Raw genomic sequence first — 55,266 nt, 5'->3', positions numbered from 1 at the left:
GGGAGGAGCGCCGCATGCGCCGCGAGGTGCGCGCCACGGCCAACCGGCTCGCCAACTTCGACGACGCCAACCTGCGCCGCTCCGCGCGCGCGGCCGTGGCGGCCGGGGCACGCGTCGAGCGGGCCCTGGAGATCCTGGGCGACGAGGTTCCCGACCACCTGCAGCTCGCGGGGCACCTGCGCCTGGAGCACAAGCAGGCCTCGCTGGAGGAGCTGGGCCAGCTGCACGACCCGGTGCTGACCAAGGACGCGATCGCGGGGCGGATCCGGCGGCTGCTGGCGATGGCGGACAAGCGGGCCGAGGAGTTGGGCATCCCCGACACCGAGGCCTCGCTGACCCCCGACATGCTGGCCGAAGAGGCCTGAGGCCGCCCCGGTCCCATGCGGGACGGGGGGTGACGACGCTCACGGGGCCCGCGATAGGCTCGAGGTGAAAGTCGTCCATCGCAATCCAGGAGTCACCGTGACTGTCCGTGTGGGAATCAACGGCTTCGGCCGAATCGGCCGTAACTTCTTCCGCGCTGTGCGCGCCTCGGGTGCCGACATCGAGATCGTCGGCGTCAACGACCTGACCGACTACGCGTCCCTCGCGCACCTGCTCAAGTACGACTCCATCCTGGGCCGGCTCGACGCCGACGTCTCCTCCACCGACTCCTCCATCGTGGTCGGGGACCAGGAGATCCGCGCGTTCTCCGAGCGCGACCCCGCCGCGCTGCCCTGGGGCGACCTCGGGGTCGACGTGGTCGTGGAGTCCACCGGGTTCTTCACCGACGCGACCAAGGCCAAGGCCCACCTCGACGCCGGCGCGAAGAAGGTCATCATCTCCGCGCCCGCGAAGAACGAGGACATCACCATCGTGATGGGGGTCAACGAGGGCCTGTACGACCCGGCGAAGGACCACATCATCTCCAACGCCTCCTGCACCACCAACTGCCTCGCGCCGATGGCGAAGGCCCTCAACGACGAGTTCGGCATCGTCAAGGGGCTGATGACGACCATCCACGCCTACACCGCGGACCAGAACCTGCAGGACAACATCCACAAGGACCTGCGTCGCGCCCGTGCGGCCGCGATCAACATCGTCCCCACCTCGACCGGCGCGGCGAAGGCCATCGGCCTGGTGCTGCCCGAGCTCAAGGGCAAGCTCGACGGCTACGCCCTGCGCGTGCCGACCCCGACCGGCTCGGCCACCGACCTCACCTTCGAGGCGGGCCGGGAGACCACCGTCGAGGAGGTCAACGCCGCGGTGCAGAAGGCGGCCGACGGTCGCTTCCTCAAGTACTCGACCGACCCGATCGTCTCCAGCGACATCGTCACCGACCCGGCGTCGTGCATCTTCGACGCCCCGCTCACCAAGGTGATCGGCAACCAGGTCAAGGTCGTCGGCTGGTATGACAACGAGTGGGGCTACTCCAACCGCCTCGTCGACCTGATCGACTACGTCGGCGCCTCGCTGTGAGCGCAGGGGGCATCGAGACCCTCGGTGACCTGCGCGGCAAGCGCGTCCTGGTCCGCTCGGACCTGAACGTCCCCCTCGACGGGGACCGGATCACCGACGACGGGCGCATCCGCGCCAGCGTGCCGACGATCCGCCGGCTCTCCGAGGCCGGTGCCCGCGTGGTCGTCACCGCGCACCTCGGCCGGCCCAAGGGCGCCCCGGACCCGGCGTACTCGCTGGCTCCGGTGGCCGCCCGGCTGGGCGAGCTGCTCGGCCGGCCGGTGGCCTTCGCCGAGGACACCGTCGGGCCCTCGGCCCGTCGGGTCGTCCAGGGCCTGGGCGACGGGGACGTCGCGCTGCTGGAGAACGTCCGCTTCAACGAGGGCGAGACCAGCAAGGACGAGCGGGTCCGCGGCGCGTTCGCCGACGACCTGGCCTCGCTGGTCGACGCCTTCGTCTCCGACGGGTTCGGCGTCGTGCACCGCAAGCAGGCCAGCGTCTACGACGTCGCGACCCGGCTGCCCAGTGCGATGGGCGCCCTGGTCGGTGCCGAGATCGACGTGCTGCGCCGGCTGACCGTGGACCCGGAGCGCCCCTTCGTGGTGGTGCTCGGCGGCTCCAAGGTCTCCGACAAGCTCGGGGTCATCGACAACCTGCTGGGCAAGGCCGACAAGCTGCTGATCGGCGGCGGGATGGTCTTCACCTTCCTCAAGGCCCAGGGCCACGAGGTCGGCAAGAGCCTGCTCGAGGAGGACCAGGTCGAGACCTGCCGTCGCTACCTCACCGAGGCCGCCGAGCGGGGTGTGCAGATCCTGCTGCCCACCGACGTGGTGGTCGACACCGCGTTCCCCTCCGGGGACCAGGAGCCCACGCCTCGCGTGGTGGCCGCGGACGCCATCCCGGCAGACGCGCTCGGCCTGGACATCGGACCCGACTCGGCGCGCGCCTTCGCCGCGGCGCTGTCCGACGCGAAGACCGTGTTCTGGAACGGACCGATGGGCGTCTTCGAGGTCCCGGCCTTCGCCGAGGGGACCCGTGCGGTCGCCCAGGCCCTCACGGAGATCGACGGCCTCTCGGTCGTCGGCGGCGGCGACTCCGCCGCGGCCGTCCGGACGCTCGGCTTCGACGAGGCGTCCTTCGGGCACATCTCCACCGGGGGCGGTGCCAGCCTGGAGTACCTCGAGGGCAAGGTGCTTCCCGGCATCGCCGTCCTCGAGCGCTGAACGACCACGCCAGAACTAGCGAGAACGAGAAGGAACCCAGCACCCATGGCTGCTGCACGCACCCCGCTGATGGCGGGAAACTGGAAGATGAACCTCAACCACCAGGAAGCGGTGGTGCTGGTCCAGAAGCTCGCCTGGACGCTGTCTGACAAGAGGCACGACTTCGGACGGGTCGAGGTCGCCGTCGTCCCGCCCTTCACCGACCTGCGGTCGGTGCAGACGCTGGTCGACGGCGACCGCCTCCAGGTGCGGTACGGCGCGCAGGACGTCTCGGTGCACGAGAAGGGCGCCTTCACCGGGGAGGTCTCCGCCTCGATGCTCTCCAAGCTCGGCTGCTCCTACGTCGTCGTCGGGCACTCCGAGCGGCGTGAGCACCACCAGGAGACCGACGAGGTCGTGAACGGCAAGGCGCACCGCGCGCTGGAGGCGGGCATGACGCCGATCGTCTGCGTCGGCGAGGGTCTCGAGGTGCGCCAGGCCGGACGCCACGTGGAGCACACGCTCGGCCAGGTCGACGGCTCGCTCGCCGGGTTCACCGCCGAGCAGGTCGCCGGACTGGTCGTCGCCTACGAGCCGGTGTGGGCGATCGGCACCGGCGAGGTCGCCACGCCGGAGGACGCCCAGGAGGTGTGCGCCGCCATTCGCACCCGGATCCGCGAGACGTGGGGGGACGAGGCGGCCGCCGGTTGCCGGATCCTCTACGGAGGTTCGGTGAAGTCCTCGAACGTCTCCGGCATCATGGAGAAGGACGACGTGGACGGCGCCCTCGTGGGCGGCGCGAGTCTCCAGGCCGACGAGTTCGCCGCGATCTGCCGGTTCCACGACCTGCCGACCCTCTGACCACCCCTCGACGTGACGTAGGCTGATGCCGTGATCCTGCTCTTCCAGTCCCTGCTCGTGCTGACGAGCCTCATCCTGATCCTCCTCGTGCTGCTCCACAAGGGCCGTGGTGGGGGCATGTCGGACATGTTCGGAGGGGGCATGTCCAGCACCCTGGGGGGATCGTCGGTCGCTGAGCGCAACCTGGACCGGTTCACCGTCGGGGTGGGCGTCATCTGGTTCGCGTGCATCGTGGCACTGGGACTGCTGCTGGCCTACGGGTCTTAGTTTTTTCGTTTCATTTCATTTCTGGGAGGGATTGAGATGGCTGGTGGAGGAAGCGCGATCCGGGGGAGTCGGGTTGGGGCCGGTCCGATGGGGGAGGCAGAGCGAGGTGAGGCGGCGCCGCGTCAAGCGGTGAGCTACTTCTGCTCGCACGGCCACCGTTCGGTGGTCACGTTCGCGGTGGAGGCGGTGGCCCCGGAGACGTGGGACTGCCCCAAGTGCGGGCTGCCCGCGAGCATGGACCGGGACAACCCCCCGCCAGCACCGAAGATCGAGCCGTACAAGACGCACCTGGCCTACGTGAAGGAACGCCGTTCCGATGCGGAGGCCGCGGACATCCTCGACGAGGCCGTCCAGCTGTTGCGCAGTCGCCGCAAGTCCGGCGACATCATCTTCTAGCTGTGATGCCCAGGCAGGTTGTTCAACCTGGTGATGGGTGCGGCTTTCCCGATCGCTGAGTGGGGCCGGTGATGGTTGTACTCGTGGACCCATGCTGGCAGAGCGGCGAGCCGGGCTGATTCGGAGTTGTAGAACTTCTTGAACGCCCAGCCCTCGACGAGAGTGCGGTGGAAGCGTTCGATCTTGCCGTTGGTCTGGGGACGGTAGGGGCGGGTCCGCTTCGCAGTGATCTGAAGTTCCGTGCAGGTGTCGCGCCACAGGTGGGAGCGGTAGGCGCCGCCGTTGTCGGACAGCACCCGTTGCACCGTCACGCCACGTGCGGCGAACCAGGCCACGGCGTTGCGCAGCACGGCTGCGGCGGTCTCCTTGGTTTCGTCGTCGTGGGCCTCGACGTAGGCGACTCGCGAGTGGTCGTCGATGACGGTGTGCAGGTAGCAGGTCCCGACCAGCGGTTGGTGGTACTTGCTCTTGGGGGCACCTGTTCGCAGGGCCGTAGCGGCGCGGTTCTTGCCGCCTTGTTGTCGCCCGACGTAACGCCAGCCGCCGCCGTCGGGGACCTTGCCGAGCTTCTTGACGTCGACGTGGATCAGGTCGCCGGGCCGCTGGTGCTCGTAGCGGCGGATCGGCTCCCCGGTCGCGCGGTCGATGTGGGTCAGCCGGTTGAGACGGCAGCGGACCAGGACCGCGTGCACGGTCGAGGACGCCATGTTGAGCCGGTCGGCGATCTCGACCGGGCCGAGCCGCTGCTTCCACCGCAGGTGCACGATCTTGCGGACCACCGGGGCCGGGGTCCGGTTCGGCTGATGGTGCGGCGCCGAGGACCGGTCGACCATCCCGGCCGGACCCTCGGTGCGGTAGCGCTCAGCCCACTTCTTCGCGGTGCGCCACGAGACGTCGTAACGCTCGGCCGCGCGAGCCGGCGGCCAGCCGTGGTCGACGATCAGAAGTGCGAGTCGAAGCCGGGCGCGCGGGGTCAGGGCAGCGTTGGAGTGGGTAGCGTGGGACACGAAGGCCTCCTTCGGTGGCGGAGCGGTTCCTAGATAGCTCCACTCCACACCGGGGAGGCCTTCGTTCATCTACAGATCAGATCGTGTCGTCGCACGATCTCGACCAACGTGCCTGGGCATCACATCTAGCCGGCGTCCGCGCCGGCCCCGACGGCTCCAGCGTCGGCCTCCGCGTCGACCAGCCACAGGGTCTCCCCGCGCGCACGCACGCCGCGGGCAGGGCACTCGCCCAGATCACCGGGTTCGAGGGCGGCCGCCAGCGCGGCCGCCTTCGACTCCCCGGAGACGATCACCCAGACCGCGTCGGCGGCGTTGAGGCGCTCGAAGGTCAGGGAGACCCGCTCCGGGGGCGGCTTCGGCGACCCGTGCACGGGCACTGCGGAGGTCCCGCTCCGGTGCACCTCGTCGTGGCCGGGGAAGAGCGAGGCGACGTGCCCGTCCGGCCCCAGGCCCAGCATGACCACGTCGAAGCGTGCCGGCCCGGAGGCAGCCAGCTCCTCGGCGTACGCCGTGGCGGCGGCCTCGACGTCGGGCACGTCGTCACGCGAGGCGATCTCGTGCACGCGGGCGGGATCGACCGGCACGTGGTCCAGGAGGGCCCGGCGGGCCTGCACGGCGTTGCGCTCGTCGGAGTCGCGCTCCAGGAAGCGCTCGTCGCCCCACCACACCTCGACCCGTGACCAGTTCACCGCGGTGTCGCTGCGACGGGCGAGCTCGCGGTGCACGAGGTCGGCGATCCCGCCGCCGGTCAGGCACACGTGGGGGACCCGCCCGGCGGCCTGGACCTCCTCGAGGCGGGCCAGGAGGCGGCTCGCGGTCTCGCCGGCCAGGGCGGCCGAGTCCTCGACCACCTGGACCTCCGGGGCGGTCACTTCTGCTCCTCCAGCTCGAGCAGGTGGGCCACCGTGCGGGCGTAGACCTCGTCCTCGTCGAGCCGCCTGAGCTCCTCGGTCAGCAGCGCGGGCACCTCGCGCCGCGGCAGGGCGATCGGTCGGTCGGGCGCCCCGGGGGAGGAGATGACGGCGTGCACGCCGTCGTGGCGGGAGAGTCGCACGTCGCCGGCACGGGTGGTCAGGACCACCTCGGTCAGTCCGGGGCCCTGCGAGCCGTGCCGCTCCACGTCGACCTTGAGCCGGTCCGAGAGCCAGGCCGCCATCAGGTCGGCCGAGGGGCTGACCCGCTCCCCGGTCACCGAGGCGGCGGTGACCTTCTCCGGGAACTGGTCCAACGCGGCGGCCAGCAGCGCCCGCCAGGGGGTCAGCCGGGTCCAGGCCAGGTCGGTGTTCCCGCTCGTGTACGCGGTGCACTGGTGGAGCAGCGCCTTGCGGTGTCCGCGGGTCACGGCGGCCGCGTCGGTGATCCGTCGCTGCGCCAGCGCCCCGAGCCGGTCCGCTGCCGGGTCCTTCGGCGGGTCGACCGGCCACCACACGACCACGGGGGAGTCGGGCAGCAGCAGGGGCAGGACCACCGACTCGTCGTGGTGGACCACCGCGCCGCTGAGCTTGATCAGCGCCATCTCGCCGCTCCACCCGGCGCCGATGCCGATCTGGGCGTCGACCCGGGGCGGGCCCGACGCCTTGCCGAGGATGATGCCCAGCACTCGCGCGGGGTGCTCGTGCGAGGCCTCCTGGGCGTCGCGCATCGCCTGCTCGGCGTGGTCCTCGGGGGTGACGACGACCAGCGTCATCACCATCCCCATCACCGGGCTGCCCGACCAGGTGCGCTGGCGGCCGAAGGCGCTGGAGATCTCGGCCGCGGTGGTGTCCTCGAGCTCGATCACGGTCTCCTCCAGGTACGTCCGTCGCGGGCCAGCATCTCGGTCGCGGACTCCGGCCCCCAGGTCCCGGCCTCGTAGGGCTCGGGGGCGCCCTGACCGGCCCAGTGCTCGAGGATCGGGTCGAGGATCTTCCAGGAGAGCTCGACCTCCTCGTGCCGGGGGAAGAGCGGCGGGTCGCCGAGCAGCACGTCGAGGATGAGCCGCTCGTAGGCCTCGGGGGACGACTCGGTGAACGCGCCGCCGTAGACGAAGTCCATCGAGACGTCCCTGATCTCCATCGACGTCCCTGGCACCTTCGAGCCGAACCGGACCGTCAGGCCCTCGTCCGGCTGCACCCGGATGACCATGGCGTTCTGGGTGAGCTGCTCGGTGGAGTGCTCGCCGAACGGGAGGTGCGGGGCCTGCTTGAAGACCACGGCCACCTCGGTGACCCGGCGTCCCAGCCGCTTCCCGGTCCTCAGGTAGAAGGGCACGCCGGCCCAGCGCCGGTTGTCCACGTGCAGGGTGATCGCGGCGTACGTCTCGGTGGTCGAGTCGGCCGGGATGGCGTCCTCCTGGAGGTAGCCGCGGACCTTCTCCCCGCCGGCCCAGCCCTCGGCGTACTGCCCGCGGGCAGTGGAGCGGGTCAACGACCTGGGCAGCACCACCGCGGAGAGCACCTTCTCCTTCTCGATCCGCAGCTGGTCGGCCTCGAAGGAGGCGGGCTCCTCCATCGCCACCAGCGCCATCAGCTGGAGCAGGTGGTTCTGGATGACGTCGCGGGCGGCGCCGATGCCGTCGTAGTAGCCGGCCCGGCCGCCGATGCCGATGTCCTCGGCCATGGTGATCTGGACGTGGTCGACGTAGTGGGAGTTCCACAGCGGCTCGAACATGGTGTTGGCGAACCGCATCGCCAGCACGTTCTGCACGGTCTCCTTGCCGAGGTAGTGGTCGATCCGGAAGACCGAGCCCGACGGGAAGACCCCGGCCAGGATGTCGTTGAGCTCACGCGCCGACGTCAGGTCGTGGCCGAACGGCTTCTCCACCACCACCCGTCGCCAGGAGTCGGGATTCTCCGCGAGCCCGTGCCGCTTCAGCTGGTGGACCACGTCGGCGAACAGGCTCGGCGGGATCGCCAGGTAGAAGGCGTGGTTGCCGCCGGTGCCCCGCTCCTCGTCCAGCGCCTCCAGGGTGTCGCGCAGGGTGGCGAAGGCGTCGTCGTCGTCGAACTCGCCCTGCACGAACCGGCACCCCGCCGCCAGCTGGTCCCAGACCTCCTGGCGGAACTCGGTGCGGGCGTGGGCCTTGACCGAGTCGCGGACGATCTCGGCGAAGTCCTGGTCCTCCCACTCGCGCCGGGCGAAGCCGACCAGGCTGAACCCCGGGGGGAGCAGGCCGCGGTTGGCCAGGTCGTAGACGGCCGGCATGATCTTCTTGCGCGACAGGTCGCCGGTGACGCCGAACAGCACCATGCTGCACGGACCGGCGATCCGCGGCAGCCGCCGGTCCTGCGGGTCGCGCAGGGGGTTGCGCCGGACCGGGCTCATCGGCCGGCTAGCAGGTCGGCGACCGCCGCCAGGTCGGCCGGCGCCCCCAGGTGGAGCCGGAGCACCGGACGGCCCTTCTCCGCGAGGACCTGACCGTCCCCGACCGCCTGGGCGAGCAGGAACTCGTGGAAGGTGAAGGGCCGGTCCGGCACGGCCAGGTCGGCCTCCGGCTGGCTCGTCACCTGCAGGAAGAGGCCGGTTGCGGGGCCGCCCTTGTGGTACTGACCGGTGGAGTGCAGGAAGCGCGGCCCCCAGCCGAAGGTGACCGGGCGTCCGGTCCGCCGGGCGAGCGCGGGCCTGACGTCCTCGAGCGCGGAGTCACGGGAACGGTCCAGATAGGCCTGCACCGCCAGGTAGCCGTGCTCGGCGTCCATCCGGTCCAGCAGGGCCGCGACCGCGTCGCGGACCGTCGAGGTGCCCTCCGGGAGCCAGCCAGGCGAGGCGAAGACGGTGACCGCCCCGTCCTCGAACAGCGGCGTCACGGACTCTCCGCCGCCCTCCAGCATCGTCCGTGCTGCGGCCTTCGCGCTCTCCACGTCGGGCTGGTCGAACGGGTTGATCCCCAGGACGCCGCCCGCGACGGCCGTGGCGAACTCCCAGAGCAGCAGCTGGGCACCCAGCGGCCCGTCGAGGCGGGCCGACCAGCCCGACGCGGCGGCGGGAGCCGGGCCGGGGCCGTAGGCGACCAGGAGGGAGTCCTCGGTCGCCGGGTCGGCATTGGGTGCGTCGAGGCTCTCCACCACGACCGGGAGGATCCCGACGCCGTGCTTGCCGGTCGACTCGGCGACCAGCTGCTCGATCCAGTCGCCCAGGCCGGGGTACGCCGAGCCCGCGTCCGCGAGCACCAGCTTGTCCACCCCGCGGGTCGCGGTCAGGCCGAGCAACGCACCGAGCCGCAGCGCGGGGTTGGCCGGGTCGTCGTGCCCGAGGGCAGGGCGCAGCGCCTCGGCCTGGTCCAGGAGCGCGTCGAGGTCCGCCCCGGCCAGGCCGCTGGGGACCAGGCCGAAGGCGCTCAGGGCGGAGAAGCGGCCCCCCACGTCGGGGTCGGCGCGGAACACCCGGTAGCCGGCCGCGGTGGCTGCCTCGTCCAGGGGCGAGCCGGGATCGGTGACGACCACGATCCGCTCGGCCGGCGCGATGCCCGCGTCGGCGAAGGCCTTCTCGAAGGCACGCTTCTGGCTGTCGGTCTCCACGGTGCCGCCGGACTTGGAGCTGACCACCACCACGGTCCGGGCCACCTCGGTCTCGACGGCCCGGCGTACGACGTCGGGGTCCGAGGAGTCGAGCACCACGAGGTCGACGCCCGCCCACGCGCAGATCACCTCGGGCGCGAGCGAGGAGCCGCCCATGCCGCAGAGCACGACCCGGTCCAGCCCGCGCGACCGCAGCTCGTCGCGCAGCGCGGTCACCTCCGGTACCAGCGGGCGCGAGGCCGAGGCCAGGTCGACCCAGGCCAGCCGTTTGGCCGCCTCCTCCTCGGCGTCCGGTCCCCACAGCCCGGGGTCGCGGACGGCCAGCCGGCTGGCCACGCGGCCGGCGACCAGGTCGCCGAGCACCGCGTCGAACGCCTCCGGGTGGTTGAGCTCCACGTCCACCGTGACCTGGTCGTCCCCCGTCACCGCGCTCATCGCGGGCCGGCCTGTGCCAGCTGACCCTCGACCGTCTTCAGCAGCTCCTGCCAGGAGGCGACGAACTTCTCCACGCCCTCCCGCTCGAGGGCCGCGATCACATCGTCGTAGTCGACGCCCGCCTCGGCCAGGGCCGCCATCGTGGCCTCGGCCTCGGCGTAGTGCGGGGTCACCTGGTCGCCCTGCACCTCCCCGTGGTCGGCGAACGCCTCCAGCGTCTTCTCCGGCATGGTGTTCACGGTGCCGGGAACGACCAGGTCGGTGACGTACATCGTGTCCCGGTACGCCGGGTTCTTCACTCCGGTCGAGGCCCACAGCGGACGCTGGGGCCGAGCGCCGTCGGCGGCCAGCGACTCCCAGCGCTCTCCGGAGAAGAACTCCTCGAACGCGCGGTAGGCGAGCCGGGCGTTGGCCACGCCGGCGCGCCCCAGGAGCACGGGGTGCGCACCGGCCTCCTCGAGCCGCCGGTCGATCTCGGTGTCGACCCGGGAGACGAAGAAGGACGCCACCGAGTGGATCCGGGACAGGTCGTGCCCGCGCTCGCGGGCGCGCTCCAGGCCGGAGACGTAGGCCTCCATCACCTCGCGGTAGCGGTCGGGGCCGAAGATCAGCGTGACGTTGACGCTGATCCCCTCCGCCAGCACGGCGGTGATCGCCGCGGCGCCCTCGGTGGTCGCGGGGATCTTGATCAGCAGGTTCTCCCGGTCGACGCTGGCCCACAGCTCCTTGGCCGAGGCCACCGTGGCGTCGGTGTCGAAGGCCAGGGTGGGGGAGACCTCCAGGGAGACCCGCCCGTCCACCCCGTCGGTCGCCTCCCAGACCGGGCGCAGGACGTCGCAGGCGCTCCGGACGTCCGCGGCGGTCAGTGCCAGCACGGCGGCCTCGGCGTCGGCTCCGTCGGTGGCCAGCCGCCGTACCTCCTCGTCGTACCGCTCGCCGTCGGCCAGTGCCGCGGCGAAGATCGACGGGTTGGTGGTCACGCCCACGACCGAGGAGTCCTTGACCAGGTCGGCCAGGTTCCCTGTCTCCAGGCGTTCCCTGGAGAGGTCGTCGAGCCAGATGGACACCCCGGCTCGGGCTAGTGACTTCAGACGATCGGACATGTCAGGTGCCTCCCACTGTGTCTGGTCCTGTGTGTCGCTGGTCCCGGCCGGGGTGTCTGAGGATGCTCAGGCCTCCGCGGCGGCGATGCTGTCGAGCGCGGCGGTGACCACGGCGCCGGCCGTGATGCCGAACTCGGTGTAGAGCCTGGTGTAGTCGGCGCTGGCGCCGAAGTGCTCGAGCGAGACGATCCGCCCGGCGTCGCCGACGATGTCACGCCAACCCTGGGCGATGCCCGCCTCGACGCTGACCCGGGCCTTGACGATGGGCGGGATCACCGCGTCGCGGTAGGCCTGGTTCTGCGCGTCGAACCACTCACGGCACGGCATCGAGACGACGCGCGCACGCACGCCCTGCTCGGCCAGCGTGGCGCGGGCCTCGACGGCGAGCTGGACCTCGGACCCGGTGGCGATCAGCACCACGTCGGGCTGGCCGCCCTCGGCGTCGATCAGCACGTAGGCGCCCTTGGCGACATCGTCGGTGGAGGCCCAGTGGACGCCTTCGACCTCGCCGCGGGGCAGCACCGGGACGTCCTGCCGGGTCAGGCAGAGGCCCGCCGGGCGGTCGGTGTTCTCCAGGACGGCCTTCCAGGCGGCCGCGGTCTCGTTGGCGTCCGCGGGCCGGACCACGTCCAGGCCCGGGATCGCGCGCAGCGCGGCCAGGTGCTCGACCGGCTGGTGGGTCGGGCCGTCCTCGCCGAGACCGATCGAGTCGTGGGTCCAGACGTAGATCACCGGCGCCTGCATCATCGCGGCCAGGCGGACGGCCGGGCGCATGTAGTCGGCGAACTGGAGGAACGTGCCGCCGAAGACACGGGTGCCGCCGTGCAGCGTGATCCCGTTCATGATCGCGCCCATGGCGTGCTCGCGGATGCCGAAGTGGAGCACTCGGCCGTAGGGCTCGCCCTGCCACGTCGCCGTGGTGCGCGCCACCGGGTTGAAGGAGGGGGAGCCCTTGATCGTGGTGTTGTTGGACCCGGCCAGGTCCGCGGAGCCACCCCAGAGCTCGGGCAGCACACCGGCGACCGCGTTGATCACCTCGCCGGAGGCCTTGCGGGTGGCGACGCCCTTGGCGTCGGCCTCCCAGGTCGGCAGGTTCTCGGCCCAGCCGTCGGGCAGACGACGCTCCTTGACCCGGTGCAGCAGAGCGGCCTGCTCCGGGTTGGCGGCGGCCCAGGCCGCGTACTGCTCGTCCCACGCCTCGCCGGCCGCCTTGCCCCGCTCCAGGGCCTTGCGGGTGTGCGCCAGCACCTCGTCGGGGACGTCGAAGGTCCGGGCGGGGTCGAAGCCGAGGATCTCCTTGGTCGCGGCCACCTCGTCCGCGCCGAGCGCGGAGCCGTGCGCGGCGCCGGTGCCCCGGGCGGTGGGCGCGGGCCAGGCGATGATCGTGCGCAGCTTGATGAAGCTGGGCCGGTCGGTGACGGCGCGGGCGGCCGCCAGGGCGTCGTACAGCGCCTGGACGTCCTCGCGGTAGGCGTCGGTGTCGGCGCGGTCTCCGGCCCAGTCGACGGTCTGCACGTGCCAGCCGTAGGCCTCGTAGCGCAGCGCCACGTCCTCGGTGAAGGCCACGTCGGTGTCGTCCTCGATGGAGATCTGGTTGTCGTCCCAGATCAGCGTGAGGTTGCCGAGCTGCTGGTGGCCGGCGAGCGAGGAGGCCTCCGCGCTGACGCCCTCCTGCAGGTCGCCGTCGGAGGCGAGGCAGTAGATGTGGTGGTCGAAGAGCGACTCGCCCGGAGCGGCGTCGGGGTCGAGCATGCCGCGCTGGCGGCGCGCGGCCATCGCCATGCCCACGGCGTTCGCGACGCCCTGGCCGAGCGGGCCGGTGGTGGTCTCGACGCCCGCGGTGTGCCCGAACTCGGGGTGGCCGGGGGTCTTGGAGCCCCAGCTGCGCAGCCCCTTGATGTCGTCGAGCTCCAGGCCGAAGCCGGCCAGGTAGAGCTGGAGGTAGAGGGTCAGGCTGGTGTGACCGCAGGAGAGGACGAACCGGTCGCGGGCGATCCAGTCCGGGTCGGCGGGGTCGTGACGCATCACCTTCTGGAACAGCAGGTAGGCCACCGGCGCGAGGCTCATGGCGGTCCCGGGGTGGCCGTTGCCGACCTTCTGGACGGCGTCCATCGCCAGGGCGCGGACGGTGTCCACGGCCCTGTCGTCGAGGTCGGTCCACTCCAGAGCGGGGGATCCCTTGGTCCGTGCGGTCACGTGCTTCCCTTCGAACGTTCTTCTACATCTCGGCGCAGCCGATGGGCAGGCACGAGCCTACTCAGGGGTCGGGCTAGACTCGACCCCGCCTGTACCCCACTCAACCGAGGTTCATCTCCGTGACGTACGTCGGCCAGTCGGCCTCCGACGCCGAGCAGTCCCGACCCCATGGGACTCCCGACGACCCTTCTCAGCAGCGCGCCAGCCTCAAGGACGTGATCGCCGCCTACGTGGGGCTGACCAAGCCCCGGGTGATCGAGCTGCTGCTGCTGACCACGGTGCCGGTGATGTTCTTCGCCGCCCGCGGGGTGCCACCCCTCGGCCTGGTCGTGGCCACCGTGATCGGTGGGGCGCTCAGCGCCGGCTCCGCCTCGGCGTACAACTGCGTCTACGACCGCGACATCGACGAGCAGATGCGCCGGACCCGCCGCCGGGCCCTGCCCCGGCACATCGTCTCCGCGCGCTCGGCGCTGGTCTTCGCGACCGCGCTGGCGGCCCTCTCCACCGTCGTCCTGGCGGTCTGGGTCAACGTGCTCTCGGCCGCCCTCTCGCTGCTCGCCAACGCGTTCTACGTCTTCGTCTACACGATGCTGCTCAAGCGGCGCACGACCCAGAACATCGTCTGGGGAGGCATCGCGGGCTGCTTCCCGACGATGATCGGGTGGACCGCGGTCACCGGTCGCCTGGACTGGGCGCCGGTCGTGCTCTTCATGGTCGTCTTCTTCTGGACCCCGCCGCACACCTGGGCGCTGGCCCTGCGCTACCGCGAGGACTACCGCGGCGTGGACGTGCCGATGCTGCCCGTCGTGGCGCCCGCCCGCGAGGTGGGCCGCCAGGTCGTGCTCTACAGCTGGGTGATGGTCGCGACCTCGCTCCTGCTCTGGCCCATCGCCGGCACCGGACCGGTCTACCCGGTGGTGGCCACGGTGCTGGGCGCGGTCTTCCTCTACGAGGCGCACCAGATGTGGTCGCGCACCAAGCGCTCCGAGAGCCTCACCGACATCGCCCCGATGCGGCTCTTCCACAGCTCGAACCTCTACCTGTCGCTGCTGTTCGTGGCCGTGGCCCTGGACCCCCTGCTCTTCTGATCCCCCACCGACGCCGTACGGCGTCGGGCTCAGCGGGTGAGGGTGGTGGCGGCGTCGGTCTGGGTGGGCGCGTCCGGGTCGGGGTGCTCAGCCGGCTCGGCGGCGGAGCGGTGGGGGAGGACCGCCAGGGTGATCCGGGCCAGACCGGCCGCGAGCAGGCCCGCGCCGAGCATGTGCAGGGCTACCAGGGCGATGGGCAGGTCCAGCCAGTACTGGACCCAGCCGAGCACGCCCTGGGCCAGCTCGATGGCGAGCACCAGCCCCGTGACCAGGGAGAGCCAGCGCATCCGGCTGCGCAGCGCCGCGACCAGCAGCGCCACCGTGAGCACGACGAGCACGTAGACCGAGACGGCGTGGACCTGGGAGATGAGCGCCGGGTCCAGGCCGTTGCGGGGCGCGAGGTCGTCGCCGGCGTGCGGGCCGGCACCGGTCACGACGGTGCCCAGGTAGAGGACCACCCAGCCGACGGCGAGGTTGGCGAAGGCGAGCCAGCGGTGCAGCGCCGGCGCCGGACCGCGGTCAGGGCTGCGGAGCTCGTCGAGGAGCACCACGCAGACCATGATGATCGCCATCGACAGCAGGAAGTGCAGCGAGACCACCCAGGGGTTCAGGTCGGTCAGCACGGTGATGCCGCCCAGCACCGCCTGCAGCGGGATCGAGAGGCCGACCACGAAGGAGAGCCGCGTCGCCTTGCGGTGCCGCGCCCCCAGGGCCGCCAGGAAGGTGAGCAGCGCGACTGCGGCGAGCACGAAGGTGAGCAACCGGTTGCCGAACTCGATCACTCCGTGGATGCCGAGCTCGCCGTGGGCCACGAAGGACTCGTCGGTGCACCGCGGCCAGGTCGGGCAGCCGAGCCCCGAGCCGGTGAGCCGCACGGCCGCCCCGGTGACCACGATGCCGATGTTGGCGAGCAGGTTGGCGATGGCCAGCGGCCAGAGCCAGGGGGCAAGACGGGCGAGGTTCATCTGGGTCACTCCCACGTGAAGGTACGCGCGGTGGCCGTCGCCCCGACGACCGACCAACCGAGCAGGATGAGCACGCAGCCGCCGTCCAGACGGCCGTCGATCAGGGCGGCGCGCATGCCCTCGCCGAGGGCTCCGGACGGGAGCCAGGCGGCGACGTCGGCGAAGGCGCCGTACGAGTCGGCGGGCACCACCACGGCGCCGCCGGCCAGCAGCAGCAGGTAGACGAGGTTGGCCGCCGCCAGCGTGGCCTCGGCCCGCAGGGTGCCCGCGATCAGCAGGCCGAGCGAGGTGAAGGCGGTGGTGCCGAGGAGCAGCACCAGGACGGCGGCCGGCCAGCCGGAGGCCTCCGGCTCCCAGCCCAGGAGAGCCGCGACCGCACCGAGCACGAGGATCTGCAGCAGCTCCACCAGGAGGACTGCGCCCGCCTTGCCGAGCAGCAGGCCGTGCCTCGGGAGCGGGGAGGTGCCCAGGCGCTTGATCAGGCCGTAGCGCCGCTCGAACCCGGTGGCGATGGCCACGGAGGTGAAGGCGGTCGACATCACGGCCAGCGCGAGCACGCCGGGTGCCAGGACGTCGATCACCGGCCGGTCGAAGTCCAGGCCGACCCGGTCCGCGGCGGCGACCCCGCCGACGAGGACGATCACCGGGATCACCAGGGCCAGCAGCAGCTGCTCTCCGTTGCGGAGGATGAGCCGGAACTCCATCCGGGCCTGCGCCAGGACCTGCGCGGCCAGGGACGCGCTGCCGGGCGCGGGGCTGAGGTCCAAGGAGCGGGTCACGGGTGAAGTCCTCGTCCTGTGAGCTCGAGGAAGACGTCCTCGAGGGTGCGGCGGCCCAGGCTCAGGGAGTCGGGCAGCACGCCGGTGGCCTCGCACCAGCGGGAGACGACGGCCAGGGTGGTGGAGTCGGCCCGGCCGGAGATCACCATGCTCAGGTCGTCGAGCTGGCGTACGTCGGTGCCGGTGCCGAGCTCGGCCTGCAGGGACTCCGGAGCGCCGTCGGGGAACGGGCGGGTCACCACCAGCCGGATCGTGGTGTGGGCCCCGCCGCGGGTCAGCTCGAGCGGCGTGCCACTGGTGATCAGCCGGCCGTGGTCGACGATGTGGATGACGTCGGAGAGCCGCTCGGCCTCCTCCATGTAGTGCGTGGTGAGCACGACGGTCACGCCGTGCTCACGGAGCTCCTCCAGCAGCTCCCAGGTGTCCCGGCGGGCCTGCGGGTCCATGCCCGCGGTCGGCTCGTCGACGAAGACGAGCTCCGGGCGTCCGACCAGGGCCATCGCCAGGCCGAGCCGCTGCTGCTGGCCGCCGGAGAGCCGGCGGTAGGGGGTGCGCCCGCAGTCGTCCAGCCCGACCCGCTCGGCCAGCGCGTCCACGTCCAGCGGGTGGGCGTGGAGCGAGGCGACGTGCCGCAGCATCTCGACCGCCCGGACCCCCGACCAGGCGCCGCCGGCCTGGAGCATCACGCCGATCCGCGGGAGCAGCGCCTTGCGGTCGCGGGTCGGGTCCAGCCCGAGCACCCGGACGCTGCCCCGCTGGGGGCGGCGGTAGCCCTCGCACGTCTCGAGGGTGGTGGTCTTGCCGGCACCGTTCGGACCGAGGACCGCGGTGATCGTGCCGCGGTCGATGGTCAACGAGAGGTCGTCGACGGCGACCTTGTCGCCGTACCGCATCACCAGCCCGTCGATCTCGACGGCGGGGGAGGAGGCGGGCACGTTGACAGTCTAGGAAGATCCCCCAGGGGAGCCACGTCGCGGGTCGGCCACGGCGCTCGCCGCTGGTTCCGGGCTGGCGCGGGCGGCCGGTCGTCGCGTCCGTCGACGGGCCAGCAGGACGGCCAGGCGATCGGCCACCAGCACCAGGGCCACTCCTGCGACGGCGTCGAGCAGGTAGTGGTTGGCGGTGACGACCACGGCCAGGATCATCAGCGTGGGCAGGACGAAGCCGACCACCCGCAACCACAGCGAGCCGGCGGCGGTCACGATCGCGATCCCGACCAGCAGGTCCCAGCCGGTGTGCAGGCTCGGCATCGCGGCGTACTGGTTGGTGAAGGCCCTGGGCTGGAGGACCCGGTAGGCGTGCGAGCGCTCGGAGACGGTGTCGGCGAGCCCCAGGTCGAGCAGCCGTGGAGGCGTCACGGGAAAGAGCGCGAAGATCACCATGCCGACCGCCCCCGAGATGAGCATGGCGTCGCGCAGGCGCAGGAAGGAGTCGCGGTGCCGCAGCGCCAGCCAGATCATCGTGGCCACGATGACCGGCCAGTGGCCCCAGATGTACACCCAGTTCGCCAGCGTGGAGAGGGCGTCGGACCCCGTGGCGACCCCTTGCAGCTCGCTCTCCAGGTCCAGGCCGAGACGCCGCTCCAGGGCGATCACCCGGCGGGCATTCGCGTCTGCCTGGGTGACCGAGCCCTCGGTCAGGCCGCGCACGGTGAAGTAGACGAGCACGCCGACGAAGACCCAGAGGGCCTGCAGCGCCACCCATCGCGCAACCACGCCGGCACCGTGCCCGGCGGCAGGGGCGTGCGCGGTGGCCACCATGGGCGCCTCCCTTCTCCTCCGGCATCGTCGCCGGGGAGGGGTGCGGTGAACAGGGCCGGGCGACCCGGGCGACGTACTTAGGTCACCCTTCGTTGAACCGCGCCGGGTAATAACGTAACAATTGCGTTGTGGAATTCGACCGCACGACCGTTCCTGCCCCTGGCAGAGCCGGCGACGCCTCCACCCGGGCCCGGGTGGTGCGGTCGATCCTGGAGAACGGTCCGTCCACCGCCGCCACCCTGGCGGCAGGGCTGGACCTGACGCCGGCGGCGGTCCGTCGCCACCTCGACCACCTGCTCGGCGAAGGTGTGGTCGAGTCCCGCGAGCCCCGGACGGGCGCACAGCGCGGACGGGGAAGACCTGCGCGGGTCTTCGCGTTGACCGAGAGTGGACGCGACCAGTTCGACCAGCACTACGACGACCTCGCCGCCCAGGCGCTCCGCTACCTCGCGGAGACCGGGGGAGACGAGGCCGTGCAGGAGTTCGCCCGGCGACGGGCGGCCTTCATCGAGCGCGACTACCGGGTCGTGGCCCGCGAGCAGCCGCACCTGACCCCGGCGGAGGCACTGGCCCGGGTCTTCACGGCCGAGGGCTACGCCGCCAACGTCCGGGAGCTCCCGGTCGCGGCCGCGGTCGACCAGCTCTGCCAGCAGCACTGCCCCGTGGCCCACGTGGCCCACGAGTTCCCCCAGTTGTGCGAGGCCGAGACCGAGGCCATCTCCCACGTCCTCGGCACGCACGTCCAAAGGCTTGCCACCATCGCGCACGGCGACGGTGTCTGCACCACCTGCATCCCGAAGAGCAAGGAAGGCTGATTCCATGACCTCCATCGAGGAGCTCAACCCCGAGCTGAAGGGCATCGGGCGTTACGAGTTCGGCTGGGCCGACCGTGACGAGGCCGGCGCCATCGCCAAGCGCGGACTCAACGAGGACGTCGTCCGCGACATCTCGGGGAAGAAGTCCGAGCCGCAGTGGATGCTGGACCTCCGGCTCAAGGGCCTCAAGCTGTTCCACCGCAAGCCGATGCCCACGTGGGGGTCGGACCTGTCGACGATCGACTTCGACAACATCAAGTACTTCGTGCGCTCCTCGGAGAAGCAGGCCACCTCGTGGGAGGACCTGCCCGAGGACATCAAGAACACCTACGACAAGCTCGGCATCCCGGAGGCGGAGAAGCAGCGCCTCGTGGCCGGTGTCGCCGCGCAGTACGAGTCGGAGGTCGTCTACCACTCCATCCGCGAGGACCTGGAGGAGAAGGGCGTCATCTTCGTCGACACCGACACCGCCCTGAAGGAGCACGAGGACCTCTTCAAGGAGTACTTCGGCACCGTCATCCCGGTCGGCGACAACAAGTTCGCCGCGCTCAACACCTCGGTGTGGTCGGGCGGCTCGTTCATCTACGTGCCCAAGGGCGTCCACGTGGACATCCCGCTGCAGGCCTACTTCCGGATCAACACCGAGAACATGGGCCAGTTCGAGCGGACGCTGATCATCGCCGACGAGGACTCCTACGTCCACTACGTCGAGGGCTGCACCGCGCCCATCTACTCCAGCGACTCGCTGCACTCCGCGGTCGTCGAGATCATCGTGAAGAAGGGCGCCCGCGTGCGCTACACGACGATCCAGAACTGGTCGAACAACGTCTACAACCTGGTGACCAAGCGCGCCACCTGCGAGGCCGGCGCGACCATGGAGTGGGTCGACGGCAACATCGGCTCGAAGGTGACGATGAAGTACCCGGCCGTCTACCTGATGGGCGAGCACGCCAAGGGCGAGACCCTGTCGATCGCCTTCGCCGGCGAGGGCCAGCACCAGGACGCCGGCGCCAAGATGGTCCACGCCGCGCCGAACACCTCCAGCTCGATCCTGAGCAAGTCGGTGGCGCGTGGCGGTGGCCGGACCTCCTACCGAGGCCTGATCCAGGTCAACGAGGGTGCCCACGGCTCCAAGTCCAACGTGCTGTGCGACGCCCTGCTGGTCGACCAGATCAGCCGGTCGGACACCTACCCGTACGTCGACATCCGCGAGGACGACGTGTCCATGGGTCACGAGGCGAGCGTCTCGAAGGTCTCCGACGACCAGCTCTTCTACCTCATGTCCCGGGGCATGGAGCAGGACGAGGCGATGGCGATGATCGTCCGTGGCTTCGTCGAGCCGATCGCCAAGGAGCTGCCCATGGAGTACGCCCTGGAGCTCAACCGCCTGATCGAGCTGCAGATGGAGGGCGCGGTCGGCTGACCGTGCCCCTGCACTCACTCCCCCCAGCAACGAACTAGGAAGCCGAACCTGTGACTGTGACCGAGACCGCCCGCGAGAGCGTGGCTTCGGCCCTCGAGATGGAGAAGGTGGAGAGCCACCTGCACCCGGAGGGGTCGTTCGACGTGGCCGACCACCCGGTGCCCACCGGACGCGAGGAGATCTGGCGGTTCACCCCGCTCAAGCGTCTTCGCGACCTGCACGGCGACGCCGTCTTCGGTGCCGCCACCACCCGCTACACCTGGAACACCCCCGAGGGCGTGCGCGCCGAGACCGTCGAGGGCGACGAGGCCAAGGCGCTCCGGGGAATCTCCGGGCTGGTGCCGAACAGCCGGTTCGCCGCCCGGGTGCTGGCCGAGGTGCCGTCGACCCTGCTGGTCGACGTCGCCGCGGAGGCCGACGTGGCCGAGCCGCTCGTCGTCGACGTGACCGGGACGGACGCCTCGTCGACCGAGGCCGGCCACGTCGCGCTGCGGTTCGGCCGGCACTCGCGGGCCACCGTGGTGCTCAACCACACCGGCAGCGCCTCGCTGGCCCAGGTCGTGGAGATCTCCGTGGGCGACGGCGCCGAGATCACCGTGGTCTCGGTCCAGGACTGGTCCGACGACGCGGTGCACCTGACCCACACCCAGGCGCGGGTCGGTCGCGACGCGACGTACAAGCACGCCGCGATCAGCTTCGGTGGCGACGTCGTGCGGATGGACGCCAACGTGACGTACGACGGCCCCGGCGGCTCCGCGGAGATGCTCGGGCTCTACTTCGCCGACGCCGGCCAGCACATCGAGCACCGGCTCTTCGCCGACCACACCGCGCCCCACACCAAGAGCAACGTGGTCTACAAGGGCGCGCTGCAGGGTGCCAAGGCGCACACCGTGTGGATCGGGAACGTGCTGATCCGCAAGGTCGCCGAGGGGATCGAGACGTACGAGGAGAACCGCAACCTGGTGCTCACCGACGGCTGCCAGGCCGACTCGGTGCCCAACCTGGAGATCGAGACCGGCGAGATCGAGGGAGCCGGGCACGCCTCGGCGACCGGCCGCTTCGACGACAACCAGCTCTTCTACCTGCGCTCGCGCGGGATCGAGGAGAGCGAGGCCCGGCGACTGGTGGTGCACGGGTTCTTCAACGACCTGATCCGCAAGGTCGACGTCCCCGCGATCGAGGAGCGCCTCGTGGCCACCGTGGAGGCCGAGCTGGCGAAGAACGTCACCGGGAAGCACTTCTGATGGCGTTCCAGCGGGCCTGTGCCACCTCCGAGGTGCGCGAGGACCAGGCGACGGCGGTCAGCCTCGACGGGATCGACGTCGCCGTCGCCAAGGACGGGGAGGACTTCTACGCCGTCCAGGACCTGTGCAGCCACGCCCACGTGGCCCTCTCGGAGGGCGAGGTGGCCGACTGCGCCATCGAGTGCTGGCTGCACGGCTCCACGTTCGACCTGCGCACCGGCAAGCCGATGGCGCTGCCCGCCAGCGAGCCGGTGGCGACCTTCGCGGTGGAGGTCCGCGGCGACGACGTGTTCGTCGACGTGACCACCCCCCTCAACGGCGTCACGCCGGCCTGACCCAAGACTTCGACGAGAGTAAGAGAGACAGAACACAGATGAGCACTCTGGAGATCAAGGACCTGCACGTCTCGGTGGACACCGAGGACGGCGCCAAGGAGATCCTCAAGGGCGTCACCTTGACCATCAAGGACGGCGAGACGCACGCGATCATGGGCCCCAACGGGTCCGGCAAGTCCACCCTGGCGTACTCCATCGCCGGGCACCCGAAGTACACCGTGACCTCGGGCACCGTGCTGCTCGACGGCCAGGACGTGCTGGCGATGTCCGTCGACGAGCGGGCGCGCGCCGGCCTCTTCCTGGCCATGCAGTACCCCGTGGAGGTGCCGGGCGTCTCGGTCGCCAACTTCCTGCGGACCGCCAAGACCGCGATCGACGGCGAGGCGCCCAAGCTGCGTACCTGGGTCAAGGACGTCAACTCCGCCCTGGAGCGCGTCGACCTGGACCCGACCTTCTCCAGCCGGTCGGTCAACGAGGGCTTCTCCGGCGGTGAGAAGAAGCGGCACGAGGTCGCTCAGCTCGAGCTGCTGGACCCCAAGGTCGCGATCCTCGACGAGACCGACTCCGGCCTGGACATCGACGCGCTCAAGGTCGTCTCCGAGGGTGTGAACCGGTTCTCCGAGGGCGGCGACAAGGGCGTGCTGCTGATCACGCACTACACGCGGATCCTGCGCTACATCAAGCCCGACTTCGTCCACGTCTTCGTCGCGGGCCGGATCGCCGAGCAGGGCGGTCCCGAGCTGGCCGACCAGCTCGAGGCCGAGGGCTACGACAAGTACACGAAGGCCGCGGTCTGACATGACGATCCCCGGTCTGCTCCCCGAGCTCGAGATGATCCGCAAGGACTTCCCGATCCTCGAGCGCTCGGTCGCGGGTGGGCAGCCGCTGGTCTACCTCGACAGCGCCAACACCTCGCAGAAGCCCCAGGTGGTGATCGACACCATGGTCGACCACATGGAGCGGCACAACGCCAACATCTCCCGCGCCATGCACACGCTGGGCGCGGAGTCGACCGAGGCGTTCGAGTCGGCGCGCGACCGGGTGGCCGCGTTCCTGCACGCCCCCTCGCGCGACGAGGTGATCTTCACCAAGAACGCCTCGGAGGCGCTCAACCTGGTCGCGAACACGCTGGCCTGGGCCCGGGGCCCGCTGGCGGTCGGGGAGGGGGACGAGATCCTCATCACCGAGATGGAGCACCACTCCAACATCGTGCCGTGGCAGCTCCTGGCGGAGCGGACCGGCGCGCGGCTGCGGTGGATCGGCCTGACCGAGGACGGACGGCTCGACCTCTCCGGCCTCGACGAGCTGATCACCGAGCGCACCAAGGTCGTCTCCCTGACCTGGGTCTCCAACATGCTCGGGACGATCAACCCGGTGCAGGAGGTGGCGCGGCGGGCCAAGGCGGCCGGTGCCCTGGTGGTGCTGGACGCCGCGCAGGCGGCGCCCCAGCTGACGGTCGACGTGGCCGCCACCGGAGCCGACTTCGTGGCCTTCACCGGGCACAAGGTCGTCGGCCCGACCGGGATCGGCGTCCTGTGGGGACGCCGCGAGGTGCTCGAGCAGCTGCCGCCGTTCCTCGGCGGTGGCGAGATGATCGCCACGGTCTCGATGGAGCGCTCGACGTACGCCGACATCCCGCACAAGTTCGAGGCCGGCACCCCGCCGATCGTCGAGGCGGTCGGTCTCGGTGCGGCGGTCGACTACCTGTCGGCCGTGGGCATGGAGGCGATCCACGCGCACGAGCAGGCGATCTCCGGGTACGCCCTCGAGGGCCTGCTCTCGGTGCCCGGTCTGACCGTCCTCGGGCCTCAGGACGCCGCGTCTCGCGGTGGCGCGATCTCCTTCGAGCTGGCCGGCGTCCACCCGCACGACGTCGCCCAGGTGCTCGACACCCGGGGTATCGCGGTCCGCGCGGGACACCACTGCGCCAAGCCGGCCCACGCCCGGTTCGGGGTGCAGAGCTCGACCCGGATGTCGTCGTACCTCTACACGACGCCGGGCGAGATCGACGCCCTGGTCGAGGGCCTCCACTACACGCGTTCGTACTTCAAGGTCGGGTGATCCACGTGTCCGCAGAGCTGGACTCGCTCTACCAGGAGATCATCCTGGACCACTACAAGAACCCGCTGCACGCCGGACTGCGTGAGCCCTTCGAGGCGGAGGTGCACCACGTCAACCCCACCTGTGGGGACGAGGTGACCCTCCGGGTGCACCTCGAGGACGGCAAGGTCGCCGACGTCTCCTACGACGCCCTGGGGTGCTCCATCTCCCAGGCGTCCGCCTCGGTGATGGCCGACCTGGTCATCGGCCGCACGGTCGACGAGGCGATGACCGTGCACGAGGAGTTCCTCGCCCTGATGCAGGGCAAGGGGCAGGTCGAGCCGGACGAGGAGGTCCTGGAGGACGGGATCGCCTTCGCCGGTGTCGCCAAGTTCCCGGCGCGCGTGAAGTGTGCGCTGCTCGGCTGGATGGCCTGGAAGGACGCGACCTCCCAGGTGCTCCGCAACGACGACAACACGCAGGAGACAGCATGAACGCGCAGAACCCCGCCCACTCCGACCTCCCCGAGGTCGACCTCCAGCCCTCCTCCGGGGGCAGCACCACGGCCACGGTCGAGGACGTCACCGAGGCGATGAAGGACGTGGTGGACCCCGAGCTCGGGATCAACGTCGTCGACCTCGGCCTGGTCTACGGCGTCCACGTGGACGAGGGCTCCAACTGCGTCATCGACATGACGCTCACCTCGGCTGCCTGCCCGCTCACCGACGTGATCCAGGACCAGACGAACTCCGCGCTCGAGGGCCTGGTCAACGACGTGGCGATCAACTGGGTCTGGATGCCGCCGTGGGGGATGGACAAGATCACCGACGACGGTCGCGAGCAGCTGCGCGCCCTCGGCTTCAACGTCTGAGGAGCGGTGCAGCCCACCGAGCACGAGGACGACCTGGAGCAGCTCGTCCGGAGCTTCTGGGACGTCGCGCGGTTCCACGCCAAGCTCACCCACATGCCGTCGTACTTCGGCCCGACGGTGATCGCTTCGGTGCCGCCGCCCGTGTGGAGCCTGGGCAGCACCCCCGCCGAGGCGGACGCCGCGCTGGCGGGGCTGCTGGACGGCACGGCGACCACCCTGCGCACCCCCGCCGAGGAGTACGCCGCCTCCGGTGAGCCGCTCCCGGAGGAGGGGGTGCTCGGGATCGTCACGGACGGCCGGGGACACCCCGGGGCGCTCGTGGTCACCTCGTCGGTGGAGCGCGACGGCGACGAGGTCGTCGAGCACCTGCGGGTGCTCTACCGCTCCTCGTAGCCGCGCAGGCACGCCCCTGCGACTAGGTGTGATGCCCAGCCAGGTTGTTCAACCTGGTGATGGGTGCGGCCTTCCCGATCGCTGAGTGGGGCCGGTGGTGGTTGTACTCGTGGATCCATGGTGGCAGAGCTGCGAGGCGGGCTGACTCGGAGTTGTAGAACTTCTTGAATGCCCAGCCTTCGACCAGCGTGCGGTGGAATCGCTCGATCTTCCCGTTGGTCTGCGGCCGGTACGGCCGGGTGCGCTTTGGGGTGATATCCAGTTCGGCGCACGTGTCACGCCACAGGAAGGATCTGTACGCGCCGCCGTTGTCGCTGAGCACCCGATGGACAGTCACACCCCGCTCGGCGAACCATGCGACCGCGTTGCGCAGCACCAACGCCGCGGTCTCCTTGGTCTCGTCGTCGTGGGCCTCGACGTAGGCGACTCGGGAGTTGTCGTCGATCACGGTGTGCAGGTAGCAAGTGCCGATCAGCGGCTGACGGTACCTGCTCTTGGGCTGACCGGTCCTGGCTGAGGTCGCAGCACGGTTCCTCAGACCTTGCTCGCGGCCGACGTAGCGCCAGCCGCCACCGTCAGGGACCCTCCCGAGCTTCTTGACGTCGACGTGGATCAGGTCGCCCGGCTGCTCGTGCTCGTAGCGACGGACCGGTTCGCCCGTGGCTCGGTCGATGTGGGTGAGTCGGTTGATACGGCACCGGACCAGGACCGCGTGCACGGTTGAGGAGGCCATGCCGAGTCGGTCGGCGATCTCGACCGGGCCGAGTCGTTGCTTCCAGCGCAAGTGCACGATCTTGCGCACCACTGGGGCCGGCGTCCGGTTCGGTTGGTGGTGGGGCGCCGAGGACCTGTCGAACATGCCATCGGGCCCTTCCTCGAGGTACCGATCAGCCCACTTCCTCGCAGTTCGCCACGAGACGTCGTATCGCTCAGCAGCCCGAGCAGGCGGCCAACCGTGGTCGACGATCAGGCGCGCAAGTCGAAGCCGGGCGCGAGGGGTCAGAGCAGCGTTGGTGTGGGTAGCGTGGGACACGAAAGCCTCCTCGGTGGCGGAGCGGTTCCTAGACAGCTCCACTCCACACCGGGGAGGCCTTCGTCCATCTACAGGTCAGACCGTGTCGTCGCAGGATCTCGACCAACGTGCCTGGGCATCACAACTAGGGTGACCGGATGCCTGTCGTCCCGGTGCCCGCGGAGCGGATCTCCCGGTGGGTGGCCAACTTCGGCAGCCGCCACGGCGAGGTGACGCTCGCGGTGAGCGACGGCTGCCTGACCGGCGTCGCCGAGGACGGGTCGGCCTTCCGGGCGCGCCTGCCGTTCTCGTGTCGCCACGTCGGCCCCGCCGAGCCCGAGGCGTTCGCCGCGGCCTGCGACCCGCCCGGTGCCTGGGGCGTCCTGCTGGTCCGCAAGGGTGGCTTCGCGGTGGCCCGCCTGGAGGGCCGGACGCTGGTCGAGCACAAGATCGGGCAGCGCCACGTCCAGGGGCGGACCAAGGCGGGCGGCCAGAGCCAGCAGCGGTTCGCCCGGCGCCGGGACAACCAGGCCAGGATCGCCTACGAGGCCGCCGCCGACCACGCGGCCCGGATCCTGCGCCCAGGCGTGCTCGTGGTGGGTGGCGACCGGGCGGCGGTGACCGAGGTGCTCGAGGATCGCAGGCTCGCCGGGCAACAGGTCGTCGGGGACTGGCTGGACGTGCCTGACCCGCGCCGGCGGGTGCTGGACGACGCCGTCGAGCGGGCCTGCGCCGCGCGGGTCGAGGTCGAGAACGCCTGAGCGGGGTCCGCCTCTGCCAGGATGAGCCGCATGTGGGAACCCCGACCGGGGTGGCAGCGGCTGCCCGGGGCCGGCCCGTCCACGTTGGGGGTGTGGGCCGCCCGAGTCGGCGACCGTGATGTCGTCGTCAAGCGGCTGGTCGCGCCCTCGCCGCACGACCCTCCGGAGACTGGTCTGCGCACGCACCCGGCGTACTGGCGACGGGCCGCGGACGTCGCTCTCAGCGGCGTCGTCTCCGGTACTCCCGGACTGCGCGAGCCGGAGCTTCTCGAGGTCGAGGAGGACGCGGCCGGGGTGACCCTGGTCCATGCACGGGTGGAGGACGCGGCCAGCTCGGGGCTCTTCCTGGCGAGTCGGCTCGGCCGGTTCGCCGGTGCGGATCTCGGGACGCCGCCGTGGCTGGCGGTGGACCAGCTGGCGGCCCGGTTGGCCCAGGTGGAGCGCCGAGGGGGCTGGCGGACGCTGGCGCGCACCCCGATGGCGGACCTCGCCGACCACCTGTGGCACCGGCGCCGTGCGTTGCTGGAGCAGGTGGCCCGGCTGCCCCAGGTCCCCCAGCACGGGGATCCCGTCCCCAGCAACCTCCTGGGCCACGAGGAGGACGAGGTGGTCGCGGTCGACTGGTCGACGTTGGGGCGTGGTCCGGTGGGTTCGGACCTCGGCTATCTCTCGCTCTCGACCAGGGAGGCGTTCCAGCCGCTGGTGGTCGCGTACTGCTCCGGGTTGCCCGACGGCTTGGCCTCCCGGGCCCAGGTCGAGCTCGGTGCCCGGGTGTCCTCGATCTACACGGTGCTCACCCGGGCCGACTGGGCGCTGGCGCGAGCGGCCCAGGGCGAGGGGGCGCTCGCCGGCAAGTACCGGCACCCGAGCGTGGCGCCGTTCCTGCGAGCCATGCAGCGTCAGCTGCCGCAGGTCGAGGCGCTCCTCGACCCGCGGCAGCACGACTGAGCGCAGGCGTCAGGTCAGGGGGTTGGCCTTCTTCACGGCCTTCTTGGAGCGCTTGACGCCCGACTTGGCCATCCCGGTGAGGCCCTGCGTGAACAGCGTCAGCCCCGCTCCGACGAGCCACACGTCCTTGGCCACCGCCGTGCCCTCCTGGCTGGGGCGGATGCCGTCGTCGAGCGTCATCCCGGGGGTCCGCAGGTACATGCCCACCAGGGCCGAGCCGAAGCCGGTGAGCGCGGCGCCCGCGACGGTCGCCGGCACCATGGGCGCCAGGAGGGCGGCCCCCACGGCGATCTCGCCGTAGGCCAGCAGGTTGGTGAAGCCCTTGGGGTCCATGTCCTTGACCGCGGCGGGGTAGGCACCGGCCGCGGCGCCGTGCAGGTACTGGGCGGTGCCCTCGTCGGCGTTGAGCTTGCCGAGGCCGGAGTTGAGGATGTAGGCGCCGGTGGCGACTCGCAGCGGGACTTGGGTCAGGTGCATGGCTTCTCCTGGGTCGGGGGTCTCGGCTACGCCGTACCCCCGGAGGGCGCTCGGCCATGCGTCCCCGACGGGAGGTGTCCGCCTGTCGAGGTGCTCCCGCGGAGGCCTCGCCGACCGCTAGGGTCGCCGCCATGCTGCGCACCCTGACCCTCGGGACCTGTCTGCTCGGCGCCTTCGTGCTGGGCGGGTGCGGTGACCAGTCCTCCGACGCGGGTGCTGGGAACCAGCCCGATCCTGCCTACGTCGAGCTGTGGGACGAGTTCCGCTCGGTCCTGCACGTCTCCGAGCCGGCGGGGGAGGAGCCGTCGGCCGAGGCGCTCAACGAGGCGTTCGGCTGGGACGAGGACTCCCGCGCCCGCGTCGACTCGGTCACCCGGCAGGAGGTCTGCCTGGTGGGCCGGGACTCCGGGGTCTACCTGGCGGTGGTCGACACCGAGGGACCGGGGGACCCCACCGTCCTGATGGGGGAGGCGGACACGTGCTCCTTCGAGGAGGCCGAGGCGCAGGTGGTGGCGGTGATGGACTCCGCGGACCCGTCGGGCTTCCGGATCCTCTCCGGCGAGCAGCTCCTCGAGGGGGACGAGCAGCCCTGACCGGTCGGCCGAGGCCTACAGGTCGTCGGCCGCGAACGTGTCGCAGGCGGCCAGATCGCCTCCGTCGTACCCGACGTTGAACCAGCTCTGCCGCTGGGCCGCGGAACCGTGCGTCCAGCCCTCCGGGTCCACCCGTCCGCCCGAGCGCTGCTGGATGCGGTCGTCGCCCACGGCCTTGGCGGAGTCGAGGGCCTCGGCGATGTCGCCCTCGTCCAGCTCGGCGAAGATGGCCGTGCCGCTGTCGTCGGTGGTCCCTGCCGCTGCCCGGGTCCACATCCCGGCGTAGCAGTCGGCCTGGAGCTCCAGCCGTACGGCGTCGCTCTCCGGTCCCTGCTGGGTGCGCACCTTGCCCATCGTGCCCATCAGGTTCTGGATGTGGTGGCCGTACTCGTGGGCCAGCACGTAGGGCTCCACGAAGTCACCGCCCTGCCCACCGAGTCGCCCCTCGAGCACGTCCTCGAAGAAGGTGGTGTCGAGGTAGACCTGCTCGTCGGCGGGGCAGTAGAACGGCCCCACCTGGGCGGAGGCCTGACCGCACGCGGTCGCGACCTGGCCGGTGAAGGTGTTGATCTGGGCGGGGGTCAGCGGCACGCCGGCCTCCCGAGGGAGCGTCGTCGCCCAGTACCGCTCGAGCGAGAGAGCGACCGCCTTGCGCGCGCAGTCGGGGTCGTCCTGGGCGTCCGCCCCGGTCCTGCAGTGGTCGTAGCGCTCGCTCTGGGACTCGAGTCCGCTCGGCAGCCCGCCGGTGCCGCCTCCCTGGTCGAAGGCGGTCCCGCCGCCGGTGCCTGTCGTCCCGCCGACGCACTGGGTGAGCACGAGGAACAGCACCACCAGCACGATCGCCCCCAGGCCGCCGCCGGCCTTGGCCCCGCCGGGCATCGGGAGGCGCGCGGGGGCGCCACCGCCCCCTCGGCGGCCGCCGGCGTCGCGGACCGAACCGCGCCGGATGTCGGCCTTCGGGTTGAAGCGCATGTGAGTCCTTCCTGGGCGGGGCGACGACGCCGACTCACGGGAAACCGGCTCTCCTCCGTAGACTCACTACCCTCATGATCACAGCCCAACACCTCGAAGTGCGCGCCGGCGCCCGCCTCCTCATGGAGGACGTCACGTTCCGAGTAGCGGCCGGCGACAAGGTCGGACTCGTCGGACGCAACGGGGCCGGCAAGACCACTCTCACCAAGGTGCTCTCCGGCGAGGCGCAGCCCGCCTCGGGGAGCGTGCTGAGCACGGGCGAGGTGGGGTACCTGCCCCAGGACCCCCGCACCGGCGACCCCGAGGTGCTCGCGCGCGACCGGATCCTGTCGGCCCGCGGTCTGGACGACGTCGTCCGCCGGCTCCGTCAGGCCGAGGAGCAGATGGGCTCCGACGACGAGCGGGTGCGCGAGAAGGCGATGCGCCGCTACAGCCGCGCGGACAGTGAGCTGCACGCCGGCGGTGGGTACGCCGCGGAGTCCGAGGCCGCCCAGATCGCGCAGAGCCTGGGCATCGAGGAGCGCCTGCTGCGCCAGCCGCTGCGTACCCTCAGCGGCGGTCAGCGCCGACGGGTGGAGCTCGCGCGGATCCTGTTCTCCGGCGCCGAGACGCTGATCCTCGACGAGCCGACCAACCACCTCGACGCCGACTCCATCGTGTGGCTGCGCGAGTTCCTGAAGTCCTTCAAGGGCGGGTTGATCGTGATCAGTCACGACAACGCGCTGCTCGAGCAGACGGTCAACAAGGTGCTCCACCTGGACGCCAACCGCGCCACCATCGACGTCTACAACATGGGCTGGAAGGCCTACCTGGAGCAGCGGGAGACCGACGAGCGGCGACGCAAGCGCGAGCGGATGAACGCCGAGTCGAAGGCGAAGATGCTCACCGACCAGGCCAACCGGATGCGGGCCAAGGCGAGCAAGGCGAGCGCGGCCCAGTCGATGCTCAAGCGCGCGGAGAAGATGGTCGCCGGTCTCGAGGGGGAGCGACAGGCCGACAAGGTCGCGCGGATCAAGTTCCCCGCGCCCGCGCCGTGCGGCAAGACGCCGCTCACCGCGGAGGGGCTCTCCAAGTCCTACGGGTCCCTGGAGGTCTTCACCGACGTCGACCTCGCGATCGACAAGGGGTCGCGCGTGGTCATCCTGGGCCTCAACGGTGCGGGCAAGACCACGATGCTGCGGATCCTGGCAGGTGTCGACCAGGCCGACACCGGCGAGGTGGTGCCGGGTCACGGTCTCAAGGTCGGCTACTACGCCCAGGAGCACGAGACCCTGGACACCTCGCGCACGGTGCTGGAGAACATGCAGTCCGCCGCACCGCAGCTCACCGACACCGAGGCGCGCTCGGTGCTCGGCTCCTTCCTGTTCTCCGGCGACGACGCCCACAAGCCCGCCAAGGTGCTCTCCGGCGGGGAGAAGACCCGGCTCGCGCTGGCCAGCCTGGTCGTCTCCAGCGCCAACGTGCTGCTGCTCGACGAGCCCACCAACAACCTGGACCCGGCGTCGCGCGAGGAGGTGCTCGCGGCGATCCGCACCTACGAGGGGGCGATCGTCCTGGTCACCCACGACGAGGGCGCGGTGCGGGCCCTGGAGCCGGACCGGGTGCTGCTGCTGCCCGACGGCGACGAGGACCTGTGGAACGAGGAGTACGCCGACCTCGTGTCGCTGGCGTGAGCCTCGCCCGGGGGTTGGCACCCGTGCGGCCGGACCGCCTCCCCATTACCGCCCGGTAACCTAGGATGCGGTCATGACTCCTGAGGAACTCATCGCTGTCGGTCTCCGCTACGACGTGGCCGGACCGGTCGCCACGATCACCCTGGACCGTCCCGAGGTGCGCAACGCGCAGACCCCTGCGATGTGGCGGGCGCTGGCGCAGGTCGGCGAGGCCATGCCGGAGGACGTCCGGGTCGTGGTGGTCACCGGGGCGGGGGAGACCTTCTCCGCCGGGCTGGACCGGTCGATGCTCGACCCCCGCGGTGGGGGCCAGGGCACCGAGACCGTCGCCGGGCTGCTCGCCCTCTCGGACCAGGAGATGGCCGACACGATCGGTGCCTACCAGGAGGGGTTCACGTTCCTGCGTGACCCGCGCTTCGTCTCGATCGCCAAGGTGCGCGGCTACGCCGTCGGGGCGGGCTTCCAGCTCGCCCTCTCCTGCGACCTGCGGGTCGTCTCGGAGGAGGCGCAGTTCTGCATGAAGGAGTCCGCGCTCGGCCTGGTGCCCGACCTGACGGGAACAAAGCCGCTGGTCGAGGCGGTTGGCTACAGCAGGGCCCTGGAGATCTGCGCGACGGCACGGATGGTGGGCGCCCAGGAGGCGGTCCGGATCGGTCTGGTCCAGGCGGCGGTCCCGGGTGACCAGCTGGACGCCGCCGTGGAGCAGCTCGTCGGGGGCCTGACGGCTCCGATGGTCGGGGCCGTGCGGGCGACCAAGCAGCTGCTCCAAGGTGCGGACGACCGTTCGCTGGAGGACCAGCGGCGGCTCGAGCGGGAGGCGCAGGTGCTGCGCTTCCGGGAGGTCGCTGCCGGGATCTGACCCGGTCGCGGACGGGCGGGAGCCCGGAAGGAGAAGAGACGCCGATGTCCTTGCAGATGGGGATGGGCCCCGCGTGGCGTCACATGCGCACCGACCGGAGCGTCGGGCGGCAGCGGGTCGACCGCGGAACCGTACGCCGGGTGCTCGGCTTCGCCCGGCCGCACAAGCGCACCATCGGCGTCTTCCTCGCCGTGACCTCGTTCGACGCCGCCCTGGTGGTCGCGACCCCGTTGCTGGTCAAGACCCTGGTCGACGACGGCATCACCCGCGGGAACGCGGGCCTGGTCGGCTGGGTGGCGCTGGCGATGGCGGGCGTCGCGGTGCTCGGCGCCGTGCTTTCGGTGATCGGCGGCTTCCTCTCCTCCCGGATCGGCGAGGGGTTGATCTACGACCTGCGCACGCAGGTCTTCGCCCACGTGCAGCGGCAGTCGCTGGCCTTCTTCACCCGCACGCAGACCGGTGCCCTGGTCTCCCGGCTCAACAACGACGTCATCGGCGCCCAGCGCGCCTTCACCTCGACGCTCTCCACCACCGTCTCGAGCCTGGTCTCGGTGGTGGTGGTGAGCATCGCCATGCTCGCCCTGAGCTGGCAGGTGACGCTGCTGTGCCTGCTGCTCTTCCCGCTCCTCCTGGGCGCCTCCCGGTGGGTGGGCGGCCGCCTCGCGGGACTGACCCGCGAGCAGATGGACGGCAACGCCGACCTGGGCAACGCGATGACCGAGCGCTTCAACGTCGGTGGCGCGATGCTGCTCAAGCTCTTCGGCCGGCGTGACGGGGAGGACCGGCTCTTCTCCGAGAAGGCCGCCAAGGTCCGCGACCTCGGGGTGCAGATCTCGTTGGTGACCCGGATCTTCATGGCCACCATGCTGCTCATCCCGGCGCTGGCGACCGCCCTGGTCTACGGCGTGGGGGGCTGGCTGACCATCGAGGGCACGCTGAGCATCGGCACGGTGCTGGCCCTGGCCACGCTGCTGCTGCGCCTGCTCGGGCCCTTGCAGAGCCTGAGCAACGTGCGGATCGACGTGATGACCGCGCTGGTCTCCTTCGACCGGGTCCTGGAGGTGCTCGACCTCCCGTCCACCATCCAGGAGAAGCCGGACGCCGTCGCGCTCCCGCCGAGCGCCGCACGCCTCGAGTTCGAGCACGTCGCGTTCCGCTACCCCCGGGCCGAGGAGGTCTCCCTGGCCTCGCTGGAGAGCGTGGCACGCACCGAGGGCCCGGTCGGAGACCTGGTGCTGCAGGACGTCAGCTTCGTCGCCGAGCCGGGGCAGATGGTGGCGCTCGTCGGTCCCTCCGGCGCCGGCAAGACCACGATCACCCACCTGGTCGCCCGGCTCTACGACGTGACCTCGGGCGCCGTCCGGGTGGGCGGGCACGACGTCCGCGACGTCTCCCTGGAGTCCCTGGAGGACGTCGTCGGATACGTCACCCAGGACTCGCACATGTTCCACGACACGATCCGGGCGAACCTGACCTACGCCCGGCCCGGGGCGGACGACCGGGACCTGTGGGAGGCGCTCGCCGCCGCCCAGATCGACGGCCTCGTGCGGAACCTGCCCGAGGGGCTGGACACGGTCGTGGGCGACCGGGGCTACCGGCTCTCCGGCGGCGAGCGGCAGCGCCTGGCCATCGCCCGGCTGCTGCTGAAGGCGCCGTCCATCGTGGTGCTGGACGAGGCGACCGCACACCTGGACAGCGAGTCGGAGGCGGCCGTGCAGCGGGCGCTGCAGGTCGCCCTGGAGGGGCGGACCTCGCTGGTCATCGCGCACCGGCTCTCCACCGTGCGGGAGGCCGACCAGATCCTGGTGGTCGACGCCGGCCGGGTGGTCGCGTCCGGCACGCACGAGGAGCTGCTCGAGCAGGGTGGGCTGTACGCCGACCTCTACCGGACGCAGTACTTCTCCGAGCGCTCGCGACCCCTGGAGGAGCCCCTGCGGGGGTAGATTCCGGGGGCATGGACCTCCAGCTGGACCAACACGTCCTGATCGTCACCGGCGGGAGCGGCGGGCTCGGCCTGGCCACCGCCGAGTGCCTGGTCGCCGAGGGCGCCCGGGTGGTGGTCTCCGGGCGGAGCCAGGAACGGGTCGACGCGGCGGTGCGTCGCCTGGGCGACGACCGGGCCGAGGGGATGGTCGCCGACAACGCGGACCCCCGTACGCCGTCCCGGCTGGTCGCCGCCGCGCGAACACGCTGGGGGCGGCTGGACGGTGCCCTGATCAGCGTGGGCGGCCCGCCCGCCGGGGGCTCGCTGGCGATGGAGGACCAGGAGTGGCGGGACTCCTTCGAGTCCGTCTTCCTCGGTGCCGTGCGCCTGCTGCGGGTCGTGGGGGAGGAGCTCCCCGAGGGCGGCTCGCTCGCCGTGGTGCTCTCCTCGAGCGTGCGCGCCCCGCTGGCGGGACTGGGGATCTCCAACGGACTGCGACCGGGGTTGGCCATGGTGGCCAAGGAGCTCGCCGACCAGCTCGGCCCGCGAGGTGTCCGGGTCAACGGGCTGATGCCCGCCCGGATCGAGACCGACCGCGTGCTTAGCCTCGACGCGGGTGCTCCCGACCCGGCGGCAGCCCGCGCCGCAGCCGAGCGGAGCATCCCGCTGGGTCGCTACGGACGGCCCGAGGAGTTCGGGCGGGTGGCGGCCTTCGTGCTCTCGCCGGCCGCGTCATACCTCAGTGGAGTCATGCTCCCGGTCGACGGCGGCATGCTCCGCGGCCTGTGAGGCGGCCCGTCGGTCCCGCCACTCGTCGAAGAGCAGGTAGAAGAAGCCGAAGACCGCCAGGCCACCGAAGAACCACCACTGGAGGCCGTAGAAGAAGTGCGGACCGTCGTCCAGGTCGGGCAGGTCGACCCGCTCCAGCGGCTCCGCGGCCTCGGGGTCCTCGGTCGCCAGGTCCACGAAGCCGCTCAGCACCTCGCGGTCCAGCGCCTCGCCGATCTCCTCGCTGCTGATCGCCCGCGTCCGCTGCTCGGTGACCTGTGCGGCGTCACCGGTGGCGTCGATCCGCACCCAGCCGGTGATGGTGACCTCACCGGTCGGCGGGTCGGGCAGGTCCTCGGGCACCTCGCCCCGGTTCTGGGTCGGCCACCAGCCCCGGTCCACGACCAGGGACGTGCCGTCGTCGAGCACCAGCGGGACCACCGCGTCCACGCCCGGGCCGCCGTCCCGGGTGCGGTAGCGCACCACGACCGTGTCCTCGACCGCGTAGGTGCCACTGGCCTCGACCAGACGCCACTCCAGCGCCTTGTCGACAGGTCGACCGACGGAGAGGACCTCCTGGACCGGTACCGGGTCGAGCTCCTCGTTGCGCTGGATCTGGGCGTTGCGGTCCCGTCGGTCCTCGAGGCGGTCGAACTGCCACTGGCCCAGCTCCCAGGCGAGCCAGGAGAGGAGGGTGACGGCGAGGAAGAAGAGGGCCCAGCGCTTGCTGAGCAGGAACTGCAGACGACTCACGACCCGAGGTTATCCGGGGGACGAAACCGCTCGGACGGCCCGGTCGGGTCCCTGCCCCTATGCTGGCTGGATGGGGCAGCCTCTGGAAGACCGGTTCGGTCGGGTGGCGACGGACCTGCGCGTCTCGTTGACCGACCGGTGCAACCTGCGCTGCACCTACTGCATGCCGGCCGAGGGCCTGGACTGGATGCCGACGGACCAGACGCTGGACGACGACGAGGTCGTGCGGCTGATCACCATCGGTGTCCGCCTCCTGGGCATCGACGAGGTGCGGTTCACCGGCGGGGAGCCGCTGATCCGTCGCGGCCTGGTCGACATCGTCCGGCGCACCCACGACCTGGGCGGGGTCGAGACCTCGCTGACCACCAACGGGCTGGGGCTGCACCGGACGGCGAAGGCCCTGGCCGCCGTGGGGCTGGACCGGGTGAACGTCAGCCTGGACACCGTGCGTCCCGACACCTTCGCGCAGATCACCCGCAGGGACCGGCTGGACGACGTGGTGGCGGGTCTCGCAGCGGCCAAGGACGCCGGGCTGGGTCCGGTCAAGGTCAACGCCGTCCTGCTGCGCGGCGTCAACGACGACCAGGGTCCCGAGCTGCTGCGCTGGTGCCTGGAGCACGGCTACGAGCTGAGGTTCATCGAGCAGATGCCGCTGGACGCCCAGCACGGCTGGCACCGTGACGCCATGGTGACGGCCGAGGAGATCCTCGCGGCGCTGGAGGCGGAGTTCGTCCTCACCCCGGCCTCCGAGCCGCGGGGCAGCGCGCCGGCGGAGCTCTTCACCGTCGACGGCGGCCCCGGCACTGTCGGGGTGATCGCCTCGGTGACCAGGCCGTTCTGCGGCGACTGCGACCGGGTGCGGCTGACCGCGGACGGCCAGGTGCGCAACTGCCTGTTCGCCCGCGAGGAGTCCGACCTCCGCGCGGCGCTGCGCGCCGGTGCGAGCGACCAGGAGCTCGCCGACCGGTGGGTGACCGCCATGCGCGGCAAGCGCGCCGGCCACGGCATCGACGACCCGACGTTCCTGCAGCCGGACCGGCCGATGTCCGCGATCGGCGGCTGACGGCCCTCAGACGCCCCGGCCGCCGGGCTGCGGGTCGGCCTCGCCGGACGCCGTTCCCGACGTCGCCTCCGGTGCCGGCGCGTGCGGTACGACGTCGCGCAGGAAGGACCGGGCGGCCAGGAACTCCGACAGGCTGGTGCGGTGCTCCTCGCACGCCAGCCAGACCTTGCGCCGGTCCGGGGTGTGCAGCCGCGGGTTGTTCCACTGCAGCGCCCAGGCCGCGGGAGCGGTGCAGCTCTTGGCGGAACAGGTGTCGGGCTCGGTCACGCCGAAGGCCCTCCGTTCTGGGTGTCGTCCGGGGTCTGGGTGTCGCCCTGGGCGGGAGGGACCGCCGGACCGGCGGCCCCCGGGGGGAGCTCGTGCTGGGCAGGGGCGTCGCGCAGCGAGAAGGTGTCGTCGCGGGTGTCGGTGGCATTCGCCAGGACCACGGCCACGTAGGGGAGCAGGACGGCCGCGGCCACCAGCACCCAGCGGAGCCAGCCCGGCCCGACCGCGACGGCCGCGATGAAGCAGACGACCCGGACCGCCATGGACAGCAGGTACCGGAGCTGCCGGGCGGCGATGTCGGCCTCGCGACTCGACGCCGCCGTGGTGATCCGGACGGCGTCCTGGCCCGAGGGCTTCTTGCGCGTGGCCATGGCAGCAATCGTACGTGGGCGCCGCTCACCCGAGCCCGGGGCTAGAGTCTGTCCATGTCGAATCGTACGTATCGCGTCACCGAGATCGTCGGAACCTCTCCCGAGGGGATCGACGCCGCCATCCGCAACGGCATCGAGCGGGCCGGCAAGACCCTGCGTCACATCGACTGGTTCGAGGTGACCCAGGTCCGCGGCCAGGCCAAGGACGGTGAGGTCGAGCACTTCCAGGTGGGCCTGAAGATCGGCTTCCGGCTCGAGGACGAGTAGGGCCGGCACACCTTTTTCGCGTACCGCACGGTAATCACTAGCGTCGGGCCTCGTGACAGATCAGAGCCACGAGTCCCGTCAGCCCGACCCTGCGCCGGCGGCGCCCAGGTCCGTCCTGGTCACCGGGGGCAACCGCGGCATCGGCCGCGCCGTGGCCGAGGAGCTGCTGGCCCGCGGTGACCGCGTCGCGGTGACCTCGCGCTCCGGCGGAGGTCCCCAGGGCGCGCTCGACCTGCGGTGCGACATCACCGACCCCGAAGCGGTCGAGGCCGCCTTCCTGGAGATCGAGCGGGCCCACGGACCGGTGGAGGTCCTGGTGGCCAACGCGGGCATCACCGCCGACACCCTGCTGCTGAGGATGAGCGAGGACGACTGGTCCTCGGTGATCGACACCAACCTGACCGGCTCGTTCCGCCTGGCCAAGCGGGCCGCCCGCGGGATGCTCCGGATGCGGCGCGGGCGGATCGTGCTGGTCTCCTCCGTCGTCGGCCTGCTCGGGTCCGCCGGTCAGGCCAACTACGCCGCGTCGAAGGCCGGTCTGGTCGGCCTGGCCCGCTCGCTGGCTCGCGAGCTGGGGAGCCGGGGCATCACCGCCAACGTGGTGGCCCCGGGCTTCGTGGAGACCGACATGACCGCGGTGCTGACCGACGAGCAGCGCGAGGCGATCCGGGCGCAGGTCCCGCTGGGGCGCTACGCCACCCCGGAGGAGGTGGCCTCCGCGGTGGCCTGGCTGGTCTCGCCCGGCGCCGCGTACGTGACCGGCGCGGTGATCCCGGTCGACGGCGGACTCGGCATGGGCCACTAGAGCGCGCACGTACCGCAACACGACCCGCACGACGAGGAAAGGGAGCTGGATGGGCATCTTGGAGGGCAAGCGGATCCTGGTCGCAGGCGTGACCATGGAGAGCTCGATCGGGTTCGCGACCGCACGGGTCGCGCAGGAGCAGGGCGCCACGGTGCTGATCTCCAACTTCGGGCGTGCGCTGGGCATCACCCGGCGGATCGCCAAGCGACTTCCGGTCACGCCGCCGGTGCTGGAGCTGGACGTCACCGACCCCGAGCACCTCGCCGGCCTCGCCGACCAGGTGCGCGAGCACGTCGACGGGCTGGACGGCGTCGTGCACTCGATCGCGTACGGCAACCCGGAGACCCTGCTGGGAGGTCGCTTCCTCGAGGGCCCGTGGGACGACGTGTCCCAGGCGGTGCAGGTCTCGGCGTACTCGCTCAAGGCGCTGGCCGTCGCCACGGCCCCTCTGATGACCCGGGGCTCCTCGCTGGTGGGGCTCACCTTCGACGCGTCCACCGCGTGGCCCGCCTATGACTGGATGGGGGTGGCCAAGGCGGCGCTGGAGTCCACCTCGCGCTACCTCGCGCGGGACCTGGGCGCCGAGGGGATCCGGTGCAACCTGGTCGCGGCGGGCCCGCTGAAGACCCTGGCCGCGAAGGCGATCCCGGGCTTCGAAGGTCTCGAGACCGCGTGGAAGGACCGGGCGCCGCTCGGCTGGGACGAGAGCGACCAGGAACCCACTGCTCGTGCGGTGGTGGCACTGCTCTCGGACTTCTTCCCGGCGACCACCGGAGAGATCGTGCACGTGGACGGGGGCTTCCACGCCATGGGGTTGTGAGGCCGCGACGGGCCGGGCCGTCGCGGCGTTGGCGTGGGACGCACCGGACTGAGAGGGTGGGAGAGTGACCACCGACCTGCGGACGCTCGTGCTGATGCGTCATGCCACCGCGGAGCCGACCGGCGCCACCGACGTGGCCCGTGCGCTGACGCCACGGGGCCGGCACGAGGCGACGGACACCGGCGTGTGGCTGGCGAGCCAGGGCTTCGCGCCCGACCATGCCCTGGTCTCCGGGGCCACCCGGACGCGTGAGAGCTGGGCGGCCGCGTCCGAGGCGGCCGGCTGGTCGATCTCCGTCGACCCCGACGACAGCCTCTACGCCGCGGGCCCGGACGCCACGCTCGACCTGGTCCGCGCCGTGCCGGAGCAGGCCCGCGCGCTGCTCGTGCTGGGGCACAACCCGACCGTGGCCTACCTGGCCCAGCTCCTCTCCGACGGTGCAGGGGACCCGGAGCTGGTGCGGCAGATGGCGCTGGGCTTCCCCCCGGCGACGGCCGTGCTGATGACGGTCGGCACGACGTGGGCCGACCTCGACGTGGCCGGTGCCCGGGTGGTCGGGTTCCGTGGCGGACGTCGCTGACGCGGGCGCCCGCGCCGAGGTCGCGGCCAGGCTGCGCTCGGCGGGCTCGGTGTTCGCCGAGGAGGAGGCCGACCTCCTGCTGGCCGAGCTGGACGGCGACGAGCTCGAGCTGGCGATCCAGGACCGGGTCCACGGCGAGCCGCTGGAGCACATCCTGGGCTGGGCCGAGTTCGCCGGGCTCCGGGTCGCCGTACATCCCGGGGTCTTCGTGCCCCGCCGGCGCACCGAGCTGCTCCTGGAGCAGGCGCTGGCACACCTGCCCCGGCACGGCCTCCTGGTCGAGCTCTGCTGCGGCTCCGCGGCGCTGGCCACGGCCGTGGCGGCCGGCAGGGCGGACGCCTCCGTGCTGGCCTCGGACCTGGACCGGGCCGCGGTCGACTGCGCCCGGGAGAACCTGGAGCGCTACGGCGGTCAGGTGGTCACCGGCGACATCGCCTCGGGGGTGCCGGAGCAGCTGTGGGGCCGGGTCGACGTGGTGGTCGCGAACGCGCCGTACGTGCCCACCCGCCAGCTCGGTCTGATGCCCGCGGAGGCCCGGCTGCACGAGCCCGTGCTCGCCCTGGACGGGGGACCGGACGGGACCAGGGTGCAGGACCGGGTGGTCGCGGCCGCCGTGGAGCTGCTCTCCCCGACCGGCGTGGTGGTGGTGGAGGCGAGCCGCTCCGAGGCCGAGCAGACCGCGGCGCGGATGGTGTGGCGCGGCTTCATCCCCGACGTCGTCCTGGACGACGACCTGGACGCCACCTGCGTGGTGGGCCGCCGGTCGCTGCCTCCCGACGAGTGAGCGAGCAGGCTCAGACGGGTGGGGCCGGCGTGACGATCCCGGCGGCGGCGTCGGCCGCCTCGACCTCCTCGCGGGAGATGCCGAGCAGGTAGACGATCGCGTCCAGGTAGGGCACGTTGACCGCGGTGTCGGCGGCGTCGCGCACCATCGGCTTGGCGTTGTAGGCGATGCCCAGGCCGGCGGCGTTCAGCATGTCGAGGTCGTTGGCCCCGTCGCCGATGGCGATCACCGCCTCCTCCGAGACCCCGCAGGCAGCGGCGAACTCGCGCAGCGCCGTGGCCTTGCCCGCTCGGTCGACGACCGGGCCGACGATCCGTCCCGTCAGCACCCCGTCGACGATCTCCAGCTCGTTGGCCCGGGCGAAGTCGATGTGCAGGTCGCGGGCGAGCCGGTCGGTGATCTGGCTGAAGCCGCCGGACACGAGCGCGAACCGGTAGCCGAGACGACGCAGGGTGCGCACCATGGTCCGAGCACCCGGCGCGAGCACGAGGTCGCGGTAGACCTCGTCCAGTGCGCTGGCGGGCACCCCGGCGAGCAGCGCCACCCGGTGGTGCAACGACTCGGCGAAGTCCAGCTCGCCGCGCATCGCCGCCTCGGTCACCCGGGCGACCTCGGCCTCCACGCCGGCGTGGGCCGCGAGCATCTCGATCACCTCGCCCTGGACCAGCGTCGAGTCGACGTCCATCACGATCAGGCGCATGCCCCGGCGCAGCAGGTTGGCGGGCTGGACGGCGACGTCGACCCCCTGGCTCGCCGCCTCCTTGGCGAGCATCACCCGCAGCCGTTCGGGTGCGATCCCCGAGACGTGCAGGTCGATCGCGGTGACGGGGTAGCGCGCCATCCGCTCCATCCGGTCGATGTTGGCTCCGCTGTCGGCGATCCGGCCGGCGATGGCGGCCATCGCGCTGGCGCGCAGCGGGGAGCCGATCACCGTGACGTGGCTGCGTCCCGTCGCACGGACCCGGTTGTCGCCGACCCCGCGCTCGACCTCGACCTGCATCTGCAGCTCGTCGGCGGCGCGCTCGACCTGGGCACTCAGCCGCTTCCAGTCGTGCGGCGCGGTGACCAGCACGCCGAGCACGAGCCGCCTGCGCAGCACGATCTGCTCGATGTCGAGCACCTCGACGCCCGCCTGGGCGAGCCGGTCGAAGACGGCCGCGGTGACGCCCGGTCGGTCCTTGCCGGTCAAGGTGATGAGCAGGGTCTTCGGGGCTTCGGGGTCCATGGCAAGCCCGAGATTACTGCGCGCGGGCGGGCCGCCCCACGAGGGGATCAGCCCGCGGGCCACACCTGGGGCGAGCACGCCGCCACCAGCCCTCGTCGCGCGGCCCGCTCGAGGGGCTGCAGCGCCGCCTCCCGCCGGGCCATCTCCGAGGCCGTGACGGCGGCTCCGTGGTCCTGGGCCGCGAGCTCGGTGATCGCCCAGCACTGCAGGGACCGGGCGGCCAGGGCCACGCAACGGGCCGGGGTCCCGGGCGGTGCATCGAGGTCCGGGACGTGGTGCAGGTCCATGATCGCGTCGGCGACCTCCGGACGCCAGCGCGCGACGTCCAGCTGGGCGAGGGCCTGGGCGGTCTCCGGCACAGCGGCGCGCAGTCCGCGGTCGGCCTCGCCGACGTCCGGCACGGCGGCCCGCGACGCGGGCCTCAGCACCCAGGTGGTGCCCGCGCCGACGACCTCGGGCACCGCGCCCAGACCGGCCTCGGGCGCCAGGACCGCCTGGCCTGCCTCGAGCGCGGCGAAGTTGAACCCGGGGGGCCCGCCGAGGCCCAGCGGGTCCCCGTCGACCGGGAGGGCCAGCGCGAGGTGGTCGGCGCCGGCGTCACGCAGGGTCCGCAGCAGGTCGAGGACTCCGGTGCCCGGAAGGTCGCCGACCGGCTCGGGGCCGGGACGCGCGGTGTGCACGGACCCGGTCGACTCGAGTGCGTCGAGGAGGTGGTCGGCCAGCACGTGGCCGCGCAGCCACGCCGTGCCCCACCAGGCGAGGAGGGCGGCGTCGGGCAGGACGGTGCTCACGCCTCGGAGGCTACCCGGCACCGGGTCCGCGTCGGCCCGGGCAGGTCTGGATAGGGTGAGGACCATGGTCGCCGTGCTGGAGTTCGCAGACGTCACCGTGCGACGAGGAACGGCCACCCTGCTGGACAGCGTGACCTGGTCGGTCGAGGAGGACGAGCGCTGGGTCGTCCTGGGGCCCAACGGGGCCGGCAAGACGACGCTGCTGCAGGTGGCGGCCGCCCAGATGCATCCCTCGGGTGGCGTCGCCGGGATCCTCGAGGAGGTGCTCGGCACGGTCGACGTGTTCGAGCTGCGCACCAGGATCGGGCTGACCAGCGCGGCGCTGGCGGACCGGATCCCGCGCGACGAGCGCGTGCACGACGTGGTGGTCTCGGCCTCCTACGGGGTGCTCGGCCGCTGGCGCGAGGTCTATGAGACCTTGGACCACGACCGCGCCGAGATGCTGCTCGCCGAGGTCGGGGCCCGGCACCTGACCCAGCGCACCTTCGGCACCCTCAGCGAGGGTGAGCGCAAGCGGGTGCAGATCGCCCGGGCACTGATGACCGATCCCGAGCTGCTGCTCTTCGACGAGCCGGCCGCCGGCCTGGACCTCGGTGGCCGGGAGGACCTCGTCTCCACCCTGTCGGCGCTGGCGCTGGACCCCGACTCGCCGGCCACCGTGCTGGTCTCGCACCACGTGGAGGAGATCCCTCCCGGGTTCACCCACGCGCTGATGCTCCGGCAGGGCCGGGTCGTCGCGCAGGGACCGCTGGACCGGGTGGTCACCGAGGAGGCCCTCTCCGAGACGTACGGCATGCCCCTGCTGCTGCGCGCCGAGGACGGGCGCTACGCCGCCCGGCGTCGTCCCGCCCGTCGGGCCGGCTGAGCCTCCCTGCCGGTATGGCGTGAGGACCCTCACGTCAGCAGATAGGGTTGCCGCATGGACTGGTTCCGCGAGCATGCCTGGGAGACGTGGCTGGGCGTAGCCGTGCTTCTCGGGGTCGCTGAGATGTTCAGTCTCGACCTCGTCCTGATCATGCTGGCCGCCGGCGCGGTGGTGGGGATGCTCGCCGCCATGCTGGATCTCCACGTGGGGATCCAGGTGGTCGCCGCTGCAGCCACCTCGATGGCGGCCCTGCTCCTGCTCCGCCCCTCACTGGTCGGCCGCCTGCACGGCGGGCCCGAGCTCCGGCTCGGCCACACCCGGCTGGTCGGAAAGCAGGCGCTGGTCACCGAGGACATCACGGGGACCCTGGTCGGCCGGATCCGGCTCGACGGCGAGATCTGGTCCGCGTTGCCGTACGACGACACCCTCACCATCCCGGCAGGCGCCACGGTGGAGGTGCTCGAGATCCGCGGTGCGACCGCCCTGGTCCACCCGATCGCCCAGCTCGAACCCTGACCCGCACAACTCCTACTTCGGAACGGAGGGCCGATGGAGTTCTTCTTCGTCCTGCTCGCACTGCTGGTGGTCTTCGTCGTCGTGGTGCTGGCCAAGACGGTACGCATCGTGCCGCAGGCCCGCGCCGGCATCGTGGAACGCTTCGGCAAGTACAAGCAGACGCTGCCCGCTGGCCTCAACATCGTCGTGCCGTTCATCGACCGGGTGCGCTACCTGATCGACCTGCGTGAGCAGGTCGTCAGCTTCCCGCCGCAGCCGGTGATCACCGAGGACAACCTGGTGGTCTCGATCGACACGGTCATCTACTTCCAGGTCACCGACCCGGTCGCCGCGACCTACGAGATCGCCAACTACATCCAGGCGGTCGAGCAGCTGACCATGACCACCCTGCGCAACATCGTGGGTGGCATGGACCTCGAGGAGACGCTGACCAGCCGCGAGCAGATCAACTCCGGTCTGCGCGGCGTCCTGGACGAGGCCACCGGGCGCTGGGGCATCCGGGTCGGCCGGGTGGAGATCAAGGGGATCGACCCGCCGCCGTCCATCAAGGACTCGATGGAGAAGCAGATGCGCGCCGACCGCGACAAGCGGGCCGCGATCCTCACCGCCGAGGGTGAGCGGCAGTCCGCGATCCTCACCGCGGAGGGCTCCAAGCAGGCCGCGATCCTCTCCGCCGAGGGTGACCGGGAGTCTCAGATCCTCCGGGCCCAGGCGGAGCGGGAGTCTCAGATCCTGCGCGCGCAGGGTGAGGGACAGGCGATCCAGACGGTCTTCCAGGCGATCCACGACGGACGCCCGGACCAGTCGCTGCTCGCCTACCAGTACCTGCAGATGATGCCGAAGATCGCCGAGGGCGACGCCAACAAGGTGTGGATCGTCCCGTCCGAGATCGGCAAGGCGCTCGAGGGCCTCGGCTCGACGATGACGGACATGGCGGGCATCCCGCGCGACGCGACCCCGACCAAGCGGGTCGACATGGGCCCCACGGAGCCGCAGCTGCCGAAGAGCCAGACCGAGGCGAGCGGATCGGCGAGCAAGGCGGTCGAGGAGGCCATCGCCGCTGCGCAGGAGGCCTCGCAGACGCCGACCGGTGGTGGCGCCGCCTCGTCCGGAGGGCTCGCACCGGGAGCTCCCACCGGTACGAGGTCTGAGGAGCCGCCGGCACCGTGACACTCCTCGAGGGCATCCTGGTCGCGCTCGCCGGGGTCCTGGCAGGAGGCATCAACACGCTGGTGGGGTCGGGAACGTTGATCACGTTCCCGACCTTGCTGGCGTTCGGTGTGCCTCCCGTGACCGCGAACGTCTCCAACACCATCGGGCTGGTGCCCGGCTCGATCTCCGGCGCGATCGGCTACCGCCGCGAGCTGGCCGGTCAGCGCGCCCGCGTGCTCCGGCTCTCCTCGGCCTCGCTGGTCGGGGGAGTGCTGGGCGCGCTGCTCCTCCTGGTCCTGCCGGCGAGCGCCTTCGAGGCGATCGTTCCGGTGCTGATCCTGCTCGGCATCGTGCTGGTGGTGCTGGGCCCGAGCATCTCCCGCCGGGTCGCGGCCCGGCACGCCGAGCGCGGTGGGCTGCCGCACCACGGCGCCTGGTGGGTGTGGCCGTCCGTGCTGCTCGCCGGGATCTACGGCGGCTACTTCGGGGCCGCCCAGGGCGTGCTGCTGATGGCCATCCTCGGCATCGGCATCGACGAGGCGTTGCAGCGGCTCAACGGGATCAAGAACATCCTGGGCGCGGTCGTCAACGGTGTCTCGGGACTGGTCTTCGCCGTGGTCGCGCCGGTCGACTGGCAGGTGGTGCTGCTGATCGCCGTCGGTGCGGTGGTCGGGGGTCAGCTCGGCGCCAAGGTGGGCCGAAGGCTTCCCGACCCGTGGCTGCGCGCCACGATCGTGGTGGTCGGGCTGGTTGCGCTGACCGCGTTCCTGGTGGGCTGATCCTCGGTGGCCTGATCCTCGGTGGCCTGATCCTCGGTGGCCTGATCCTCGGTGGCCTGGATCTCGGGGGCCTCCACCCAGGCGGTGAGCCAGGCGTCCAGGGCTCGGTAGACCTCGGCCCGGGCCTGGGGACGGGAGAGCACCACGTCGTGCCGCGCGCCCGGGATCGCCACGCTGGTCACGTGCGCTCCCAGCGACGGCGCCCACCGGCGGATCTGCTCCACGTCCAGCACGATGTCGGTGGTGTGCACGTCCTCGTCCATCGCGACCGGCTGCCCGGTGCGGGCCGAGGAGAGCACCAGCGCAGGACACCCGACCTCCAGCCCGCGGTGCAGCCTCGCGTGCCCGGCGCGGACCGCGCGCAGCCAGCCGGTGCGCACCGGCCAGGACTCCAGCGGCTTCCAGGCCAGGTCGAAGGACCAGTCGCCCTCGTGGTCAAGGTGGAGCGAGCGGGCGTACAGGCCGCTCACCGTGCGCGGCACGACGGTCCGGGGCGCGAGGTCGGCGAGGCGGCGTACGAGCTCGGTGCCCACGGTGCGCAGCCACCACGGGCCCTGCAGGTCGAACCAGGGGGAGTTGAGCACCATCCCGGCCAGGCCGGGTTGCCGGTCGTGGGCCCACAGGGGGAGCGTCAGGCCACCGGTGGAGTGGGCGGAGCCGACCACGGCCTCGTGCCCGTCCCGCTCGGTGATCCGGCGGAAGGCCTCGTCGATCTCCGGGAAGTACTCCGCCAGGTCGCTGACGTAGTTGGGGGTCTGGTGCCCCCGGATCGAGCGGCCGTACTTGCGCAGGTCCAGCGCGTAGAAGGTGTACCCCCGGGCGGTCCACCACTCGGCGTACTCGGTCTGGAAGAAGTAGTCGGCGAAACCGTGCAGGTGCAGGACCGCGCAGTTGGTCTCGCCGTGGGTGGGCCGGCGGACGAGGGTGGCCACCACCGGCCCCTCGTCGTCCTCGCCGAGGTCGATCTCCTCCACCTCGTACGGGGCGCCGAGGATGTCGACGGCCGGTCCAGGAGCCACGGAGCGCATGACCCTCAGTCTGACAGGCGCTCGGCGACGGCCGCGGGAGTGCCGGGAATAGCGAGGGAGCTGCCGCGGTTCCGTCGATAGTTCAGGATTCAATCAGAGGAGCGGGTCATGCAGTTCGGCATCTTCACCGTCGGCGACGTCACGACGGACCCGACCACGGGGCGCACCCCGACCGAGCACGAGCGGATCAAGGCCACCCTGGCGATCGCGCGCAAGGCCGAGGAGGTCGGGCTGGACGTGATGGCCTTCGGGCAGCACCACAACCCGCCCTTCGCTGCCAGCTCGCCGACCACCACCATGGCCTACGTCGCGGCGCAGACCGAGCGGCTGCTGCTCTCCACCTCGACCACGCTGATCACCACCACCGACCCGGTGCGGATCGCCGAGGACTACGCGCAGCTGCAGCACCTCGCCGACGGGCGGGTGGACCTGATGCTCGGTCGCGGGAACACCGGGCCGGTCTACCCCTGGTTCGGCAAGGACATCCGGGACGGCATCGAGCTCGCCATCGAGAACTATGCGCTGCTGCGCCGGCTGTGGCACGAGGACGTGGTGACCTGGGAGGGGAAGCACCGCACGCCGCTGCAGGGCTTCACCTCGACCCCGCGTCCCCTCGACGGAGTGGCCCCCTTCGTCTGGCACGGCTCCATCCGCAGCCCCGAGATCGCCGAGCAGGCCGCCTACTACGGCGACGGCTTCTTCCACAACCACATCTTCTGGCCCTCGTCCCACGCCGCCCAGATGGTCCGGCTCTACCGTCGGCGCTTCGAGCACTACGGTCACGGCTCCGCCGACCAGGCGATCGTCGGGCTGGGAGGGCAGGTCTTCATGCGGAAGAACAGCCAGGACGCCGTCCGGGAGTTCCGCCCCTACTTCGACAACGCGCCCGTCTACGGGCACGGCCCGTCGCTGGAGGAGTTCACCCGGCAGACCCCGCTGACCGTCGGGTCTCCGCAGGAGGTGATCGAGCGGACCCTGGCCACCCGGGAGTACGTCGGTGACTACCAGCGCCAGCTCTGGCTGATGGACCACGCAGGACTGCCGTTGAAGACGGTGCTCGAGCAGCTCGACCTGCTCGGCGAGGAGGTCGTGCCGGTGCTGCGCAGGGAGTTCGCCGCCCTGAAGCCCGCGCACGTGCCGGACGCGCCCACGCACGCCTCGCGGGTCGCCTCGGCGGCCGCGGCCGCTCAGCAGGAGGTGGTCGCATGACCCGGGTCGTGGTCGTCACCGCGGGCCTCGGCACCCCGTCCTCCACCCGGCTCCTCGCGGACCAGCTGAGCGAGGCCGTCGCCACCGCGCTCCGCGACGCCGGACGGGACGCCCAGGTCGAGGTGATCGAGCTGAGGGAGCACGCGCATGCCCTCGCCGACCGGATGCTCACCGGGTTCGCCACCGGCGCCCTGGCCGAGGCGATCGAGCTGGTTGCCGGTGCGGACGCGCTGATCGCGGTGACGCCGGTGTTCTCGGCGTCGTACTCCGGGCTCTTCAAGACCTTCTTCGACGTCCTGGAGCCCCGCACCCTGGCCGGCACCCCGGTGCTGCTGGCCGCGACCGCGGGCACGGCTCGGCACTCGCTGGTGCTCGAGCACGCGCTGCGCCCGCTCTTCGCCTACCTGGGTTCCTCGCCGGTGCCGACGGCGGTCTTCGCCGCCACCGAGGACTTCGGCGGTGTCGAGGCACAGCGGCTGAGCGCCCGGATCCAGCGTGCGGCGGGCGAGCTGGTGGCTCTGCTGGGCGTGACCGGTGTCGCGACCGGTGGTCCCGGCAGCACCAGCGTGCCGGGGCACCTCCGGGCGGTCGGGCAGGAGCTCCCGAACCCGACCCCGTTCGAGGAACTGATGCGCCGGGCCTGACGGGCCTGGACCGGCCGGCCCCGGCCGGTCCAGGCACGGTCTCAGCGCTGGTAGGTGCCGTGCAGGACGGCCCGGCCCAGCGTCTTGAACGCCAGGTTGAAGCTCATCACCGCGTTGGAGGCGTCCGGGTCGATCCCGAGCGTCTCCTCACCCACCGCGTGCACCACGAAGAAGTAGCGGTGCGGGTGGTCGCCCTCGGGCGGGGCCGCTCCCATGAACCCGATCTCGCCCCCGTCGTTGCGCAGCTGGAAGGCGGCGCCGGGCAGCTGGCCGCCGGCGGCTCCGGGCTCCAGCTCGCTGACCGCGGCGGGGACGTCGACCAGGGCCCAGTGCCAGAACCCCGAGGGGGTCGGCGCGTCCGGGTCGAAGCAGGTGACCACGAACGACTTCGTGCCCTCCGGGGCGTCCTCCCAGCTCAGGTGAGGAGAGGTGTTGCCGAGGTGGGCCACCTGGTCGTCCTTGAGCGGACCTCCGTCGACGATGTCGGTGCTGGTCACCGTGAACGACGGGACCGGCGGGAGGTAGTCGTAGGGGTTGGGGGCGATCGGGCGTTCGATGCTCATGCCTCGGACTCTAGCCACAGCGCCCGACGCAGGCCCGGAGACAATGGGGGAGTGAACGACTTCCCCCCGTATCCCGTTGGTCTCCGTCTGTCCGGTCGCAAGGTGGTGGTGGTGGGTGGCGGGCACGTCGCCCAGCGCCGCCTCCCGTCGCTGCTGGGAGCGGGCGCCGTGGTGACCGTGGTCTCGCCCGAGGTCACCCCGGCGATCGAGGGGATGGCCGACGAGCTCACCCTCGAGCTGCGCCGGTTCCGGCCCTCGGACCTGGACGGTGCGTGGTACGTCGTGGCGGCCACCAACGACCCGCAGGCCAACGAAGAGGTCTCGGCCGCGGCCGAGGAACGCCGGATCTTCTGCGTCCGCAGCGACGACGCCACCCGGGCGACGGCCTGGACGCCTGCGGTCGGGCGGCACGGCTCCGTCACCGTGGCGGTGCTCGGCAACCGTGAGCCGCGGCAGTCCGCGGCCCTGCGCGACGACATCGTCACCGCCCTGCGCGACGGCCACCTGGCCACCTCCGGCGCGCTCGACCGGAGCCCGGGCGTCGTCCTGGTCGGAGGCGGCCCCGGCGACCCGGACCTGGTCACCGTCGCGGCCCGGCACGCCCTGGCCTCGGCCGACGTCGTCGTCGCCGACCGCCTGGCGCCCCGGGCGCTGCTGGAGGAGCTCGGCCCGCACGTGGAGCTGGTCGACGTGGCCAAGCTGCCGCGTGGCCGCAGCGCGCGCCAGGAGCAGATCAACGAGCTGCTGGTCGACCGTGCGCGCCAGGGCAAGCGGGTGGTCCGCTTCAAGGGCGGCGACAGCTTCGTCTTCGGTCGCGGCTTCGAGGAGGTCCTGGCCTGCCGGGAGGCCGGCGTGCCGGTGACCGTGGTGCCCGGTCTCTCCTCGTCGGTCACCGTGCCGGGGATCTCGCAGATCCCGGTCACCCACCGCGGCGTGGCCCACGAGTTCACGGTGGTCAGCGGGCACCTGCCGCCGGGGCACCCGGAGTCGCTGGTCAGCTGGTCGGCCCTGGGCGCGATGCAGGGCACGGTCGTGCTGCTGATGGCCGTGGAGAACGCCGCGGCCATCGCCGAGGCGCTGGTGCAGGGCGGGCGACCCCCCGGGACCCCGGTGGCCGTGATCATCGACGGCACGATGCCGGGGGAGCGGACCGTGCTCACCACCCTGGCCGAACTGCCGGCCGACGTCGAGGCGCAGGGGGTGCGCCCGCCCGCGATCATCGTGGTCGGCGAGGTCGTCCGGGTCGCCCACCCGGACCGGTTCCGGACACCGACCAGGCAGGCGGCAGAGTAGTCGCGTGGCGCACCTGATCGAGATCACCTCCGCAGACGACCCCCGGCTCGCCGACTACCGCGACCTGCGCGACGTCCAACTGCGCAAGAGCCTGGAGGCCGAGCACGGCCTCTTCATCGCCGAGGGCGAGAAGGTGGTGCGGCGGGCGGTCGAGCGGGGGTTCGACCCCCGCTCGTTCCTGATGGCACCTCGGTGGCTCGACGGCCTGGAGGACGTGCTCTCCCGCGCCGACGTGCCCTGCTACGTGCTGGACGAGCAGCTGGCCGAGGAGGTCACCGGCTTCCACGTGCACCGTGGCGCCCTGGCCTCGCTGCACCGCCGTCCGCTCCCCTCGGTCGAGGAGGTGCTCGCCGGCGCCCGGTCGGTCCTGGTGCTGGAGGACCTGGTCGACCACACCAACGTGGGTGCCGTCTTCCGCTCCGCCGCCGCCCTGGGGTTCGACGCGGTCCTGCTCTCGCCCCGGTGCGCGGACCCCCTCTACCGGCGCTCGGTTAAGGTGGCGATGGGGGCGGTGTTCGCCCTTCCGTGGACCAGGCTCGACGACTGGTACGACGCGATGCCGATGCTCGAGCGGGCCGGCTTCACCACCGTGGCGCTCACCCTGGCCGAGGACGCGGTGCCCGTGCCCGACGCCGTGCACGGGGTGGACCGGCTCGCCCTGGTGCTCGGCTCGGAGGGTCCCGGGATCTCCGAGCGCTGGCAGCGCAGCGCGTCCCGGCGGGCGGTGATCCCGATGCAGGCCGGGATCGACTCCCTCAACGTGGCGGCGGCCAGCGCGGTCGCCTGCTACGTGGCCGCCCACCGCTGAGCCTGGCGGCTGTTCCCGGGCTGCTGATCGGGGGCGGCCCGCCGCGCCTGCCCGTCACAGGACCGGAAGGTAGGAGTCCTGGCAGGTCGCCGGGGTGGTGGCGTGCACCGAGCGCAGCGGCATCCAGGGCCACCACCACGGCACGGGGTCGGCCAGCGCCGAGTTCCCGATGCGGTCGACGACCACGGTCGCGCCGGCCCGCTCGTAGGTCAGCGACGCGTCCGGTACCTGCCGGGCGTGCACGCGCAGCGACGGCCAGGGCAGCAGGTACTCCTGGTCGACGTACGCCGCGAGGCCGGGGTCGCTGCTCGCCAGGACGGTGACCAGGTCCTGGTGTCCTTCGCGCACCGGAAGGCTCCGGCGGACGACCAGGTGGTTGGAGGCCCCGTCGACGAGCACCAGGTTGGAGTACATGTGCCAGCCGAAACCGGACTTGAGCTCCAGGTAGGGGGTCAGGCCGTTGACCACCACCAGGCCGGCGACCAGAACCGCGGCGGGGCCGAGCCGCCAGCCGAGCCGGACCGAGGGTGCCGACGGGCAGGCCGACCAGGCGACCAGGGCGACGAAGGGGGTCCACCACAGGAACGTCCCGGCACTGAGCCACGCGTGGGACCCCACGGTGATCGGGAGGACGTTCGCCGCGGTCACCGACGTGCCGACCAGCACCACCGCTGCCTGGAGGACGGTGCGCCCTCGCCGGCCGAACGCGCGGCCCGCCGCGTCGAAGCGCTCGAAGAACCCGTCGGCCAGGAAGAGCGCGAAGAGCGGGAGCAGGACCGCGGTGAAGTCGTAGAAGTGCTGCCCGAGGTCGAACGAGAGCGCGGAGTGGAAGGCCATGGCCAGGAGGACGCCCGCGCGGCGCGTGCGGCGTACCAGGAGCAGGACCGGGACCGCCAGCTCGATCGCGGCCGGGACCCAGACCGACAGGAGTCCCAGGCTCCCGTCCCGGTCCACCGGGGCGATGCCCACCGCGCCGAGCGCCTCGTCCAGGTGGAAGGGTCCGCAGCTCAGCGCCGGGTCCAGGAAGCCGGTGTTGAGCTTGGCGAAGGCGGCGAAGACGTAGAACGACAGCAGTGCGACCCGGGCCAGGGGCTCGAACCGGGACCACCGGCCCCCGGTGAGCAGGTAGCCCAGCGAGACCAGCCCGGCCAGCAGCCAGTGGTTGCCCAGCACCGGCGCCTCGAGGACGGCGGTGGCCGGCACCAGGGCCATCAGCACCAGGATGCTGACGCGTCGCGGAGTCAGCAGCACCACCGTGGCCGCGACGCCCAGGGCGGCCAGCAGCAGGCCGAGGGCGGTGGGCGCGGGAGCGCCGCCACCGCCCACATGCGGGCGAAGACCCGGTGCCTCACGTCCATGGCGTCATGATCGCCGCGCGCAGAGGCCTCGCGCAGGCGAACCAGCAGGCTGGGTCAGTCTTCCTCGGCGGGCCAGCCGGGCGGGTAGTCGGCGACCGCCTTGTCGTGCGCCTTCTGCAGTCGCTTGCGCTGCTTGGTGGCGACCCGGTCGCCGAAGACAGTGCCGAGCGTGTGGTCGGTCTCGTGCTGCAGGCAGCGGGCGAGCAACCCGTCTCCCTCGAAGGCGACCGGCTCGCCGTCGAGGCCGACCCCTTCGACCCGCGCGTGGTCGGGTCGTGCGCACGGGACGAACGCGCCGGGGAAGGAGAGGCAGCCCTCGTCGTCCTCCTCCAGGTGCCGGTCCTTGCCCTCGGGGAGCACCAGCACCGGGTTGCAGACCACCCCGACGGTGTGCCGCCCGGAGTCGTCGGGGCAGTCGAAGACGAACATCGCCACGTCCTCACCGATCTGGCAGGCGGCGAGGCCGACCCCGTCGGCGGCGTACATGGTCGCGACCATGTCCGCGGCCAGGGCGGTGAGGTCGGCGTCGAAGGAGGTGACCCGGGCCTGGGGGCGGTGCATCACCGGGGTGCCCCACCGGGTGATCGGCCTGACCCGGCCTCCCTGAGGAAGCGTGCCGTGCGGTGCGTGGGGAGTCTCGGACATGACTCTGATCCTAGGACGAGGACTGCTGTGATCTGCACCACACCCCGAACTGTGGCGCGGTGTGTAACTCCCAGTTACATTCAGGGCATGGCTTTCTCCTCCGTGCTGGGTCCGGGTGGCAGGAACGGGGTCGCGTCCGCCGAGACGCGGGCCCCGCTCGGCTACGCCGTGGCCGCCCTCAGCAAGCTCGCGCAGAGCGACCTCCTGGACCGCGTAGGCCTGCGCCGCACTGCGGAGCAGGTGGTCTTCACCGCCACCCGCAGCGGCTTCCGCACCGCAGCGGCCGCAGGTCGCACGTTCGCGCGCGTCGGCAAGAAGGGGCCGGGGGTCCGGGTCCCGGACGCCAAGCCGACCGGCGTCTTCGACCTCACGCCCACCGAGGACGAGCAGATGCTCGTCGACGTGGTCTCCGAGTACGCCGCCGAGGTCGTCCGGCCCGCCGCCGCGGCAGCCGACGAGGCCTGCGCGGCGCCCGAGGAGCTGCTCCGCGCGAGCACCGACATCGGTCTGCCGATCCTGGGCGTGCCCGAGGCCCTGGGCGGGATCAGCGAGGAGCGCTCCGCGGTGGCCGGCACCCTGGTCGCCGAGGCGCTGGCCCGCGGTGACATGGGCCTGGCGGTGGCCGCGCTGGCCCCCGGTGCGGTCGCCACCGCGCTGTCGCTGTGGGGGAGCGACGAGCAGCAGCAGACCTACCTCCCGGCGTTCACCGGCGACCAGGTGCCAGCCGCGGCGCTGGCGCTGGCCGAGCCCCGGGTCCTCTTCGACGCGCTCGCCCCGCAGACCACCGCGACCCGGTCCGGCGACGGCTACCTGCTCACCGGGGTCAAGTCGGCCGTGCCTCGGGGCGCCGAGGCCGAGCTCTTCGTGGTCGGCGCGTCGCTCGACGGTCGACCGGCCCTGTTCCTGGTCGAGTCCGGCGCCGCCGGCATCGAGGTCGTCGCCGACCCCTCGATGGGGGTCCGCGCCGCCGGCATCACCCGGCTGCAGCTCGACGGCACGCCCGCCGAGCTGCTCGGCGAGGCCGACGGCTCGACGTACACCGAGTGCGTGCGGCTCTCCCGCCTGGCCTGGTGCGCCCTGGCGGTGGGCACCGGGCAGGCCGTCCTCGACTACGTCACCCCGTACGTCAAGGAGCGTGAGGCGTTCGGCGAGCCGGTGGCCCACCGGCAGTCCGTGGCCTTCATGGTGGCCGACATGGCCATCGAGCTGCAGGCGATGCGCCTGGTGACGTGGCGGGCGGCGTCCCGGGCGGCCCAGGGCAAGGAGTTCGCCCGCGAGGTGGCGTTGGCCCGCCGGCTGTGCGCGGAGAAGGGCATGAAGATCGGGCTGGACGGCGTCCAGCTGCTCGGTGGACACGGCTTCGTCAAGGAGCACCCGGTGGAGCGGTGGTACCGCGACCTCCGAGCCCTCGGCGTGATGGAAGGAGGCGTCCTCGTCTGAGGACGGGGCACCGCAGATGATCAACCTCGAGACTCCCCGCAAGCACCGGATGCTGATCGACCAGGCCCACCAGGTCGCGATGAACATGCTCCGGCCCATCTCCCGCAAGTACGACGCCGCCGAGCACTCCTACCCCAAGG

General features: G+C 71.8%; 62 protein-coding genes (2 of these 62 only partly in view). 39 read left to right on the top strand and 23 right to left on the bottom strand.

Translation table 11 applies throughout. The annotated features are described in order from the left end of the window. The 6 genes from whiA to H8838_RS10540 all read left to right on the top strand — a co-directional run. On the top strand, positions 1-365 hold the final stretch of the coding sequence (gene whiA, locus H8838_RS10560) for a DNA-binding protein WhiA (RefSeq protein ID WP_181311105.1). The gene continues 622 nt to the left of window position 1, outside the view; the window shows 365 of its 987 coding nt (coding positions 623-987); its start codon lies off the left edge, out of view; the stop codon is at positions 363-365. A 97-nt stretch (positions 366-462) separates the two neighbouring features. After that, entirely contained in the window at positions 463-1,458 is a 996-nt protein-coding gene (gene gap / locus H8838_RS10555) for a type I glyceraldehyde-3-phosphate dehydrogenase (RefSeq protein WP_181311104.1), read from the top strand. Continuing rightward, the gene (locus H8838_RS19975) at positions 1,455-2,660 is read left to right on the top strand and encodes a phosphoglycerate kinase (protein ID WP_224766060.1); all 1,206 of its coding nucleotides are present in this window, start codon (positions 1,455-1,457) and stop codon (positions 2,658-2,660) included. The genes gap and H8838_RS19975 overlap by 4 nt, the downstream gene beginning before the upstream one ends. A gap of 45 nt (positions 2,661-2,705) precedes the next feature. After that, the gene (gene tpiA, locus H8838_RS19970) at positions 2,706-3,500 is read left to right on the top strand and encodes a triose-phosphate isomerase (RefSeq protein WP_181311103.1); all 795 of its coding nucleotides are present in this window, start codon (positions 2,706-2,708) and stop codon (positions 3,498-3,500) included. Between the two features lie 30 nt (positions 3,501-3,530). Next, positions 3,531-3,767: a preprotein translocase subunit SecG gene (gene secG, locus H8838_RS10545; RefSeq protein ID WP_181311102.1), complete on the top strand. Its 237-nt coding sequence runs from the start codon at positions 3,531-3,533 to the stop codon at positions 3,765-3,767. Positions 3,768-3,803: 36 nt separating this feature from the next. Beyond that, complete coding sequence (locus H8838_RS10540; protein WP_181311101.1) at positions 3,804-4,163, top strand: RNA polymerase-binding protein RbpA; 360 nt, start codon at positions 3,804-3,806, stop codon at positions 4,161-4,163. Here the strand turns inward: H8838_RS10540 and H8838_RS10535 are convergent. The 7 genes from H8838_RS10535 to tkt form a co-directional block, all read right to left on the bottom strand. Beyond that, positions 4,160-5,170, bottom strand: a complete 1,011-nt coding sequence (locus tag H8838_RS10535) for an IS481 family transposase (RefSeq protein WP_191465625.1) — start codon at positions 5,168-5,170, stop codon at positions 4,160-4,162. The two genes, H8838_RS10540 and H8838_RS10535, sit on opposite strands and share 4 nt — an antisense overlap. Before the next feature lie 125 nt (positions 5,171-5,295). Continuing rightward, a complete protein-coding gene (gene pgl, locus H8838_RS10530) occupies positions 5,296-6,042 on the bottom strand; it encodes a 6-phosphogluconolactonase (RefSeq protein ID WP_181311100.1) in 747 nt (248 codons plus the stop codon). Next, on the bottom strand, positions 6,039-6,950 hold the full coding sequence (locus H8838_RS10525) for a glucose-6-phosphate dehydrogenase assembly protein OpcA (protein ID WP_224766059.1): 912 nt from the start codon (positions 6,948-6,950) through the stop codon (positions 6,039-6,041). The genes pgl and H8838_RS10525 overlap by 4 nt, the downstream gene beginning before the upstream one ends. Further along, a complete protein-coding gene (gene zwf / locus H8838_RS10520) occupies positions 6,947-8,473 on the bottom strand; it encodes a glucose-6-phosphate dehydrogenase (RefSeq protein ID WP_181311099.1) in 1,527 nt (508 codons plus the stop codon). Before zwf ends, H8838_RS10525 begins: the two co-directional genes overlap by 4 nt. After that, positions 8,470-10,101, bottom strand: a complete 1,632-nt coding sequence (locus H8838_RS10515) for a glucose-6-phosphate isomerase (RefSeq protein ID WP_181311098.1) — start codon at positions 10,099-10,101, stop codon at positions 8,470-8,472. The genes zwf and H8838_RS10515 overlap by 4 nt, the downstream gene beginning before the upstream one ends. Further along, positions 10,098-11,204, bottom strand: a complete 1,107-nt coding sequence (tal, locus tag H8838_RS10510; protein ID WP_185996110.1) for a transaldolase — start codon at positions 11,202-11,204, stop codon at positions 10,098-10,100. Before tal ends, H8838_RS10515 begins: the two co-directional genes overlap by 4 nt. Positions 11,205-11,270: 66 nt before the next feature. Next, positions 11,271-13,400, bottom strand: coding sequence for a transketolase (gene tkt, locus H8838_RS10505; RefSeq protein ID WP_185996111.1), 2,130 nt, complete (start codon positions 13,398-13,400; stop codon positions 11,271-11,273). A gap of 119 nt (positions 13,401-13,519) precedes the next feature. On the opposite strand from tkt, the gene H8838_RS10500 reads away from it, so the two are divergent. Then, the gene (locus H8838_RS10500; protein WP_181311095.1) at positions 13,520-14,488 is read left to right on the top strand and encodes a heme o synthase; all 969 of its coding nucleotides are present in this window, start codon (positions 13,520-13,522) and stop codon (positions 14,486-14,488) included. A 29-nt stretch (positions 14,489-14,517) separates the two neighbouring features. Here the strand turns inward: H8838_RS10500 and H8838_RS10495 are convergent, their stop codons facing one another. From H8838_RS10495 to H8838_RS10480, 4 genes are read right to left on the bottom strand one after another with little or no spacing between them, the layout of a single operon-like run. Next, positions 14,518-15,453 (bottom strand): COX15/CtaA family protein, encoded by a 936-nt coding sequence (locus H8838_RS10495; RefSeq protein ID WP_181311368.1) that lies wholly within the window; start codon positions 15,451-15,453, stop codon positions 14,518-14,520. Between the two features lie 5 nt (positions 15,454-15,458). Beyond that, positions 15,459-16,232, bottom strand: a complete 774-nt coding sequence (locus H8838_RS10490) for an ABC transporter permease (RefSeq protein WP_224766058.1) — start codon at positions 16,230-16,232, stop codon at positions 15,459-15,461. Further along, positions 16,229-17,167, bottom strand: a complete 939-nt coding sequence (locus H8838_RS10485; protein ID WP_224766057.1) for an ABC transporter ATP-binding protein — start codon at positions 17,165-17,167, stop codon at positions 16,229-16,231. The genes H8838_RS10490 and H8838_RS10485 overlap by 4 nt, the downstream gene beginning before the upstream one ends. Positions 17,168-17,176: 9 nt before the next feature. Continuing rightward, positions 17,177-17,947, bottom strand: a complete 771-nt coding sequence (locus tag H8838_RS10480; protein WP_224766056.1) for a phosphatase PAP2 family protein — start codon at positions 17,945-17,947, stop codon at positions 17,177-17,179. Positions 17,948-18,120: 173 nt separating this feature from the next. Between H8838_RS10480 and H8838_RS10475 the strand changes: the two genes are divergently transcribed. Genes H8838_RS10475 through H8838_RS10435 form a run of 9 tightly spaced genes read left to right on the top strand, consistent with a single transcriptional unit; the run spans position 18,121 to position 25,113 of the window. After that, entirely contained in the window at positions 18,121-18,807 is a 687-nt protein-coding gene (locus tag H8838_RS10475) for a helix-turn-helix transcriptional regulator (protein WP_185996113.1), read from the top strand. 4 nt (positions 18,808-18,811) lie between these two features. Then, positions 18,812-20,230, top strand: a complete 1,419-nt coding sequence (gene sufB / locus H8838_RS10470) for a Fe-S cluster assembly protein SufB (RefSeq protein WP_181311093.1) — start codon at positions 18,812-18,814, stop codon at positions 20,228-20,230. A 50-nt stretch (positions 20,231-20,280) separates the two neighbouring features. Next, entirely contained in the window at positions 20,281-21,474 is a 1,194-nt protein-coding gene (gene sufD, locus H8838_RS10465; RefSeq protein WP_317983759.1) for a Fe-S cluster assembly protein SufD, read from the top strand. After that, a complete protein-coding gene (locus tag H8838_RS10460) occupies positions 21,474-21,809 on the top strand; it encodes a non-heme iron oxygenase ferredoxin subunit (RefSeq protein ID WP_185996114.1) in 336 nt (111 codons plus the stop codon). Before sufD ends, H8838_RS10460 begins: the two co-directional genes overlap by 1 nt. Before the next feature lie 38 nt (positions 21,810-21,847). Further along, complete coding sequence (gene sufC, locus H8838_RS10455) at positions 21,848-22,606, top strand: Fe-S cluster assembly ATPase SufC (protein WP_181311091.1); 759 nt, start codon at positions 21,848-21,850, stop codon at positions 22,604-22,606. A gap of 1 nt (position 22,607) precedes the next feature. Then, a complete protein-coding gene (locus H8838_RS10450) occupies positions 22,608-23,870 on the top strand; it encodes a cysteine desulfurase (protein WP_185996115.1) in 1,263 nt (420 codons plus the stop codon). Positions 23,871-23,875: 5 nt separating this feature from the next. After that, positions 23,876-24,343 carry a Fe-S cluster assembly sulfur transfer protein SufU gene (sufU, locus tag H8838_RS10445; RefSeq protein WP_181311089.1) on the top strand — a complete coding sequence of 156 codons (468 nt, stop codon included), beginning with the start codon at positions 23,876-23,878 and terminating at the stop codon, positions 24,341-24,343. Beyond that, positions 24,340-24,720 (top strand): metal-sulfur cluster assembly factor, encoded by a 381-nt coding sequence (locus H8838_RS10440; RefSeq protein ID WP_185996116.1) that lies wholly within the window; start codon positions 24,340-24,342, stop codon positions 24,718-24,720. The genes sufU and H8838_RS10440 overlap by 4 nt, the downstream gene beginning before the upstream one ends. A gap of 6 nt (positions 24,721-24,726) precedes the next feature. Next, positions 24,727-25,113 (top strand): ASCH domain-containing protein, encoded by a 387-nt coding sequence (locus tag H8838_RS10435; protein WP_185996117.1) that lies wholly within the window; start codon positions 24,727-24,729, stop codon positions 25,111-25,113. A 22-nt stretch (positions 25,114-25,135) separates the two neighbouring features. On the opposite strand, the gene H8838_RS10430 is transcribed toward H8838_RS10435, so the two are convergent. Further along, positions 25,136-26,146 carry an IS481 family transposase gene (locus tag H8838_RS10430; RefSeq protein ID WP_185996118.1) on the bottom strand — a complete coding sequence of 337 codons (1,011 nt, stop codon included), beginning with the start codon at positions 26,144-26,146 and terminating at the stop codon, positions 25,136-25,138. 137 nt (positions 26,147-26,283) lie between these two features. Between H8838_RS10430 and H8838_RS10425 the strand changes: the two genes are divergently transcribed. Together H8838_RS10425 and H8838_RS10420 are read left to right on the top strand one after the other, a co-directional pair. Beyond that, on the top strand, positions 26,284-26,886 hold the full coding sequence (locus H8838_RS10425) for an acVLRF1 family peptidyl-tRNA hydrolase (RefSeq protein WP_185996119.1): 603 nt from the start codon (positions 26,284-26,286) through the stop codon (positions 26,884-26,886). Between the two features lie 30 nt (positions 26,887-26,916). Continuing rightward, the gene (locus H8838_RS10420) at positions 26,917-27,834 is read left to right on the top strand and encodes a phosphotransferase family protein (protein ID WP_185996120.1); all 918 of its coding nucleotides are present in this window, start codon (positions 26,917-26,919) and stop codon (positions 27,832-27,834) included. A 9-nt stretch (positions 27,835-27,843) separates the two neighbouring features. Here H8838_RS10420 and H8838_RS10415 read toward each other — a convergent pair whose 3' ends face one another. Then, entirely contained in the window at positions 27,844-28,311 is a 468-nt protein-coding gene (locus H8838_RS10415; RefSeq protein ID WP_181311084.1) for a DoxX family membrane protein, read from the bottom strand. A 131-nt stretch (positions 28,312-28,442) separates the two neighbouring features. On the opposite strand from H8838_RS10415, the gene H8838_RS10410 reads away from it, so the two are divergent. After that, complete coding sequence (locus H8838_RS10410) at positions 28,443-28,904, top strand: hypothetical protein (protein ID WP_185996121.1); 462 nt, start codon at positions 28,443-28,445, stop codon at positions 28,902-28,904. A 15-nt stretch (positions 28,905-28,919) separates the two neighbouring features. Here the strand turns inward: H8838_RS10410 and ypfJ are convergent, their stop codons facing one another. Further along, entirely contained in the window at positions 28,920-29,876 is a 957-nt protein-coding gene (gene ypfJ / locus H8838_RS10405) for a KPN_02809 family neutral zinc metallopeptidase (RefSeq protein WP_185996122.1), read from the bottom strand. Positions 29,877-29,950: 74 nt separating this feature from the next. Between ypfJ and H8838_RS10400 the strand changes: the two genes are divergently transcribed. The 4 genes from H8838_RS10400 (at position 29,951) to H8838_RS10385 (ending at position 35,121) form a co-directional block, all read left to right on the top strand. Beyond that, positions 29,951-31,549 (top strand): ABC-F family ATP-binding cassette domain-containing protein, encoded by a 1,599-nt coding sequence (locus tag H8838_RS10400; RefSeq protein ID WP_181311081.1) that lies wholly within the window; start codon positions 29,951-29,953, stop codon positions 31,547-31,549. Positions 31,550-31,622: 73 nt separating this feature from the next. Beyond that, complete coding sequence (locus tag H8838_RS10395) at positions 31,623-32,408, top strand: enoyl-CoA hydratase/isomerase family protein (protein WP_185996123.1); 786 nt, start codon at positions 31,623-31,625, stop codon at positions 32,406-32,408. A 44-nt stretch (positions 32,409-32,452) separates the two neighbouring features. Further along, positions 32,453-34,351, top strand: a complete 1,899-nt coding sequence (locus tag H8838_RS10390) for an ABC transporter ATP-binding protein (protein ID WP_185996124.1) — start codon at positions 32,453-32,455, stop codon at positions 34,349-34,351. 11 nt (positions 34,352-34,362) lie between these two features. Next, positions 34,363-35,121, top strand: coding sequence for an SDR family oxidoreductase (locus tag H8838_RS10385; protein WP_185996125.1), 759 nt, complete (start codon positions 34,363-34,365; stop codon positions 35,119-35,121). On the opposite strand, the gene H8838_RS10380 is transcribed toward H8838_RS10385, so the two are convergent. Next, a complete protein-coding gene (locus H8838_RS10380; protein WP_185996126.1) occupies positions 35,065-35,853 on the bottom strand; it encodes an SURF1 family cytochrome oxidase biogenesis protein in 789 nt (262 codons plus the stop codon). The genes H8838_RS10385 and H8838_RS10380 overlap by 57 nt on opposite strands. A gap of 70 nt (positions 35,854-35,923) precedes the next feature. Here H8838_RS10380 and moaA point away from each other — a divergent pair, with 70 nt between their 5' ends. Then, the gene (gene moaA / locus H8838_RS10375) at positions 35,924-36,916 is read left to right on the top strand and encodes a GTP 3',8-cyclase MoaA (RefSeq protein WP_185996127.1); all 993 of its coding nucleotides are present in this window, start codon (positions 35,924-35,926) and stop codon (positions 36,914-36,916) included. 6 nt (positions 36,917-36,922) lie between these two features. On the opposite strand, the gene H8838_RS10370 is transcribed toward moaA, so the two are convergent. Both H8838_RS10370 and H8838_RS10365 read right to left on the bottom strand, forming a co-directional pair. Further along, complete coding sequence (locus tag H8838_RS10370; protein WP_224766055.1) at positions 36,923-37,183, bottom strand: hypothetical protein; 261 nt, start codon at positions 37,181-37,183, stop codon at positions 36,923-36,925. Further along, positions 37,180-37,554 (bottom strand): DUF3099 domain-containing protein, encoded by a 375-nt coding sequence (locus tag H8838_RS10365; protein WP_185996128.1) that lies wholly within the window; start codon positions 37,552-37,554, stop codon positions 37,180-37,182. Before H8838_RS10365 ends, H8838_RS10370 begins: the two co-directional genes overlap by 4 nt. Before the next feature lie 54 nt (positions 37,555-37,608). Here H8838_RS10365 and H8838_RS10360 point away from each other — a divergent pair, with 54 nt between their 5' ends. From H8838_RS10360 to H8838_RS10340, 5 genes are all read left to right on the top strand, one after another. Beyond that, positions 37,609-37,821 (top strand): dodecin, encoded by a 213-nt coding sequence (locus tag H8838_RS10360; RefSeq protein WP_181311073.1) that lies wholly within the window; start codon positions 37,609-37,611, stop codon positions 37,819-37,821. Positions 37,822-37,873: 52 nt separating this feature from the next. Further along, positions 37,874-38,626, top strand: coding sequence for a 3-oxoacyl-ACP reductase FabG (gene fabG, locus H8838_RS10355; RefSeq protein ID WP_181311072.1), 753 nt, complete (start codon positions 37,874-37,876; stop codon positions 38,624-38,626). Between the two features lie 49 nt (positions 38,627-38,675). Continuing rightward, complete coding sequence (gene fabI / locus H8838_RS10350; RefSeq protein ID WP_181311071.1) at positions 38,676-39,446, top strand: enoyl-ACP reductase FabI; 771 nt, start codon at positions 38,676-38,678, stop codon at positions 39,444-39,446. A 64-nt stretch (positions 39,447-39,510) separates the two neighbouring features. Then, on the top strand, positions 39,511-40,026 hold the full coding sequence (locus H8838_RS10345; protein WP_185996129.1) for a SixA phosphatase family protein: 516 nt from the start codon (positions 39,511-39,513) through the stop codon (positions 40,024-40,026). Then, positions 40,010-40,810, top strand: a complete 801-nt coding sequence (locus H8838_RS10340; protein ID WP_185996130.1) for a putative protein N(5)-glutamine methyltransferase — start codon at positions 40,010-40,012, stop codon at positions 40,808-40,810. Before H8838_RS10345 ends, H8838_RS10340 begins: the two co-directional genes overlap by 17 nt. Positions 40,811-40,820: 10 nt before the next feature. On the opposite strand, the gene serB is transcribed toward H8838_RS10340, so the two are convergent. Then, positions 40,821-42,035, bottom strand: a complete 1,215-nt coding sequence (gene serB / locus H8838_RS10335; RefSeq protein WP_185996131.1) for a phosphoserine phosphatase SerB — start codon at positions 42,033-42,035, stop codon at positions 40,821-40,823. Positions 42,036-42,082: 47 nt separating this feature from the next. Beyond that, positions 42,083-42,826, bottom strand: a complete 744-nt coding sequence (locus H8838_RS10330) for a hypothetical protein (protein WP_181311067.1) — start codon at positions 42,824-42,826, stop codon at positions 42,083-42,085. Between the two features lie 64 nt (positions 42,827-42,890). On the opposite strand from H8838_RS10330, the gene H8838_RS10325 reads away from it, so the two are divergent. The 4 genes from H8838_RS10325 to H8838_RS10310 are packed head-to-tail and all read left to right on the top strand — an operon-like array spanning position 42,891 to position 46,138. Continuing rightward, positions 42,891-43,691 carry an ABC transporter ATP-binding protein gene (locus H8838_RS10325; protein ID WP_181311066.1) on the top strand — a complete coding sequence of 267 codons (801 nt, stop codon included), beginning with the start codon at positions 42,891-42,893 and terminating at the stop codon, positions 43,689-43,691. Positions 43,692-43,745: 54 nt separating this feature from the next. Then, complete coding sequence (locus H8838_RS10320; RefSeq protein ID WP_181311065.1) at positions 43,746-44,207, top strand: NfeD family protein; 462 nt, start codon at positions 43,746-43,748, stop codon at positions 44,205-44,207. A gap of 33 nt (positions 44,208-44,240) precedes the next feature. Further along, positions 44,241-45,377 (top strand): SPFH domain-containing protein, encoded by a 1,137-nt coding sequence (locus tag H8838_RS10315; protein WP_185996132.1) that lies wholly within the window; start codon positions 44,241-44,243, stop codon positions 45,375-45,377. After that, positions 45,374-46,138 (top strand): sulfite exporter TauE/SafE family protein, encoded by a 765-nt coding sequence (locus tag H8838_RS10310; RefSeq protein ID WP_185996133.1) that lies wholly within the window; start codon positions 45,374-45,376, stop codon positions 46,136-46,138. Before H8838_RS10315 ends, H8838_RS10310 begins: the two co-directional genes overlap by 4 nt. Here H8838_RS10310 and H8838_RS10305 read toward each other — a convergent pair. After that, the gene (locus tag H8838_RS10305) at positions 46,036-47,166 is read right to left on the bottom strand and encodes an alpha/beta hydrolase (RefSeq protein WP_185996134.1); all 1,131 of its coding nucleotides are present in this window, start codon (positions 47,164-47,166) and stop codon (positions 46,036-46,038) included. The two genes, H8838_RS10310 and H8838_RS10305, sit on opposite strands and share 103 nt — an antisense overlap. A gap of 108 nt (positions 47,167-47,274) precedes the next feature. Between H8838_RS10305 and H8838_RS10300 the strand changes: the two genes are divergently transcribed. Both H8838_RS10300 and H8838_RS10295 read left to right on the top strand, forming a co-directional pair. Then, a complete protein-coding gene (locus H8838_RS10300) occupies positions 47,275-48,375 on the top strand; it encodes an LLM class flavin-dependent oxidoreductase (RefSeq protein WP_185996135.1) in 1,101 nt (366 codons plus the stop codon). Then, entirely contained in the window at positions 48,372-49,019 is a 648-nt protein-coding gene (locus H8838_RS10295) for an FMN reductase (protein ID WP_185996136.1), read from the top strand. Before H8838_RS10300 ends, H8838_RS10295 begins: the two co-directional genes overlap by 4 nt. 41 nt (positions 49,020-49,060) lie before the next feature. Here the strand turns inward: H8838_RS10295 and H8838_RS10290 are convergent, their stop codons facing one another. Then, positions 49,061-49,582: a YbhB/YbcL family Raf kinase inhibitor-like protein gene (locus tag H8838_RS10290; protein WP_185996137.1), complete on the bottom strand. Its 522-nt coding sequence runs from the start codon at positions 49,580-49,582 to the stop codon at positions 49,061-49,063. A 51-nt stretch (positions 49,583-49,633) separates the two neighbouring features. Between H8838_RS10290 and cobA the strand changes: the two genes are divergently transcribed. Both cobA and H8838_RS10280 read left to right on the top strand, forming a co-directional pair. Further along, the gene (cobA, locus tag H8838_RS10285) at positions 49,634-50,875 is read left to right on the top strand and encodes a uroporphyrinogen-III C-methyltransferase (RefSeq protein ID WP_181311058.1); all 1,242 of its coding nucleotides are present in this window, start codon (positions 49,634-49,636) and stop codon (positions 50,873-50,875) included. 4 nt (positions 50,876-50,879) lie between these two features. After that, positions 50,880-51,683 carry a TrmH family RNA methyltransferase gene (locus H8838_RS10280; protein WP_181311057.1) on the top strand — a complete coding sequence of 268 codons (804 nt, stop codon included), beginning with the start codon at positions 50,880-50,882 and terminating at the stop codon, positions 51,681-51,683. A 54-nt stretch (positions 51,684-51,737) separates the two neighbouring features. Here H8838_RS10280 and H8838_RS10275 read toward each other — a convergent pair whose 3' ends face one another. Beyond that, positions 51,738-53,009 carry a hypothetical protein gene (locus tag H8838_RS10275; RefSeq protein ID WP_185996138.1) on the bottom strand — a complete coding sequence of 424 codons (1,272 nt, stop codon included), beginning with the start codon at positions 53,007-53,009 and terminating at the stop codon, positions 51,738-51,740. Positions 53,010-53,095: 86 nt separating this feature from the next. Further along, complete coding sequence (gene def, locus H8838_RS10270; protein ID WP_181311055.1) at positions 53,096-53,686, bottom strand: peptide deformylase; 591 nt, start codon at positions 53,684-53,686, stop codon at positions 53,096-53,098. Positions 53,687-53,773: 87 nt separating this feature from the next. On the opposite strand from def, the gene H8838_RS10265 reads away from it, so the two are divergent. Further along, the gene (locus tag H8838_RS10265; RefSeq protein ID WP_181311054.1) at positions 53,774-55,126 is read left to right on the top strand and encodes an acyl-CoA dehydrogenase family protein; all 1,353 of its coding nucleotides are present in this window, start codon (positions 53,774-53,776) and stop codon (positions 55,124-55,126) included. Between the two features lie 16 nt (positions 55,127-55,142). Further along, positions 55,143-55,266 carry the beginning of an acyl-CoA dehydrogenase family protein gene (locus H8838_RS10260; protein WP_181311053.1) on the top strand. It continues 1,106 nt past the right edge of the window, so only the first 124 of its 1,230 coding nucleotides appear in the window; it begins with the start codon at positions 55,143-55,145; its stop codon lies beyond the right edge, outside the window.

The sequence above is a fragment of the Nocardioides campestrisoli genome, from assembly GCF_013624435.2.
GTDB lineage: Bacteria > Actinomycetota > Actinomycetes > Propionibacteriales > Nocardioidaceae > Nocardioides > Nocardioides campestrisoli.
Note: the sequence above shows the minus strand (reverse complement) of the source record. Positions and strands in the feature narration are given on the sequence as shown.

Coding starts and splice junctions, on each gene's coding strand:
- H8838_RS10495 (WP_181311368.1), bottom strand. CDS start 15,453: ATGAACCTCGCCCGTCTTGCCCCCTGGCTCTGGCCGCTGGCCATCGCC.
- H8838_RS10450 (WP_185996115.1), top strand. CDS start 22,608: ATGACGATCCCCGGTCTGCTCCCCGAGCTCGAGATGATCCGCAAGGAC.
- H8838_RS10295 (WP_185996136.1), top strand. CDS start 48,372: ATGACCCGGGTCGTGGTCGTCACCGCGGGCCTCGGCACCCCGTCCTCC.
- fabI (WP_181311071.1), top strand. CDS start 38,676: ATGGGCATCTTGGAGGGCAAGCGGATCCTGGTCGCAGGCGTGACCATG.
- H8838_RS10395 (WP_185996123.1), top strand. CDS start 31,623: ATGACTCCTGAGGAACTCATCGCTGTCGGTCTCCGCTACGACGTGGCC.
- serB (WP_185996131.1), bottom strand. CDS start 42,035: ATGGACCCCGAAGCCCCGAAGACCCTGCTCATCACCTTGACCGGCAAG.
- H8838_RS10460 (WP_185996114.1), top strand. CDS start 21,474: ATGGCGTTCCAGCGGGCCTGTGCCACCTCCGAGGTGCGCGAGGACCAG.
- H8838_RS10300 (WP_185996135.1), top strand. CDS start 47,275: ATGCAGTTCGGCATCTTCACCGTCGGCGACGTCACGACGGACCCGACC.
- zwf (WP_181311099.1), bottom strand. CDS start 8,473: ATGAGCCCGGTCCGGCGCAACCCCCTGCGCGACCCGCAGGACCGGCGG.
- H8838_RS10385 (WP_185996125.1), top strand. CDS start 34,363: ATGGACCTCCAGCTGGACCAACACGTCCTGATCGTCACCGGCGGGAGC.
- tpiA (WP_181311103.1), top strand. CDS start 2,706: ATGGCTGCTGCACGCACCCCGCTGATGGCGGGAAACTGGAAGATGAAC.
- sufC (WP_181311091.1), top strand. CDS start 21,848: ATGAGCACTCTGGAGATCAAGGACCTGCACGTCTCGGTGGACACCGAG.
- H8838_RS10290 (WP_185996137.1), bottom strand. CDS start 49,582: ATGAGCATCGAACGCCCGATCGCCCCCAACCCCTACGACTACCTCCCG.
- H8838_RS10305 (WP_185996134.1), bottom strand. CDS start 47,166: ATGCGCTCCGTGGCTCCTGGACCGGCCGTCGACATCCTCGGCGCCCCG.
- H8838_RS10540 (WP_181311101.1), top strand. CDS start 3,804: ATGGCTGGTGGAGGAAGCGCGATCCGGGGGAGTCGGGTTGGGGCCGGT.
- sufB (WP_181311093.1), top strand. CDS start 18,812: ATGACCTCCATCGAGGAGCTCAACCCCGAGCTGAAGGGCATCGGGCGT.
- H8838_RS10390 (WP_185996124.1), top strand. CDS start 32,453: ATGTCCTTGCAGATGGGGATGGGCCCCGCGTGGCGTCACATGCGCACC.
- H8838_RS10400 (WP_181311081.1), top strand. CDS start 29,951: ATGATCACAGCCCAACACCTCGAAGTGCGCGCCGGCGCCCGCCTCCTC.
- H8838_RS10325 (WP_181311066.1), top strand. CDS start 42,891: ATGGTCGCCGTGCTGGAGTTCGCAGACGTCACCGTGCGACGAGGAACG.
- ypfJ (WP_185996122.1), bottom strand. CDS start 29,876: ATGCGCTTCAACCCGAAGGCCGACATCCGGCGCGGTTCGGTCCGCGAC.
- tal (WP_185996110.1), bottom strand. CDS start 11,204: ATGTCCGATCGTCTGAAGTCACTAGCCCGAGCCGGGGTGTCCATCTGG.
- moaA (WP_185996127.1), top strand. CDS start 35,924: ATGGGGCAGCCTCTGGAAGACCGGTTCGGTCGGGTGGCGACGGACCTG.
- H8838_RS10320 (WP_181311065.1), top strand. CDS start 43,746: ATGGACTGGTTCCGCGAGCATGCCTGGGAGACGTGGCTGGGCGTAGCC.
- H8838_RS10410 (WP_185996121.1), top strand. CDS start 28,443: ATGCTGCGCACCCTGACCCTCGGGACCTGTCTGCTCGGCGCCTTCGTG.
- H8838_RS10365 (WP_185996128.1), bottom strand. CDS start 37,554: ATGGCCACGCGCAAGAAGCCCTCGGGCCAGGACGCCGTCCGGATCACC.
- def (WP_181311055.1), bottom strand. CDS start 53,686: ATGTCCGAGACTCCCCACGCACCGCACGGCACGCTTCCTCAGGGAGGC.
- H8838_RS10515 (WP_181311098.1), bottom strand. CDS start 10,101: ATGAGCGCGGTGACGGGGGACGACCAGGTCACGGTGGACGTGGAGCTC.
- H8838_RS10360 (WP_181311073.1), top strand. CDS start 37,609: ATGTCGAATCGTACGTATCGCGTCACCGAGATCGTCGGAACCTCTCCC.
- H8838_RS10315 (WP_185996132.1), top strand. CDS start 44,241: ATGGAGTTCTTCTTCGTCCTGCTCGCACTGCTGGTGGTCTTCGTCGTC.
- H8838_RS10425 (WP_185996119.1), top strand. CDS start 26,284: ATGCCTGTCGTCCCGGTGCCCGCGGAGCGGATCTCCCGGTGGGTGGCC.
- H8838_RS10440 (WP_185996116.1), top strand. CDS start 24,340: ATGAACGCGCAGAACCCCGCCCACTCCGACCTCCCCGAGGTCGACCTC.
- H8838_RS10420 (WP_185996120.1), top strand. CDS start 26,917: ATGTGGGAACCCCGACCGGGGTGGCAGCGGCTGCCCGGGGCCGGCCCG.
- H8838_RS10415 (WP_181311084.1), bottom strand. CDS start 28,311: ATGCACCTGACCCAAGTCCCGCTGCGAGTCGCCACCGGCGCCTACATC.
- H8838_RS10265 (WP_181311054.1), top strand. CDS start 53,774: ATGGCTTTCTCCTCCGTGCTGGGTCCGGGTGGCAGGAACGGGGTCGCG.